Origin of the sequence: Variovorax sp. YR750 (genome assembly GCF_900109805.1) — a bacterium.
In the GTDB taxonomy this organism is placed as follows: domain Bacteria; phylum Pseudomonadota; class Gammaproteobacteria; order Burkholderiales; family Burkholderiaceae_C; genus Variovorax; species Variovorax gossypii.
In genome coordinates this window covers 109,993-164,726 of sequence record NZ_FOBJ01000008.1, presented here as the reverse complement: position 1 = coordinate 164,726, position 54,734 = coordinate 109,993, and the positions used below count along the sequence as shown (strand labels likewise).

Here is a 54,734-nt window from a genome sequence, read left to right as displayed (position 1 = left end):
AGCGCGCTGCCTCGGCCAGGCGCGAATCCGCCTGCGCGAGAGAGGGCACGAAGCGATCGTGCAGGTCGGCGTAGATGCCGAAGAACCGGTCGGAGGGCACGCGCAGCATCACCAGCTTGCCGGATGAGTTCAGCGTGCAGGTCGAGGGGAGCCGTGTCGTGCGGAAAGTGATGTCGCCCTTGCGGAAGGCCATGCGTCGCCCGCCCTGGTCGATGGTGCCTTCGCCTTCGACGGCGATCATGGCAAGCACGTCGCCCGCACCGCCGATGGAGGCCAGGGCAGAGTCGTGTCGCACGGCCAGCGGCGTCGACGAGAAGCTGATCGCCAGCCCGCCGCCCACGAGGCGGCAGGCTTCGAGGCTCATGCTCGGGTTGCTGTCCCGCACGCTGAGCTCGCCGGGATAGACCAGCGAATCGAGCGCGTTCGAGTAGCCCTGCACGTCGCCCGGATAGAACGAGCGGAAGCGGGGCGCGAAGCTCAGGTCGGAGGCTGCTGTCGTGTCGTGGTGCATGGGTGGGGCTCCTGCCGTCGGCCCGCACGCTTCATGCCAGGCGGGGCGGCCGGTGCAGTCTAGGCAGCCATCCGTTGCGCACGGGCTAAGACTTTCCACTAGTTGGCACGCTGGATCAATGCGCGTGCACCCAGGCGCAAGAGCCAACAAGGGGCTGCTTCTTACATTGGCCGCACCCCCCCACGAACGCACAGGAGCCACAGCGTGAGCGACACGAGCCCAGGAAGACACGACACCCCCGCACCGTCCCTCGACGGCCTCAGCTACGGCAACTGGACCGAGGCCGAGAAGCTCGCGCTGAGCTGCCGCATCCTCGCGAAGGAGGGCCACTCCGAAACCCTGGCCGGACAGGTCACCGTGCGGCAGCCGGACGGCACTTTCCTCACCACGCCGCTCGCGCACGCCTTCGGCGAGATTCGCCCGGAATCGGTGATGCGCATCGACGATTCGCTGCGCGTGCTGGAAGGCCGCGGCGTGCCCAACCCGGCGGTGCGCTTCCACCTGTGGGTCTACAGGCGCAGGGCGGACGTGAACTGCGTGATCCACACGCATCCGCCGTACGTGTCGGCACTGTCGATGACCGGCGAGCCGCTGCAGATCGCGCACATGGACGCCACCCCCTTCTTCGACGACTGCGCCTTCCTGCCCGAGTGGCCCGGCCTGCCGATCGCCGACGTCGAGGGCGAGATCATCTCGGCCGCGCTGGGCGGCAAGCGCTGCGTGCTGCTCGCCAACCACGGCTTCCTGGCCGCCACCTCGAGCATCGAGGAGTCGCTCTACATGTCGGTGCTCATCGAGCGCGCGGCGCGCAACCAGTTGATCGCGCAGTCGGCCTACGGCCGGCTCAAGCTGGTGGACCCGGTGCTGGCGAAGGAGTCGCACGATTTCCTGCTGCAGCGGAGCATCGTCAACGCCAGCTTCGCGATGTTCGCGCGGCAGATCACCGGGGATCGCCCATGAACAGCATCGCGCCCCCGCTGCAGGGCACCGCCGGAAAGAAGCACCAGAGCGTGTGGAAGATCGGCGCCGCCACCATGGTCGGCACGGCCATCGAGGCTTTCGACTTCCTCGCCTACGGCACCGCCGCGGCGCTGGTGTTCAACAAGCTCTTCTTTCCCAACTTCGACCCCACCGTCGGTACGCTCGCGGCCTTCGGCACCTTCGCGAGCGGCATGCTCGCGCGTCCGCTGGGCGGCATCATCTTCGGGCACTACGGCGACAGGCTGGGCCGCAAGTCGATGCTCACGCTGAGCCTGCTGATGATGGGCATCTGCACGGTGCTGATCGGGCTGCTGCCGACCTACGAGTCGATAGGCCTGTGGGCCGCGGTGCTGCTCGTGCTGCTGCGCATCGGCCAGGGCCTGTCGTTCGGCGGCGAGCTCGGCGGCGCGATGCTGATGGCGGTGGAGCATGCGCCGCCCAAGTGGCGCTCGCTGGTCGGCAGCATGCCGCAGATGGGTGCGCCCATCGGTGTGCTGCTGTCCTCGGGTGCCTTCGCGCTGGTCACGCAACTGCCCGAGTCCAGCTTCCTGAGCTGGGGCTGGCGGCTGCCATTCCTCGCGAGCGCGGTGCTGATCGTGCTGGGCGTGTTCATCCGCATGAAGGTGGAGGAGTCGCCCGAGTTCATGCAGGTCAAGGTCCACCGCAAGACGGCGGTGCTGCCGGCGCGCGAGGTGGTGGTGGCGCACCTGAAGCCGCTGCTGCTGACCATCGGCGGCAAGCTGGCCGAGGTGACGCTGATCTACACGGTGCTGGTGTTCTCGATCTCGTACGCGACCAGCCGGCTGGGCTTTTCGCGCTCCGACGCGCTGCATGCGCTGATCGCCGGTTCCGCTGCGATGGTCTTCACCATTCCGGCCAGCGGCTGGCTCGCGGACAAGGTGGGCGCGCGGCGGCTCTACGTGTTCGGCGGGCTGCTGCTGGCACTGATGGCGGTGCCGCTCTTCCAGGCCATCGGCAGCGGATCGCTCACGGCCTACACGGTGGCGATGGTGCTGGCGCTGTCGCTCAACTACCCGCTGATGTTCGCGCCGCAGTCCAATCTCTACGCCGCGCAGTTCCCGGCGGAGCTGCGCTACTCGGGCATTTCCATCGGCATCCAGTTCGCGGCGGCCATCGGTGGCGGGCTGGCGCCGATCATCGCGGCCACGCTGGTCGCGAAGTACTCGAGCATCGTGCCGGTGGGCGTCTATGTCGCGGTGCTCGGCGTGGTGGCGGCGGTCTCGGCCTGGCTGATGCGCCCCACGGTGAACGAGTGAACGGCGAAAGGGGCGCTGCTCAGGAGTGCCCGTCCACCCGCATCTGGAACAGGAAGTAGGGCGGTATGCAGGCGCCGCGTCCCTCGGGCTGGCCCTCGGCCTGCGCGCAGATGTAGTCGTCGCGGCACGCCTGCTGCGCCGAGCAACTGCGCAGGTTGCCGGGGCGCGTGTGCTTCGCCAGGCATTCGCCGAAAGGCTTCTTCGCGGCCAGGCAGCTGTTGAAGTCGCTGAGGATGGCGATGCCGCCGCAGGTGCCGTTCCTGTCGTTCGGATCGCAGGGGCCCGAGCACATGCCGCCGGGGAAGCCGACCGAGGTTTTCTCGCACACGGAGAGGAGGCCCTCGCAGGAAATGCGAGGCAGCTTCTCTGCGCGGTCCAGCCATGGGTTGGCGGATTGGGTGATGCGCGTGGGCTCGCAGCGTGCGCCGACCGTGGGCTTCTCGGCCACTGTGCCGGCGTCGTCGGGTTCGGCCAGCGGGCGGAACGGGTCAGGCCGTTGCGTCGACAGCGACGCCTGCACATAGGTGCCGCGGCGTGCAAGTTCGTCCTGCACATGAGGCGAATGCGGCACCGCGAGCGCGTTGCCCGTGGTGAACGTGCGCGATGCGCCGCGCCGGTCCACGCCCAGCAGGTGAAAGCCCGCGACCGCGCGGCTCTGGTGGCAGCCCATGCAGCTCAGGTCGTCGAGGCGGCGCAGCACGGCCTGCGGCGATTGCAGCGTGCGGCTGCCCGCGACGGCCTGCCACTCGCCCGGCGCGAAGACCTGCGCGAAGGGTCGGTTCGCCAGCCGTTCGAGTCCGCGCGGCGCGACCGAGATCGCTTCGGTCGCGAGGAACTTTTCAGGTATCCGCAACGTGGCTTCGTCCAGCGCCCGCAGGTTCGCGGGCTGCTGCAGCCATTGCTCCAGCTCCTTGCGCAGCGGGGCGTTGGCCTTCAGCTTCGCGACGTCGGGCGTGTTCTCCAGCGGCGCCACGTCGAAGCGCTTCGCCGGCGCGTTCCAGCGGAAGGCGCGCAGCATGTATTCGGCATGGCCGCCCAGGTCGGGCCGCACCGCCGAAGGCCAGCGCACGCTCTGGAGGTTGGTCGTTACTTGCGCGATGCGCGCGTGCTCGAGGCGACGCGGCGCCAGCGGACCGTCGGCCGACACCAGCCAGCGGCCCAGCGCCTCGTCGGCCATCGAGGCCTGCGGCGGCTGCCAGCGCTTCGCGGCGCTCGCACAGCTGCCGTCCGCATCGGGCGCATCGCCGCGCAGCTCGACGTTGACCGTCATCGGCAGGCGCGACTGCATCTCGGCCGTGCGGTAGGCCAGCCGGTACACGAGCCGTGTCTCGCCGCACGCGCCATCCTGGAAGGGCCTGCGGTCCATGCGGTTGGCCACGCCAACGAGTTCGAAGAAGGCGTCGGGGCTCGCGAGCCAGCGCGCGTCGAACAACCGGTGCGGATAGCGCGAGACGCCGACGCCGGCCTGCTTGTCTCGCCGCTGGATGCCGGCGAGGCTGGCGCCCAGCGGGTCCGCGATGGAGCGCCAGGCCGGCGCACGCATCAACGCCTGGTTGGTTGTGACGCCATCGGCGGACTGCGCCGTCTCGCCGTTCATCCAGCGCGCGAAGCCGGCGCCGGATTTCTCCGCGGCCTGCAGCGCGGCGGGCGACGTGACGAGCAGCACCGGCTCCGCAGCGTGCACCACGGGCATGGCGAGCGCGACTGTCAGTGCGAGGAGGGCGGCGGGGGGGTGGTGTCGAATGGGTGGCACGCGAACGATTGTGCCGCCGTGCCACCCGCGATCACGCGAAAGCCCGTCCCGCTTCGGGCATTGCCTCGGCGGCATCCAGCGCCGCCAGCGGCCGGGGCGTCGCCGCGAGCAGCGCCTGCGTGTAGGCATGCCGCGGGTCGTCGAACACCGCGTCGCGCGCGCCTTGTTCCACGATGCGCCCGCGCTCCATCACGATCACGCGGTCTGCGATCTGCTCCACGGCCGCGAGGTCGTGGCTGATGAAGAGGCAGGCGAAGCCGTGGTGCTGCTGCAGGCTCTGGAACAGCTTGAGCACCTGCGCCTGGATCGTCATGTCGAGCGCGGACACGGGTTCGTCGGCCACCACGAAGGCAGGCCTGCGCACCAGCGCGCGGGCGATCGCCACGCGCTGGCGCTGGCCGCCCGAGAGCTCGTGCGGGTAGCGCGCGCCGAGGCCGTCCAGGCCCACTTCGTCCAGCGTCTCCTTCACGCGTCGCACGCGCGCGGCCGCATCGAGCTGGGGCAGGTGGCGCAGCGGCTCGGCCACGATGTCCTGCACGCGCATGCGCGGGTCGAGCGAGGAGAACGGGTCCTGGAACACCAGCTGGCAGGCCAGTCTGAAGCGATGCAGCGCGGCGCGGTCGGCGGTGCGCACGTCTTCGCCGCGGAACATGATCTGCCCGGCGTGCGATGGCGCGAGCCGCAAGATGGCACGTCCCAGCGTGGTCTTTCCCGAGCCGCTGCCGCCGACCAGCGCGACCATCTCGCCGGAGTGGATGTCGAGGTCGAGCGAGTCGATCACGCGGATCGGAGGATGCCGTTTGAACAGGCCGGTGCGCGCGCCCGGATAGCTCACGCACAGTCCGCGCACCTGCACCAGCGGCTGTTGCGGTGCGACGGTTTCCGCCCTGGCGGCCTGCCGGCGCGGCAGCGCGTCGACCAGCTTGCGGGTGTAGGTCTGCTTCGGCTCGAGCAGGATGCCGGGCACCTCGCCGGTCTCGACCAGCCGGCCTTTCTCCAGCACGATGGCGCGCTGCGCGTAGCGCCCCACGAGGCCGAGGTTGTGCGTGATGAGCAGCACGGCGGTGCCGTTGTCGCGCGCCAGGCCCACCATCAGGTCGAGCACTTCGCGTTGGCTCAGCGTGTCGAGCGCGGTGGTCGGCTCGTCGGCGATCAGCAGGCGCGGCTTCAGCAGCATCACGCTGGCCAGCATGATGCGCTGGCGCATGCCGCCCGAGAACTCGTGCGGGTAGGCGTGCATGCAGCGTTCGGGGTCGGCGATCTGCACGCGCCGCAGCATGTCGACGATGCGCGTGCGGATTTCCGCCGCCGGCAGCTGCGTGTGCATGCGCAGGCCCTCGGCCATCTGCTCGCCGATGCGATGTACCGGGTTGAGCGAGACCATCGGCTCCTGGAACACCATGCCGATGCCCGGCCCGCGAATGGGCCGCATTGCCTTCGCGTCGCGCGAGGCCAGGTCCTCGCCGTCGAAAACGATGCGCCCGCCGGTCTGCGAGATTCCCGGCGGCAGCAATTGCAGGATGGCGCGCGCCGCCATGGTCTTGCCGCTGCCCGATTCGCCCACCACGGCCAGGAACTCGCCGGCCTTCACTTCGAAGGACAGGTCGTGCACCAGCGGCTGGGTGCCGTGGCGCAGCTCGATCTTCAGGTGCTCGACGGACAGCACGGTCGGGTTCGATGCGGCGCTCATGACTTCTCCGTCCGTGGATCGAGCCGGTCGCGCAGCGATTCGCCCAGCAGGTTGATGCCCAGCAGCGTGAGCGCGATGCACAGGCCTGGCACCACGCACAGCCACACGGCCGAGGCCATGTAGGGCCGGGCGCTAGCGAGCATGTTGCCCCAGGTGGGCGCGGGCGGCGGAACGCCCAGGCCGAGGAAGCTCAGCGCGCTTTCCGACAGCAGTACCCAGCCGAACATGCTGGTGGCCAGCACCGCCACCGGCGCCATGCAGTTGGGCAGCACATGGCGCCACATGGTGTAGAGCTCGCCGTTGCCGATCATCCGCGAGGCCTCGACATACTCGCGCTCGCGCAGCGACAGCACCGTGCCGCGCACCACGCGCACCACCGAGGGCGCATAGGCCAGGCTCAGCGCCAGCACGATGCCCCACTTGTTGGCGCCGACGATCACCATCACGCCCAGCGCCAGCAGCAGGCCCGGAAAGGCCAGCAGCGTGTCGTTGAAGGCCATCAGCACGCGATCGGTCCAGCCGCGCACGAAGCCCGCTACCACGCCGACCACCAGGCCCATGGCGGTGGCCAGCGTCACCGTCAGCAGCGCCACCAGACAGCTGGTGGCCGCGCCCTGCATGGCGCGGCTGGCCACGTCGCGGCCGAACTCGTCGGTGCCGAGCCAGTGCGCCAGCGAGGGCGACTGCAGCTTGGAGCGCAGGTCGATGCCCACCGGGTTGTAGGGCGTCCACAAGGCCGCCACCACGGCCGTGGCCAACAGCGCCGCGATGAGCACGCCGCCGATGAGGGTATGGGTCTTGAACTTCTTGGTCACTGCACCGAGACCCGCGGGTCGAAGAGGGGGTAGCACATGTCGACGATCAGGTTGATGACGACGTAGATGCACGCGGTGAACAGCAGGCAGCCCTGCAGCACCGGATAGTCGCGCGCGAAGATCGAGTCGATCATCAGGCGGCCGAGGCCGGGCAGCGTGAACACCGTCTCCAGTACCGCGATGCCGCTGAGCAGGTGCCCGAGGATCAGCCCGATCATGGTGAGCGTCGGGTTGAAGGCGTTGGGCAGCACGTGGCGGCGCAGCACCTGCGACTCTGGCACGCCCTTGGCGCGTGCATGCGTCACGTATTCGAGCCGCAGGATCTCGATGGTGCTGGCGCGCGACATGCGCGTGAGCACGCCGGTCTCCACCAGCAGCAGCGTCGCGATGGGAAGGATCACGTAGAGCACGCCCTGCGAGAAGTTCTCCGACATGGGCACGTAGCCCACCACCGGCAGCCAGCCCAGGTACTGGCCGAAGAACATCAGCAGCAGCAGGCCCAGCCAGAAGCTGGGCACCGAGAGCATCAGCGTGGCCGCGCCGATGATGGCGAGGTCGGTGGGCTTGTCCTTGCGCCAGGCGGCAACGAGCCCGGCGGGCACCGCGATCAGCGAGGCCAGCGCCACCGCGACCAGCACGATGACCGCGCTGACGTGGAAGCGCTCCCAGATCAGCGGCAGCACCGGCAGGCCGTTGGTGGTCGAGAGGCCCAGGTCGCCGGTCACCGCGTGGCGCAGCCACACGAGGTACTGCACGGGCAGGGGCTGGTCCAGCCCCATCTGGTGGCGCATCAGCTCGAGCTGCGCGGGGTCGGCGCCTTCGCCCAGCATCAGCAGCACCGGGTCGCCCGGAATCAGCCGCATCAGGGTGAAGACCGCGATGGAGACCAGCAGCAGCGTCGGGATCGTCATCGCGATCCGGCGCAGGAGGTAGGCGGGCATTGCTCGCGAGATCCCGCTCAGCCGGCGGCGGCCAGCCGCACGTTCCAGAACCTCGGCTTGGCCGGCGCCCAGCCCTTGAAGCCGGTCACGCTCTTGCGCATGGCGGTGGCGTCGCTGGCGTTGAAGAGCACGATCATCGGCACGTCCTGCAGCATCTGCTTGTGCATCTCGTCGAAGAGCACCTGGCGGCGCGCCTTGTCGCGCGTGACCATCGATTCGGTGAGGCGCGCCTGGGCATAGGGGCTGTCCCACACCTTGCGCGGCTGGGTGGCCTTGTCGCCCGACACCATCTCGTAGTTGAGCGAGGGGTCGATGCGCGCCGAGTAGATGAAGGCCATGCTCTGGTACTGGCCCTTGGTGTAGCGGTCGAGCTGCGTGGCCCAGTCGAGCACTTCGAGTTCGACGTTGATGCCGGCCTCGGAGGCCATGGCCTGCACCAGCACTGCCGCCGAGTACAGCGCCTCGTAGCGCTTGTTGGCGATCATGCGGATCGGCTGGCCACGGTAGCCGGCCTCGGCGAGCAGCTTCTTCGCGGCGGCGAGGTCGCGCTTGAAGCCGCTGCCCTGCACGGCGTCGTAATACGGGCTCGAAGAGGGCACCACCGAGTTGTTGACGGCCGAGAGGCCCTCGGTGACGGAGCGGGCGATTTCCGGCGTGTCGAGCGAGAGCGCCAGCGCGCGCCGGACGCGCACGTCCTTCAGCACCGGGTCGTTGGTCTGCAGCAGCAGCCCGACCATGGTCATCACCGGCGTGGTGTCGACCAGCACGTCGCTTCGCTTGCGCATCTCGACCACGTCGGCCGGACTGGGGCTGACGAAGGCGTCGATGCCGCCGCTGTAGAGCGCGGCCTTGGCCGCGGCCGAGTCGGGAATGACGACGAAGCGCAGGTTCTCGACTTCCGCCTTCTTGCCGCCGGTGAGGCCGTCGCGCGGCTCTGCGCGCGAGCTGTAGCCGTCGAAGCGCGTGAGCTCGACGTACTGGCCGCGCTTCCATTCCTTGAGCTTGTAGGGGCCGGTGCCCACCGGTTCCTTCCAGGCGCCGTCGGGGCCGACCGAGCTGCGGTGCAGGATGGCGGCGCCGCCGCAGTCGGGGCGCGCCATCATCGTGAGGAAGAGGGCGCTGGCGCGCTCCAGTTTGAACACCACCGTCTTCGGATTGGGCGCTTCCACCGAGAGCACCTTGGTCATGCCCTTGCCGTCGAACTCGGGCAGGCAGCGCCAGCCGCTGGTGGGTTTCAGGTAGCGCTGCCAGTTCCAGACCACGTCGTCGGCGGTGAGAGTGGCGCCGTTCTGGAACTTCACGCCGTCGCGCAGGGTGAAGGTGTAGGTCAGGCCGTCGGCCGAAGTGTCGACCTTGCTCGCGAGCATGGGGCCCACCGAGGTGTCCTCGCGCAGCGCGACCAGCCCTTCGCCCACATGCAGCAGCACGTTGTCGGTGTTGTCGTCGCGGTTGCCGCCAGGGTCGGTGGTGCGGATGTCGGAGTTGATCTGGATGCGCAGTGTCTGGCCCGTGCCCACGGCGGGCTGGGCGGAAGACGAGGCCGCGGCGGCGAGGCCCAGTGCCAGGGCGGCGATTCGACGTGCGGAACACGGACGAGAGGGCGGGCGAGAAGGGGGGACGGGGACTTTCTTCATGGCAACACTCCTGGCATGGGCTGGGCGGTCGATAGAGCGGTCGGACTCAGAGGGAATATTCGGTGAAGCGGTGTTCCTTGAAGGGCGCTGGGGCGATGCGCATCTTTCGTGCCGCCGGGTCCATCACGATGGTCGCCACCGTGGCGGAAGATGCCCCGCCGGGGCCCGCGCTCGGGCTGCGGCACACGGCGCGCGGCGCGCCGAAGCGGTCCTGCAGCGCGTCGAGCACGTCCTGTTCGGTGAGGAGGGCGGCAGCGCGCTTGTTCTGAAGCGCCTCGGTCACGCGGCGGTCGCGGTAGAGCGAGTCGGGCGTGGTCTCCAGGCTGCGGTCCACCACGCGCGCGAGTGCAGCGGGCGTCTTGAAGTGGTTCGCGTGCACCAGGATGCCGGCCTCGGGCTGCTGCCAGAACACCTGCTCGGGGCAGGTCTCCAGGCTCACGGCCTCGCCGTCGGCGTGCGTGAGGATCATGTTGTTGGAGATTGAGCGCGCCGTGCGGCACACCACGCCGAGCGCGTTGGCGTACAGCTCCGACTGCAGGATGCCGCGGCGGATGAGCGCCAGCGGCACGCCCTGTTGCCGGCCGTCGCTGTCGGCCTTGATGAAGTTGCCGGTGACGGCGATGCCCGCGCTGTTGAGGCCGGCGCGCGCGAGTGTGCCCGCCTCGGCGAAGGTCAGCATCGACGGGCCCTTGGCCGGCTGGATGCGCAGCACCACGCCGAGCTCCAGGCTCTCGATGCGCCAGTCCCAGTTCTGCGCGTGGATGAGCCTGCCTTCGCGCGCGGCCGAGGGCATGACCACCACGCCGGTGCAGCCGTCGGGCGGCTCGGTCGCTTCGAGCTGCTGGAAGGCGTAGAGCATCTCGCTACGCGCATTGAGCGCCACGATGTCTTCCGGCGGCACGCCCGCGCCCTCGGCCACGCCCTCGATCTCGCGCAGCATGCCGGCGTCGAAGGCTTCGATCATCGGCATGAAACGGCGGGCCAGCGCGCGGGTGCGGTCCCAGTTCAGGCCCACGCGCTCGAAGGCGGCGCGGTAGGTGCGAAGGCTCAGGTCGATGCGCTCGCCGGCGGCGCGGCCGTACTGCTGGCCGCACTGGCGCGCGTCGCCTTCGATGTCGTAGAGGGGAAAGGATTCGATGTCCATCTCGTTCGTGCTTTCCGGGGTGTTCAGGCCGCGGCGCTCGCGGGCTGGACGGTTTGCTTGATGGCCGCGCGCAGGGTGTCGACGATCTGGTCGACGTGCCGGCGCTCCAGCGTGAAAGGCGGCGACAGCGCGATGGTCTCGCCCACCGGGCGCACCAGCAGGCCGTTGTCCAGGCAGTGCTGCGCCACGGCTTGCGCATGCATGCCGGGGCCCGAGGCCCAGGCCTCCAGTTCCACGCCGCCGAGCAGGCCGAGGTTGCGGATGTCGATCACGCCCGGCAGGCCGCGCAGTGCGTGCAGGCATTCCTCGAAATAGGGCGCCAGCGCGGCCGACTGGGCGATCAGGCCGTCCTGTGTGTAGGCGTCGAGCGTGGCCAGGGCCGCGGCGCAGGCCAGCGGATGGCCCGAGTAGGTGTAGCCGTGCGAGAGCTCGACGGCGCTGACGCTGCCGTGCATGAAGGCGTCGTGCACCTCGTCGCGCATCAGCACCGCGCCCATGGGCACCGCGCCGTTGGTCAGGCCCTTGGCGGTGGTGATGAGGTCGGGCGTCACGCCGAACAGGTCGGCCGCGAAGTTGGTGCCCAGGCGGCCGAAGCCGGTGATGACCTCGTCGAAGATCAGCAGGATGCCGTGTTTGTCGCAGATCTCGCGCAGGCGCCTGAGGTAGCCGCGCGGCGGCGGCAGTACGCCGGTGGAGCCGGCCACGGGCTCCACGATGACGGCGGCTACGGTCGACGGGTCGTGCAGCGCGAGCAGGGACTCGAGCGCGTCGGCCTTGTCGATGCCGTGCCCGGGTTCGCCGCGCGAGAAGGCGTTGCGCGCCAGGTCGTGCGTGTGCGGCAGGTGGTCCACGCCGTTGAGCAGCGGGCCGAAGGTGCTGCGCTGGCGCCCGATGCCGCCGACCGAGATGCCGCCGAAGCCCACGCCGTGATAGGCGCGCTCGCGGCCGATGAGGCGGTAGCGGCCGGCGTTGCCGCGTGCGCGGTGGCAGGCCAGCGCGATCTTCAGCGCGGTGTCGACCGACTCCGAACCGGAGTTGGTGAAGAACACGTGGTTCATGCCGGCCGGCGCCATTTCCGAGAGGCGCTGCGCCAGCGTGAAGGCGGCGGGATGGCCGATCTGGAAGCTCGAGGCGTAGTCGAGCACGTCGATCTGCGCCTTCAGCGCGGCGCTGATGCGCGGGTTGCGGTGCCCGGCGTTCACGCACCACAGGCCCGCGATGCCGTCGAGCACGCGGCTGCCGTCGGCCATGTCGTAGTGCACGCCTTCGCTGCCGACGATCAGGCGCGGCGATTGCTTGAACTTGCGGTTGGGGGTGAAGGGCATCCAGTACGCGTCGAGCGACGCGGGGGAGGCGAGGGTGTCGGCTTGGGCCACGAGATGGTTCTCCGTTGGAAAGCGACCCGGCTCGGGTCGTCGTGGGGCCGATCTTGAAACTCAAATTGTATTTTTGGCACGATATGTACATGGTTTTTCCGGGCCAAAAATACAAAACCGGGTTGATGATCGCTCCCGAGGAGTCCACCGCGATTCCGGAGAACCCTGGATGGACGCATCACAGATATGAGCAAGTCGCTTGTGCCGATCCCGCCGCTCACTCAGCGCGTGAGCCGCTACATCCTCGACCAGGCCCTGGCCGGCGGCTACGAGAACGGCCGCCACCTCACCGAGGCCGAGCTCGCGGGCCGGCTCGGCATTTCGCGCACGCCGGTGCGCGCCGCGCTGCGCTTCCTGCACGAACGGGCCCTGCTGGCGCACGTGCCGAACCGCGGCTACACCCTGGTCGCCGATCGCGACGCACTGAACCGCGCGCGGCGCGAGATGCCCGAGGACGAGGAGAAGACGCTCTACTACCGGCTGCTGCGCGATCGCCTCGCCGGCAAGCTGCCGACGCGCGTCAACGAACTGGAGCTCGCGCAGGCCTACGCGGTGCCGCGCCCGCTGCTTCGCACCGTGCTCACCACGCTGCTGCAGGACGGCGTGCTGCGCGGGCGCCACTACCAGCGCTGGGAGTTCACCGAAACGCTGGATTCGGTCGAGAGCGAGCGCGAGAGCTACAGGTTCCGGCTCACGGTCGAATGCGCCGGCCTGCGCGAGCCCGGCTTCAAGGTCGACCAGCAGCGGCTGCTGGCCTGCCGCGAGCGGCAGCAGGGGCTGTTGGCCCAGGCCTCGCGTTATTCATGGATGGATTTCTTCGAGGCCAACGCGCAGTTCCACGAACTGCTGGCCAGCGCCTCGGGCAACCGCTTCTTCCTCGACGCGGTGCAGCAGCAGAACCGGCTGCGCCGCATGTCGGACCTGTCGGACTATCCGCTGGTGAACATCGACCTGCTCCACAAGTCGTGCCACGAGCACCTTGAAATACTCGACGCGGTGGAGCGCAACGACCTCGGCACCGCCGCGGAGCACATGCGGCAACACCTCAGCCGCGCCAGCGACCTGCTCGAGCGGCGGGTGATGGGCGTGCTGGGCGACTGACCGATCAGTGCGCCATCAGCGGCGCGGGCTGATGTTCAGATTGCTGCAGAAGTCGTAGAAGGCTTCGAGCTGCAGCGACTTGTCGAATACCGCGTCGACGCCGGCGGACAGCGCGCCTTCGCGCACCTCGGAGGTCGCGTGGTTCATGAGCACCACCGTGCGCTGCTCCGGCAGCTTGTGCTCGTTGAGGTATTGCGCCACGGTGAGCCCGTTGCCCTCGGCCAGGAACACGTCGATGACCGCGGCGTCCCAGCCCCCGGGGTTGTCCTTGAACCAGTCGATGGCGTCGCGCGAAGTGGCGGCAGTACCGATCACATTGCATTCGGAGAATTCGTGCAGCCCGTCGGACAGCGTGGTGGCGATCAGGGGGTTGTCTTCTATCAGGTAGATGCGGGTCATCTTGCGTGGTCGGGGCTTCTTGCGGTATTCGTTTTCGTCATGTGCGGCTTGTCTCGGGCCGACGCGGTGATTCTCTCCATCGGGGCCGCGCGGCGAGTCGGACAACGCCGTCACCTGCCGTAGCGGATCACCGGCGCGCGCGGTACCGCGTGCCATACTGGCCGCGTGTGTATTCACGTGGCGCGGCAGCCATCGAGGAGGAAGAGGGCACATGGTCCAGCAGGCCAAGCGCAGCGCAACCACTGTCGGGGCGATCCTCGCCTCGGCGCGACAGCTTTTCATCGAACGCGGTTTCGCGGCCGTCAGCATCGATGACATCGCGGCCGGCGCCGGGATCGCGAAGGGCGGTCTCTATCACCACTTCCGTTCCAAGCAGGACATCTTCGAGGCCGTGCTCGACGCAGTGCAGGCGGAGCTCGCGGCGGAACTCGGAACGCGCATCCAGCGCATCGAGGGGCATCGCTCGCCGCACACCATCGCGACCAATCTGCGGATCTACCTGGAAGCGGCCACGCAGGAAGGGCTGCGGCAGCTGATCCTGGTCGATGGCCCCGTGGTGCTCGGCTGGGAGCGCTGGCGCAGCATCGACGACCGTCATTTCATGGCCTCCATCCACAGTGGGCTGGTGGCCATCATGCCGGCGGGCACTGCACCGGTAGAGATCGATGCCGCGACACGGCTGATCGCAGGCGCGGTCGCCGAAGCGGCGCTGGCCTGCGGCGTTGCGCAGGACCCGGTCGCCGCCGTGCAGCTGCATTGCCGGCTGCTCGAAACCATGTTGTGCGGACTGCGGGAGCACGGGGCCGGCGAGCCGCACGATTGACAAACCGACTTCGAGTCGGTAAATTTTCTCCATCAAAAGAACGGATGGAGACAGACATGGTTTTCTCTGGCGCTGCCGCCCCCGGTCTGGCGGGCGAAGAGTTGTTCGCCCGCTATCACGTCGGATGGGAAACGCGCGATCCGGACCGGATCGCATCGCTGCATTCGGAAGACACCTTCTACTGGCTGCATGACGGCTCCGAGCCGGTGCGAGGGCGCGAGGCGCTGCGCCAGTACTGCATCGGCGTGTTCGCGCGCTATCCCTTCACCTTCGAGCTGCGCCGCAGTCTGTTCGCCGAACGGCACTGGGTGCTGGAGTGGGTGATGGTGCTGCCGCTGAAAGACACGGCGGGACAGCCGTTCACCGCGCGCGTGGAGATGCTCGACGTCGTCGATTTCAACGAGGCCGGCGAGGTGACGCGCAAGGACGTCTACATGAACGGTGCCCAGTCGCAGGCCGCCTTCGCGCGGGCGGGCATCGCTACAGGCGCAGACCGCCAGCCGCACTAGCTGGCGCAGCCGCGCGCGGCAACCCGGACGAAGAACTTGCTCCCGCATCGGCATTGCCGGATGCGGGCAGGGCAGCGCCACGCCTGCACCCGGCAGGCTCCCCCGTCTCATTCACCAGGAAGAAGGAGCAACGCATGCAAACACGTCCGCATCACACGTTCTGGCCCCGGCGCCTGCCCCGCGCGATGAACGCGCCGCGCACGCCGCTATGGGACAACCTCGCGGTCAACGCCCGTCGCTTCCCCGACAAGGCGGCGTTGATCTTCATGGGGAGCACCATGAGCTATGCGCAGCTGTGGTCCGCCGTCGAGCGCTTCGCGGGCCACTTGCACGAGATGGGCGTGCGCAGGGGCGACCGCGTGATGCTGGCGATGCAGAACTGCCCGCAGCTGGTCGCTGCCCATTTCGCGATCCTGCGCGCCGATGCGGTGGTGGTGCCGGTCAATCCGATGAACCGGGCCGAGGAGCTGAAGCACTTCATCGTCGACCCCGATGCGCGGGTGGCGGTCGCCACGGCCGACCTCGCAGTCGAACTCGCGAAGGCCAGCGACGCGCTGCCGGAGGGGCAGCGCCTGCGCCACCTGGTCGTCACGCAGTTCACCGATGCATTCGATCCCGCCGCGCTGCCGGCGGAAGACATGCCCGCGGCCTGGGCGCCCTGGATGCTGACGCGGCGCGATCTTCCGTCCCTGGCCGGCGGCACGGTGCACTGCTGGGCGGACTGCCTGGCACGCGAGGCCGAACCTCCTGCCTCCGAGGCTGGCGCGGACGACCTGGCCCTGCTGCCCTACACCAGCGGCACGACCGGCCTGCCCAAGGGCTGCATGCTCAGCCACGCGAACGCGATGCACAACGCGATGGCCATCAATGCCTGGGGCAACGTGACGCCGGAGAGCGTGCAGCTGGTGGCGGTGCCGATGTTCCACATCACCGGCATGGTGGGCGTCATGCATGCGGCGATCCTTGCCGGCGTGACCATGGTGCTGATGCCGCGATGGGACCGCGAGCTGGCCGGTCGGCTCATCTCGGCATGCCGGGTGACGCATTGGGCCAACATCCCGACCATGGTCATTGACCTGCTGGCCAGCCCGAACGTCGCGCGCTTCGACCTGTCGAGCCTGGTCTCCATCGGCGGCGGCGGGGCGGCCATGCCGCAGGCGGTGGCGCAGCGGCTGTTCGAGCAGTACGGTCTGCGCTACATCGAGGCCTACGGCCTCACCGAGACCGCCGCGCCCTCGCACTACAACCCGCCCGAGGCGCCCAAGCTGCAGTGCCTGGGCATCCCTTTCATGAGTGTCGACGCGCGCGTGATTGACCCCGAGACGGGCCGTGAAGTCGAACAGGGCGCGATGGGCGAGATCGTCATCCACGGGCCGCAGGTGTTCGGCGGCTACTGGAAGCGCCCGGACGACACCGCGGCCACCTTCATCCAGATCGACGGCAAGTCCTTCTTCCGCTCCGGCGACATGGGACACGTGGACGAGGAGGGCTATTTCTTCGCCACCGACCGGCTCAAGCGGATGATCAACGCCTCGGGCTTCAAGGTCTGGCCGGCCGAGGTGGAGGCGCTGATGTTCCGGCATCCCGCGATCCAGGAAGCCTGCGTCATCGCCACGAAGGACGCCTATCGCGGCGAATCGGTCAAGGCGCTGGTGGTGCGCAAGCCCGCGCAGCCGCCGGTGAGCGAACAGGACATCGTCGACTGGTGCCGGGAGAACATGGCGGCCTACAAGGTGCCGCGCGTGGTGCAGTTCGTCGATGCGCTCCCGAAGAGCGGCAGCGGCAAGGTGATGTGGCGGGCGCTGCAGGAGGCGGAAGCCGCCGCTTCGGCTTGACTGATCCCGGGCGGCGGCGCATGGAAAGGGCCGCGTGAGAAACTAGCGGGCTTGCCGGCCCGGCGTCGGGGCCGGCGACCACAGTCACAGGAAGCCCGCGTTTTGGAAGAGAAGGTCGTCTCCGTTGCCCCGATGATGGACTGGACCGACAGACATTGTCGGTACCTCCATCGCCTGCTGTCGCGTCACGCGCTGCTCTACACGGAGATGGTGACGACCGGCGCGCTGATGCATGGCGACGTGCCGCGGCACCTGCGCTTCAACGCCGAGGAACACCCCGTCGCGTTGCAGCTCGGCGGCAGCGAGCCGGCCGACCTTGCGCACTGCGCGAAGCTCGGCGAGGAGTGGGGCTACGACGAGATCAACCTGAACTGCGGCTGCCCCAGCGAGCGCGTGCAGCGCGGCGCTTTCGGCGCCTGTCTCATGAACGAGCCGCAACTCGTGGCCGACTGCGTGAAGGCGATGGTCGACGTGGTGGGTATCCCGGTCACGGTCAAGCACCGCATCGGCATCGACAAGATCGAGAGCTACGAGTTCGTGCGCGACTTCGTCGGCAAGGTGAGCGAGGCTGGTTGCCGGACCTTCATCGTGCATGCGCGCAACGCCTGGCTGCAGGGCCTGAGCCCGAAGCAGAACCGCGAGATCCCGCCGCTGCGCTACGAGCTGGTGCACCGGCTGAAGCACGAGTTTCCCGACCTGCACATCGCCATCAACGGCGGCATCACCGTCAACGCCCAGGTGCACGAGCACCTGCGGCTGCTCGACGGGGTGATGGTCGGGCGCGAGGCATATCACAACCCCTGGTGGCTGGCCGAGTGGGACGCCGAGTTCTTCGGCGCGAAGGCGCAGCCGCTGACGCGCGAAGAGGTCGAGTCGCTCATGTGCGACTACATGGCCCGCGAGGCGGCGGAGCACGGCACGCACTGGTGGCCGATCGCGCGCCACATGCTGGGCCTGCGCAACGGCCTGCCGGGCGCGCGCCGCTGGCGCCAGGTCTGGAGCGACCACCGGCTCAAGACTCTGCCGGCGCACGAAGTCATGGCGCTGGCCCGCGAGCCGGTCGCCCAGGCTGCCTGAACCTTCCTTTTTCCGCGCGACTTCTGGTCTTTCTTGCGGGCCGCCGCCGACCGGGCGCGGCTCCGTTATCGCTCGCCTGAAACATTGTTCCGAAATTGCTACTTCACGATTAGTGGCGCGTCAACCGTTTTTTGCTGAAGAATGAGGAGCATCAGGGACATAAAAAGGTTTGGAATACATGAGTGACGCGATTGGCGGCAAGGAAGAAGTGAGTGCACTCGCCAGAGGGCTGGCCCTCCTCAGGGTCATCGGAATGGCATCGGCTCCCATAGGCAATCGCGAACTGGCAGACACCACGGGCATTCCCAAGGCCACGGTATCGAGGCTCACTGCCACGCTGGTGAGTGCGGGGTATTTACGACAGTCCCAGGACAGCGAGCGCTTCAGCCTCGGCCCGGCGCTGCTGGACATGAGCAGCCGCTATCTGCGCCATTTCGACCTGCGCACCGTGGCGCGGCCGCACCTGTCGGCGCTGTCCGAGGCGGCGGGCGTCAGCGTGCACCTGGGCGTGCGCGACGAGCTCGACATGCTCGTCATCGATTCGCTGCGGCCCCGCTCGGTGGTCATCAGCTCGCGCATCGAGGTGGGCACGCGCATGACCATCGCCACCTCGGCCGCCGGACGCGCCTACCTCGCGGCGCTGCCCGAGGCGGAGCAGTCCGAGTTGCTGGCGCAGATCCGGGCCGAGAGCGGGGAAAGCTGGGGTGCCATCGAGCCGGGCCTGGTCTCCAGCCTGGACGAGTACGGCTCGCTGGGCTACTGCGGCTCCTTCGGCGAATGGAATCCGCACATCCACGCCATCGGCTTCGCCCTGGAAGGCCCGCGCGGCGAGCGCTATTCGGTGAGTTGCGGCGGCCCGGCCTACCTGCTGCCCAAGGAAACCATGGTGGCGCGCATCGCGCCGCTGCTGCTCGAAACCGCCCAGCGCCTGGCCGGCGAGGTCGGCACGTCGGCCGGGGTCGATGAAAGAGTGGGTGAACGGGCGAGCCGGCCGTCGGCCTAGCGGCTGTTTTCCAGCTTCAGCACATAGCCTTTGCCGCGCACCGTGTGGAGCAGCTTGAGGCCGAATGGATCGTCCAGCTTCTGCCGAAGCCTCAGGATGCCGACAGTGACCATGTTGTCTCGCTCGTCGGCAGCCGACCCCCACACGGCCTGGATCAGCCTGGCACGCGAGAGCACCTGGCCCTTGTGCGTCATCAGCACGTACAGGAGCTCGAACAGCGTGGCACTGAGGCCCAGTTCGGTGTCCTGGCGAAACGCCTTGCCGCGCGTGCGGTCGATCGCCAGGTCCGCCAGCCGCAGGATGGCCGTTTCCGGGCCGCGACCGCGCGAAGCGAGCGCCCAGGCGCGCGCCAGCAGGTCGGCGGGACCATAGGGCTTGACGATGTATTCGGTCGCGCCTTGCGCCAGTCCTTCCAGGCGATCGGCCAGCTGGTCGCGCTGCGTGAGCACGAGGAGCGGGGCATTCGTGCCGCGCCTGACCAGCCGTATCGCGTCATGGGTCGCCGCCGGTTGCACGGCGTCGAGCAGGATCAGCGCGTACGGCTTGCCTGCCGAGAGCCACGCGCCGGCGTCGCATGCGGCGGCCACGTCGACGGTGAAGCCGCATCTGCCGAGCATGCCGCCGAGCTCGTCGCGCACCCTGCTTTCGGATCCGAGGAACAGGACATTCATGGGCGGAAATCCTTGGCTGCCGAGCGTCCCTGCTCGGTGTAGGTAAGCGGGGCCGGAGCCGTCGTATCCTGGGTGCCGGGGGAGGCGTCGCGCTGTCTGTGCGCGCAGCCGTCCATCAGGAAGACGCACACCACCAGTGAAAGCACGGTGGCGTGGGTGATGGCAAAGCTGGAGGGATATTTCATTTCCTTCGTTTCCTGTCGTCCTGTTTGCCGCGCTTCAGTCGAAGAGCACGACGCGATCGCCCTCTGCGGGCCGGCAGCCGTCGGCAACGGGTTCCCAGCCCCGGTGCACCACCACTTGCCTGCCGTCGTGGCACAGCTCGATGCGTTCGCTTGCGGCGCCTTGTCGTTCGCGCACGAAGGTCTCCACGGTCGACGGCAGGCTGACGCGCAGCTTCAGCGCGTAGATGTCGTCTTCCGGGTGGTCGTCCAGATGCAGCAGCGGCACGAAGTTCGACGCGAAGACGAGCGCATGCGAGCCGACATCGACCGGCGCGGGCCTGTAGGGCGCGGCGCGCAGCCATTGCTGGGCGCGCTCGCGCAGGTCGTCCCCGTCGGGCAACTTGCCCCACGCGACCGCGAGCAGCTCCATGACCCACTGGTTGCAGTTCTGGTAGCGCAGGCTGAACGGATAGGCATTGGCGCTGTAGCGCGCGGCCAGCAGGTGCAGGGCGCGCGGCGTGTCGAGTGCCGCATTGCGCAGCGCCCGCGCCGCTTCTGAGGGCAGCGACACGATGGAGACGTAGCCCAGCGCCGGGTCGTCGATGCCCATGACGAAACCGGCCAGGCCCTGGTCGTAGAGGCGCGGGTGCCCTTCGTCGCAGGCGTAGTACAGCTGCCGCGCGAGCCAGGTGCCGTCCGCGCTTTTCCAGGCGATGGCGGCATGGGAGTAGCGGATGCGGAAGCGCGAGAGATCGAGGCCGGAGCGGCTGATCAGCACGGCGTCGCCGCCAGTGCTCGAGAGCGCTTCCTGCACGACGCCGGCAAAGCGCAGCACGCGATCCTGCTGGCTTGCGCCGAGCGGCTGCGTTCGATCGCAGTACTTCGCGGAGGCGGCATGCGCAACGCTCCCCGCGAAGGCGACGGCCGCCGCAAGGCCCGGCAGCGCAAGCCGGCGGGCGATGAAAGCCCACGCGCTCAAAGGCTCACGGGGCGCGCGGCGAGCCCCCGATACCAGTCGTCTGCGAGCACGAGGTAGAACGCCTCGTGCGTGTCGCCGCGGCCAAAGGCGGTGCCATAGGCGCGCTGCCGTGCGCGCACCAGGTCTCCGAGACCCAGGCGCTCCTTCGCGAACGTGGCCTGCGGCAGTTCGAGCACGATGCGGCGCTGCGGGTCGCTGTCGCTCTGCATGGCCACGCGCGTGAAGCCCTCGCGGTCGCCGGCCTGTGCGATCTCCGTGATGCGGTAGTCGCCCTCGGCCACCTTGTCGCCGTCGAACGAACTCCTGCTCGATCCGCGCAGCGAATCGGACACGCTGCCGCTGGAGGCCGACCCGGCGCTCGAGGCCACGGACGACGCGAAGCTGTCGGCATGGGCATTGAAGGCCGCGACGAGCAAGACTGCGCTGCCCGCGGCGCGGAAGAAATGAAGAAAGGTCATGGAACGCTCCGGCTGTGAATGGGTGAAGTTCATTTCGCGTGGAAGATGCCGAGTCCCTGCCGGCGGGCCCGTGCGAAGGCGCACTGCAGCTTGATGCAAGCCCTGCGCAACTCGCGCCGCAGCGCCAGCTTCCAGCCCGGAGCCTTGCCCGACGGGGTGGTGACGGCGGTCTTCGTCATTGCAGGTACGCGGCGAGCTGCTCGGCGCCCTTTTCGATGCCGACGATGGAGGCGCTGCGGGCCCCGATGCCGGCCTTGAGGTTCCATGCATTCGGGTACTGCTTGGCGACGTAGGCGCCGAGCAGCTCGTTGGTCGACGCGTCGTAGATCTCGACGGCAAAGCTCACAGAACCCGTCATCGCGCCTTCCTTGCCGCGCACGGCCTGCACGGCGTTGTAGGGGCCGCCCAGCAGGTCGAAGCGCGAGAAGGTGCTGAGAACGGCGGTGTTGGCTTTGGCGCCGGTGAGCGTCAGCTTGATCCGTATTGCGTTGGTGCTTCTGCCGGGGGAGTTTCGAAGGAAGCGTGCATTCAGCTTGTCGTTGAACTGGTTCTGCATGTAGCGCGCCAGGAAGACCTTGTCGTCCTCCGACACGTCTTCGAACTGGCTGTCGCTGCCGCGGTAGATGGCGACCGGATCGAGGACGAAACCCGAATACCGTCGCCAATCGATGTTTGTCCTGTATTCGAAGGGAATGCGACCGGAGTCGTCGTGCTGGCTCGGCCGCAGCTGGGTCGCGGAGGCGATGCCGGCATAGGGAACCGGCTGTGTACTGGCGCACGCCGTCAGGATCAGGCAGACCGCCAGGGTGATGGCCTTCGGGGCATCGGAAAGAGCACGCATCGCGTTCCTCGGTTGGAAAAGGTGAATGAACAAGGCAATGACCGTTTCCAGATTTAAAACTGTACGGTACGGTTCATTATTGAATCGGATTTTGACGATGTCAAGAAAACTGTACAGTTGGGTATTCTTTTGAAAGGGCGCGATGAAGGTCAGGACAGAAGCGCGGCGCAACGTCATCCTTGAAGCGGCGGTGGCGCTGTTCAAGGAACTGGGCTACGAGCGCTCGTCGATGAACGAGCTCGCCAAGCGCCTGGGAGGGTCGAAGGCCACCCTGTACGGGTACTTCGCGTCGAAGGAGGAGCTCTTTCGGGCGGTCGTGCAGACCGTGGCCGTCTCGCATCTGGCGGAAGCCGCGGCCGAGTTGCAGGAGGTGAGCGAGACCGCCACGCTCGAAGCGCAGTTGATGCGCTTCGGCGAGCGGATGCTGTTCGTGCTGACCAACGACGCGGATGCGCTGGCGGTCTACCGGATGGTGCTGGCCGAGGCCGGGCGCTCCGACGTGGGGCAGCAGTTCCAGGAGTCGGGCCCCACCGAATACATCCGGACCCTTGCCGGGTTCATGGAGGCGGCGATGGCGCGTGGCGAGCTGCGGCGCATGGACCCGCACGTGACCGCGCTGCAGTTCACCGCGCTGGTCACGGCTGAGACCCAGCGGCGGCTTTTCCAGGCCAATCCCGAGCCGGTATCAGTGGAAGAGATCCGCGCGCTGGTCGAGCGCGCCGTCGAGATGTTCCTCGCCGGCGCAACGCCGCGCTAGACAGACCGCGTCAGTTCGCGGCTTCCAGCCCGTTCTGGAAGTGCTCGCGCATCCGGGCCATGGCGGCTTCCGCGTCGCGGGCCTCGATGGCGGCCATCACCGAGCGGTGCTCGGCCAGCGATTCCCCGATCCGGCCAGTCTTCAGCAGCGAGTTGTGCCGGTTGAGCTTCATCACCTTGCGCAGGTCGGCCACCATCTGGTCGCGCCACTTGTTGTTGGCGATGGCCAGCAGGCGCATGTGGAAGCGCTCGTTCACGGCGAAGAAGTGTTCCCGGTCCTCGGGCGAGGCGGCAGCCTCGAGTTCGGCGTGCAGCGCCTTCAGCTCGGCCCGCTGCGCATCGGTTGCGCGTTCGGCCACCACGCCGGCGGCATCGCTCTCCAGCAGCGAGAGCAGGTGGTAGACGTCGGCCAGGTCCTGCTCCGACACCTCGGTCACGTACGCGCCGCGGCGCACCTTCATCGTCACCAGGCCTTCGGCGGCCAGCACCTTCAGCGCCTCGCGCAGGGGCGTGCGGCTGATGCCGTATTCCTCGGCCAGCTTGAGTTCGTCGATCCAGCTGCCGGGCTCCAGCTCGCGGCGGAAGATCCGCTGGCGCAGCAGTTCGGCCACCTCTTCGTAGAGGGCGCGGGGGGTGAGGGTGACGGCGGACATGGGCCGGACTGTACTTCAAAAATGGCGTTTGAATTAATAATTATGGATCGGTTAGACTCGCGGCCGGCTTGCAAATCCCTGCAGGCGAATTTGCGAACACCCTGCAAGACACTGCGAACGGCCCCTTCATGAGCAGCAAACCCGAACCCTCCTACAAGCAAGCCGATCTCGAAGCCTGGGCCAAGGCCGCAGCCAAGTCCGCGCCCGGCGGCGACGTGAGCGCGCTGAACTGGATCACGCCCGACGGCATCGCCGTGAAGCCGCTGTACACCGCCGCCGACCTGCAGGGCCTGAAGTACACCGACACGCTGCCCGGCTTCGAGCCCTACCTGCGCGGCCCGCAGGCCACCATGTACGCGGTGCGCCCCTGGACCATCCGCCAGTACGCCGGCTTCTCCACCGCAGAGGAATCGAACGCCTTCTACCGCAAGGCGCTGGCCGCCGGTGGTCAGGGCGTGAGCGTGGCCTTCGACCTCGCCACCCACCGCGGCTACGACAGCGACCACCCGCGCGTGACCGGCGACGTCGGCAAGGCTGGCGTGGCGATCGACTCGGTCGAGGACATGAAGATCCTGTTCGACCAGATCCCGCTGGACAAGGTGAGCGTGTCCATGACGATGAACGGCGCCGTGCTGCCGGTGCTCGCGGGCTACGTGGTCGCGGCCGAGGAGCAGGGCGTGGCGCAGGACCAGCTCAGCGGAACCATCCAGAACGACATCCTCAAGGAGTTCATGGTCCGCAACACCTACATCTTCCCGCCCGGGCCGAGCATGCGGATCATCGGCGACATCATCGAGTACACGGCGCAGAAGATGCCCAAGTTCAACTCGATCTCGATCAGCGGCTATCACATGCAGGAAGCCGGCGCCAACCAGGCGCTCGAGCTTGCCTTCACGCTGGCCGACGGCAAGGAATATGTGAAGACCGCGCTGGCCAAGGGCCTCGACGTGGACGGCTTCGCCGGCCGCCTGAGCTTCTTCTGGGCCATCGGCATGAACTTCTATCTCGAAGTCGCCAAGATGCGCGCCGCGCGCCTCTTGTGGTGCCGCATCATGAAGGAGTTCGAGCCCAAGAACCCCAAGAGCCTGATGCTGCGCACGCACTGCCAGACCTCGGGCTGGAGCCTCACCGAGCAGGACCCGTACAACAACGTGGTGCGCACCACCATCGAGGCGATGGCCGCGGTGTTCGGCGGCACGCAGAGCCTGCACACCAACGCGCTCGACGAAGCCATCGCGCTGCCCACCGAGTTCAGCGCCCGCATCGCGCGCAACACGCAGCTCATCATCCAGGAAGAGACGCACATCACCAACGTGATCGACCCCTGGGCCGGCAGCTACATGATGGAGAAGCTCACGCAGGACATGGCCGATGCGGCCTGGACCATCATCGAGGAAGTCGAGGCCATGGGCGGCATGACCAAGGCGGTCGACAGCGGCTGGGCCAAGCTCAAGATCGAGGCCGCCGCCGCCGAGAAGCAGGCGCGCATCGACTCCGGCAAGGACGTGATCGTCGGCGTCAACAAGTACAAGCTCAAGAGCGAGGATGCGATCGACAGCCTCTCCATCGACAACGTGAAGGTGCGCGAGCAGCAGGTCGCGCGCCTGCAGAAGATCCGCGCCTCGCGCGACAACGCCAAGGTGCAGGCGGCGCTCGACGCGCTCACCGAAGCCGCCGAGAACAACACCGGCAACCTGCTGGCACTGAGCATCGACGCGGTGCGCCTGCGCGCCACCGTGGGCGAGATTTCCGACGCGCTCGAGAAATCCTTCGGCCGCCACCGCGCCGATACGCAGAAGGTGACCGGCGTGTATGCCGCCGCCTACGACTCGGCCGAAGGCTGGGAAACGCTGAAGACCGAAATCAACGCCTTCGCCGAGGAGCAGGGCCGCCGCCCGCGCGTGATGATCTCCAAGCTCGGCCAGGACGGTCACGACCGCGGCGCGAAGGTCGTCGCCACCGCCTTTGCCGACCTGGGCTTCGATGTGGACATGGGCCCGCTCTTCCAGACGCCGGAAGAATGCGCACGCCAGGCCATCGAGAACGACGTGCATGCCGTCGGCGTCAGCACGCTCGCGGCCGGCCACAAGACTCTTGTGCCCGCCATCATCGACGAGCTGCGCAAGCAGGGCGCGGACGACATCATCGTGTTCGTCGGCGGCGTCATTCCGCGGCAGGACTACGAATTCCTCTACGACGCCGGCGTCAAGGGCATCTACGGGCCGGGCACGCCGATTCCCGCCAGCGCCAAGGACGTGCTGGAGCAGATTCGCGCGGCGGTCACGGCCTGAGGCGCGTCGTCGTGAGCGATCTCTTGTCGCGGCTGTCGCTGCAGCCTGTGGATTCCAGCGATTTCGAGGCCATGCTGGCCCTGCGCATCGACGCGATGCGCCCGAGCCTGGAGCGCGTCGGCCGCTTCGACGTGGCGCGTTCGCGCGAGCGCCTGAACGCGGGCTTCGTGGTGCCGTACATGCACCACATCGTGCTCGACGGCGACCAGCGCATCGGCTTCGTCACGCTGAAGCCCGAGGACAGCGACGCGCTGCGCCTCGACCATCTCTACCTGCGCACCGGCTTCCAGGGCCTGGGCATCGGCGAATGGGTGCTCGAATGGGCCAAGTCGCAGGCGCGCGAACAGCGGCTGGACATCAAGCTCACCGCGCTCGTGAAGAGCGACGCCAACCGCTTCTACCTGCGGCACGGCTTCGTGCTCGAAGGCGGGGAGGGCGTCGACCTGTACTACCGCTGGCGCGTGGCGTCGGAGGCTGCGTGCTGAGCGACAAGGCACAGGCCCTCGAGAACGCGATCGCCGGCACCGAAGGCATGCCGCAGCGGCGCGCCATCGCCAAGGCCATCACGCTGCTCGAATCGACGCGCGGCGACCACCGCGCGCAGGCCGACGAGCTGCTCACGGCGCTGCTGCCGCGCACGGGCAATTCGTTCCGCCTCGGTATCTCGGGCGTGCCGGGCGTCGGCAAGTCGACCTTCATCGAGACGCTGGGCCTGCTGCTGATCGGCAAGGGGCATCGCGTCGCGGTGCTCACCATCGACCCGTCGTCCACCGTGTCGGGCGGCTCGATCCTCGGCGACAAGACGCGCATGGAGCGCCTCTCGGTGAACGAGCGCGCCTACATCCGGCCCAGCCCGTCGAGCGGCACGCTCGGCGGCGTGGCCGAGAAGACGCGCGAGGCCATGCTGGTGTGCGAGGCCGCCGGCTACGACATCGTGATCGTCGAGACGGTCGGCGTGGGCCAGAGCGAGACCGCCGTGGCCGGCATGACCGACATGTTCGTGCTGCTGCAGCTGCCCAACGCGGGCGACGACCTGCAGGCCATCAAGAAGGGCGTGATGGAGCTGGCCGACCTTGTCGTCATCAACAAGGCCGACATCGACAAGGACGCCGCCACGCGCGCGCAGGCCCAGATCACTTCGGCGCTTCGCCTTTTCGGCCACCAGGGCAACCCCGAGCACGCGCATGCGGCGCACGACGCGCACAGCGGCGCGGAGGTGCGCTTCTGGCTGCCCAGGGTGCTGCAGCTCAGCGCGCTGGCCAACACCGGCGTCGACGCCTTCTGGGACGCCGTCACGCAATTCAGGCAACTGCAGACCGCCAACGGCCGCCTCGCGAAGCGCCGCGAGAAGCAGGCCACCGCGTGGATGTGGGAACGCATCGACGCAGGCCTCAAGCAGGCCTTCAGGCATCACCCCCAGGTGCGCGAGCTGCTGCCGCAGCTCACGCAGCAGGTGACGCAGGGCACGCTGCCGGCCTCCACGGCCGCGCGCAACCTGCTCGCCGCGGCCGCCATCGCCGCCGGACCATGAAGAAAAGACACGGAATCCAGGACCACAGCTTCGAAAGCACACCATGCAAGAACTGATCGAACAACTCGAAAAGCGCCGTGCCCAGGCGCGTCTCGGCGGCGGGCAGAAGCGCATCGACGCGCAGCACGCCAAGGGCAAGCTCACGGCGCGCGAGCGCATCGAGCTGCTGCTCGACGACAACACCTTCGAAGAGTGGGACATGTTCGTCGAGCACCGCTCGGTCGACTTCGGCATGGCCGAGCAGAAGATCCCCGGCGACGGCGTGGTCACCGGCTACGGCATGATCAACGGACGCCTGGTGTTCGTGTTCAGCCAGGACTTCACCGTCTTCGGCGGCGCGCTCAGCGAGGCGCATGCCGAAAAAATCTGCAAGGTGATGGACCAGGCCATGAAGGTCGGCGCACCGGTCATCGGCCTGAACGACTCGGGCGGTGCGCGCATCCAGGAAGGCGTTGCCTCGCTCGGCGGCTATGCCGACGTGTTCCAGCGTAACGTGATGGCCTCGGGCGTCGTGCCGCAGATCAGCATGATCATGGGCCCCTGCGCCGGCGGCGCCGTGTACTCGCCTGCCATGACCGACTTCATCTTCATGGTGAAGGACTCGAGCTACATGTTCGTCACCGGCCCCGAGGTGGTGAAGACCGTCACGCACGAGAGCGTGACCGCCGAGGAACTGGGCGGCGCCATCACCCACACCACGCGCAGCGGCGTGGCCGACATGGCTTTCGAGAACGACGTCGAGGCGCTGATGATGCTGCGTCGCCTCTACAACTACCTGCCGCTCAACAACCGCGAGAAGCCTCCGGTGCGCCTGGGCAACAACGGGCTGGGCGATCCGGCCGACCGGCTCGACTACTCGCTCGACACGCTGGTGCCCGACAACCCGAACAAGCCCTACGACATCAAGGAACTGATCCTGAAGGTGGTGGACGACGGCGACTTCTTCGAGTTGCAGCCCGACTACGCGAAGAACATCGTGATCGGCTTCGCGCGCATGGAAGGCCAGACCATCGGCATCGTCGCCAACCAGCCGCTGGTGCTGGCGGGCTGCCTCGACATCAAGAGCAGCATCAAGGCCGCGCGCTTCGTGCGCTTCTGCGACGCCTTCAACATTCCGGTCGTCACCTTCGTCGACGTGCCCGGCTTCATGCCCGGCACCGGCCAGGAGTACGGCGGCATCATCAAGCACGGCGCCAAGCTGCTCTACGCGTACGCGGAGTGCACGGTGCCGAAGATCACCGTCATCACGCGCAAGGCCTACGGCGGAGCCTACGACGTGATGGCCTCCAAGCACCTGCGCGGCGACGTGAACCTCGCCTGGCCGCGCGCCGAGATCGCGGTGATGGGCGCAAAGGGCGCGGTGGAAATCATCTTCCGCGAGGACAAGAACGACCCCGAGAAGCTCGCCGCCCGCGAGGCCGAGTACAAGGCCCGTTTCGCCAACCCGTACGTGGCGGGCGCGCGCGGCTACATCGACGACGTGATCCTGCCGCACGAGACGCGCAAGCGCATCTGCCGCTCGCTGGTGATGCTGCGCGAGAAGAAGCTCGAGAACCCGTGGCGCAAGCACGGCAACATTCCACTGTGAGCGGCACGGAGAAGAAGAACATGTTCAAGAAGATCCTGATTGCGAACCGCGGCGAAATCGCCTGCCGCGTCATTCAGACGGCCAAGAAGATGGGCATCCTGACTGTCGCCGTCTATTCCGACGCCGACAAGGAGGCCCGCCACGTCGAGCTGGCCGACGAGGCCGTGCACATCGGCGCCGCGCCCAGCCGCGAGAGCTACCTGCAGGCCGAGCGCATCATCGCGGCCTGCAAGAAGACCGGCGCCGAGGCCGTGCATCCGGGCTACGGCTTCCTGTCGGAGAACGAAGCTTTCGCGCGGCAGGTCGAGGAAGAGGGCATTGCCTTCATCGGCCCCAAGCACTATTCGATCGCGGCCATGGGCGACAAGATCGCCTCGAAGAAGCTCGCGAATGAAGCCCAGGTCAACACCATTCCGGGCTGGAACGACGCCATCGAGACGGCGGAGCGCGCGGTCGAGATCGCCAAGGACATCGGCTACCCGGTGATGATCAAGGCCTCGGCCGGCGGCGGCGGCAAGGGCCTGCGCGTGGCCTTCAACGACAAGGAAGCCTTCGAGGGCTTCACCTCCTGCCGCAACGAGGCGCGCAACAGCTTCGGCGATGACCGCGTGTTCATCGAGAAGTTCGTCGAGGAGCCGCGCCACATCGAGATCCAGGTGCTGGGCGACTCGCACGGCAACGTGATCTATCTGAACGAGCGCGAGTGCTCCATCCAGCGCCGCCACCAGAAGGTGATCGAGGAGGCGCCGTCGCCCTTCATCAGCGACGCCACGCGCAAGGCGATGGGCGAGCAGGCCGTGGCGCTGGCCAAGGCCGTGAAGTACCAGAGCGCGGGCACGGTGGAGTTCGTGGTCGGCAAGGACCAGAGCTTCTATTTCCTCGAGATGAACACCCGCCTGCAGGTGGAGCACCCGGTGACGGAGTGCATCACCGGTCTCGACCTGGTCGAGCTGATGATCCGCGTGGCGGCCGGCGAGAAGCTGCCGCTGACGCAGGAGCAGGTGAAGCGCGACGGCTGGGCCATCGAGTGCCGCATCAACGCCGAAGACCCGTTCCGCAACTTCCTGCCTTCCACCGGCCGGCTGGTGAAGTTCCAGCCGCCGGGCGAGACCATGTTCGCGAGCGACACGCAGCACCTGAACGGCGTGCGCGTGGACACCGGCGTGTACGAGGGCGGCGAGATCCCGATGTACTACGACTCGATGATCGCCAAGCTCATCGTGCACGGAAAGGACCGCCAGCACGCGATCGCCCGCATGCGCGAGGCGCTCAACGGCTTCGTGATTCGCGGCATCAGCAGCAACATCCCGTTCCAGGCGGCGCTGCTGGCGCATCCGAAGTTCGTGGTGGGCGACTTCAACACCGGCTTCATCGCCGAGCACTACGGCAAGGGCTTCCACGCGGAAGACGTGCCGCACACCGATCCGTCCTTCCTGGTCGCGCTGGCGGCGTACGTGCATCGGCGCTACCGCGCCCGCGCTTCCGGCATCAGCGGGCAGCTCGAGGGCCACGGCGTGAAGGTGGGCGAGCAGTTCGTCGTGGTCGAGCTGGGGCACGAGGGCAAGCATGTGCACCACCCGGTTTCGGTGACCGACTTCCACGGCAAGACCGGCGCGAGCTCGGTGACCGTGAGCGGCAAGACATACAAGATCGACAGCAGCCTCGCGCTGGGCTCGATCCGCGTGCAGGGCGTCGTCAACGACAAGCCCTTCACCGCGCAGGTGGAGCGCGGCGCGGGCAAGAACCCGCTGGCGCTGCGCGTTTCGCACGACGGCACGCAGATCGAGACGATGGTGCTGTCGCCGCTGGGCGCGCGCCTGCTCGAGCTCATGCCCTACAAGGCGCCGCCGGACCTCAGCAAGTTCCTGATGTCGCCTATGCCGGGGCTGCTGGTCGAGGTGTCGGTGCAGCCGGGGCAGCAGGTGCGTGCCGGCGAGAAGCTGGCCGTGATCGAGGCGATGAAGATGGAAAACGTGCTGTTCGCCACGCAGGACGGCGTGGTGGGCAAGATTTCGGCGAACAAGGGCGAATCGCTCGCCGTCGATCAGATCATTCTGGAGTTCAACTGATGGGTGCCAACGACTTTCAACAGGCGCAACAGGCGATCACGCTGCACCGGCCCGCGAAGATCGCGACGCCGCAGGGGCCGTGGTCCGTCGAGGCGATCCAGGCGCTGCTCGACAAGCCGCTGATGGACCTGCTGTTCGAGGCGCAGACCGTGCACCGCCAGCATTTCCCCGAGGGCGACATCGAGCTGGCCACGCTGCTGTCGGTGAAGACCGGCGGCTGTCCCGAGAACTGCGGCTACTGCCCGCAGTCGGCCGAGTTCGACACCGGCGTGAAGGCACAGAAGCTCATGGAGGTCGAGGAGGTGGTGCGCGCCGCGCAGGCCGCCAAGGACGCCGGCGCCACGCGCTTCTGCATGGGCGCCGCATGGCGCGCGCCGAAGGACCGCGACGTCGAGAAGGTGGCCGTGCTGGTCGAGGCGGTGAAGGGCCTGGGCATGCAGACCTGCGCCACGCTCGGCATGCTGGAGCCGCACCACGCGCATCAGCTCAAGGCCGCCGGCCTGGACTACTACAACCACAACCTCGACACCGCGCCCGAGTACTACACCGACGTGGTCGACACGCGCACCTACCAGGACCGCCTCGACACCCTGGCCAACGTGCGCAGCGCCGGCATCAGCGTGTGCTGCGGCGGCATCGTCGGCATGGGCGAGCAGCCGGTGCACCGTGCGGGGCTGATCGCGCAGCTGGCCAACCTGAATCCGTACCCGGAATCGGTGCCCATCAACAGCCTGGTGCGCGTGCCCGGCACGCCGCTGGCCGACTCGGAACCGGTCGATCCCTTCGACTTCGTGCGCATGATCGCCGTCGCGCGCATCACGATGCCGACCGCGCGCGTGCGTCTGTCGGCCGGCCGCCAGCAGATGGGCGATGCGGTGCAGGGGCTGTGCTTCATGGCGGGCGCGAACTCGATCTTCTACGGCGACAAGCTGCTGGTCACCGGCAACCCCGACGTGGAGGCCGACACGGTGCTGCTGCGCAAGCTGGGGCTGAATTCGCGCCAGGTGCAGGAGCAGGCGGAAGGCTGCGCAGCATGACCGCCGCCACCACGCGTCCCTTCAAGGTGCTGGGCATCCAGCAGATCGCCATCGGCGGCCCCGACAAGCTGCGCCTGCAGAAGCTGTGGGTCGACATGCTGGGGCTCGAAGTCACCGGCACGTTCAGGAGCGAGCGCGAGAACGTCGACGAGGACATCTGCGCGATGGGCTCGGGGCCCTTCAAGGTCGAGGTCGACCTGATGCAGCCGCTGGACCCCGAGAAGAAGCCCGCCGTTCACACGACACCGCTGAACCACGTCGGCCTGTGGATCGACGACCTGCCCAGGGCCGTCGAATGGCTCACCGCGCAGGGCGTGCGCTTCGCGCCGGGCGGCATCCGCAAGGGCGCGGCGGGTTTCGACATCTGCTTCCTGCATCCGAAGGCGAACGACGAATTCCCGATCGCGGGCGAGGGCGTGCTGATCGAGATGGTGCAGGCGCCGCCCGAGGTGGTGGCGGCTTTCGGCGCGCTGGCCGCTACGCGTTGACGATCTTCCTGATCGGCGGCTTCACGTCGGAGCGCCTGGGCGGCAGCATCGGCTGGTGCTCGCGCGCCGGGTTCAGGATGATCGAAGTCGCCGTCTCGGTCAGGATGCAGAACTTGGTGAGCACCGCGTCGAGGTGGCTCACGTCGATCACCGCGATCTCGAGGATCCAGCTGTCCTCGCCGGTCACGTTGTAGGCATTGACGCATTCGGGCGTCTCCTGCACCAGCTTGACGACGAGGTCGTAGTCGGCGCGGCCGACGCGGATGATGGCGCGGATGCCGTAGCCCAGCTTGCCGAGGTTGACGGTGGCGCGGTAGCCGCTGATGACGCCGGCTGCCTCCAGCTTCTTCACGCGCTCGGTCACGGCCGGCTGGCTCAGGTGCACGCGTCGGCCGAGCTCGGCCATGGTCAGGCGCGCGTCGGCCTGCAGTTCGGCGAGGATGCGGGTGTCGTGGGCATCCAGGGAGGGGTTCAAGGAAAAGTCCATGCAAGTCCTTCAAATCGACGGTGCGGCAGGGGCAGAACCATGAAATCTGCATGGCTGCGGAAAGATGGCTTTCATACCATGGCCGGCATCCGATACCAAGAAGAGACACCCTCGACATGCCGACCCTCGCTTCCCCCGCCAACGCCGCGCCCGCGGCTGTACGCTCCGGATTGCCGCCGCTTCTGTGGCTTTGCCTTGCCGCCACCTGGGTGGTGTGGGGCTCGACCTATCTCGCGATCAAGTACGCGCTGATCAGCTTCCCGCCATTCCTGCAGATGGGTTCGCGCTTCCTGTTCGCGGGCGTGCTGCTGGCGGCGTGGATGCGCTGGCGCGGGGCGCCGTGGCCGTCGATGGTGCAGTGGCGCAATGCCCTGGTCGTGGGTGCGCTGATGCTGGGCGGCGGCATGGGGGCCACGGCGTACGCCGAGGTGTCGATCGGCTCGGGGCTGGTGGTGGCGTTCATTGCCGTGATTCCGCTGCTGATCGCGCTGCTCAACCTGATCTGGGGCGTGAAGCCTTCGCGGCTGGAGGCGGCGGGCATCGCGGTGGGCCTTGCCGGCGTGCTGATGCTCACGCAGGGCGGCGGTTTCAAATCCTCGCCCGAGGGGCTGCTGGCGCTGTGCATCGGCTGCGCCTGCTGGTCGCTGGGCAGCGTCCTGAGCCAGCGCAGCCTGCCGCTGGCGCCCGGAGCGATGGGCTTCGCGAGCGAAATGCTCTGCGGTGGCGTGGTGCTGATGGTGCTGGCCGCCCTGTCGGGCGAGACCATGAGTTGGCCGCCGCAGCCCCAGGCGCTCGCCGCATGGGTCTACCTGGTGGTGTTCGGCTCGCTGATCGCCTTCAACGCCTACATGGTGCTGCTGGCCAGGGCGCCGGCCGGCCTGGCGGCAAGCTACACCTTCGTGAACCCGGTGATCGCGATGCTGCTGGGCGTATGGATCGCCAACGAGACGGTCACTCGCTTCGAGTGGTACGCCGTGGCCGTGGTGCTGGCCGGCGTGCTGTTGCTGCTCTTCAAGCGAAGAGGGTGACCGGGATTGCCAGGAACACCGCGGAACCGGCTTTGCCGGACCGCTGGTGTTGCCCCCGGCCCCCTCGGGAAGGGGTGGGCGCAGCGACACGAAGTGCGCGAAGCCTGGGGGAGAGAGCCCCGTCAAGCGCCGGGGCGGCGCCACACGGCAAGCGTAGCGGCGAGGAGCCACATGCCGGCTGCGCAGCCGCGGTTCATCATCCTGATGCCGCGCTGGGAGAGAAAACGCACGGCCTGCGTGCCGGCGCCTGCGTAGACCAGCATCACGCAGGTGTCGAGCGCCACGAACACCGCGCCAAGCAGCAGGTACTGCGGGCCCTGCGGCTTCGCGATGTCGACGAATTGGGGGAGGAAGGCCGCGAAGAACAGCACCGTCTTCGGGTTCGACAGGGCCACCGCCAGACTGCGCATCAACGCGACGCGGCCCTGCGGCCGCACTTCGAGCGGCGACCTTGCCAGCGCGGTGCTCAGGTCGGTCGCTTCGCTGCGCCACAGCTTGATGCCCAGCCACACGAGATACGCCACGCCGGCCACGCGGATGGCGTTGAAGAGCCATTCCGAGGCCGCCAGCAGCGAACCCAGCCCGAGCGCAACGACGGTGATCAGCGTGATGCTGCCGAGCGATGCCCCGGCGATGCCCCAGCTCGCGCGGCGCATGCCGCCCTCGATGCCGTTGGACAGCGCCAGCAGCATCGTCGGCCCCGGGATGAGGGCCAGGGCGAGCGAGGCGACGATGTAGACGAGCAGGGTGTCGAGCGTCATGGCTTGGCCGCCGGAGGGCGTTTCTGTTGCGAGGCGGCGCGGGCGCGCGCCAGTGCCGCTTCGACGATGGAGCGCTTGCGCGCGTCGGCGTCCTGCGGGGCTTCGGGTGCGGGAGTTGCAGCTTCTGCCAGCCGGGCGTCGGTGTTGCGGTGCCTGCCGTGCACCTCGTAGCGCCGCCGTGCGCTGAGGGCCTGCTCGGCCGACCAGGCCTGCCAGCCGCTGAGGCCGGGAGTTTCGACCTCTAGCGAGATGCAGTCGACCGGGCAGACCGGAATGCAGAGCTCGCAGCCCGTGCAATGGGCTTCGATCACAGTGTGCATGCGCTTGTTGATGCCGACGATCGCATCGGTCGGGCAGGCGTCGAGGCACAGGGTGCAGCCGATGCACCAGGCCTCGTCGATGACCGCCATGGCGCGCGGACCTTCGGTGCCGAACTTGGGGTCGAGAGGAAGCGGCGCGCGGCCGGTGATCTGCGCGAGCCGTTCGATGCCTTCGGCGCCGCCGGGCGGGCACTGGTTGATGCCGGCCTCGCCGTCGGCAATGGCTTGCGCGTAGCCTGCGCAATCCGGGTAGCCGCACCGTGTGCACTGCGTTTGAGGCAGTGCGTCGTCGATGCGTGCGGCCAGCCCGTTCACTTGCTGCGGATGGCGATGCGTGCGCGCCTCAGAGCGCGGCACGGGCGCCGGGCTGCTTGCGCGCGGCGGGCTTCTTCGCCGCCACGGTCGCGGTCTTCTTCGCGGGCGCCTTCTTGGCGGCCACGGAGGCGGGGATCTTGCGCCCGGGCCTGACGGTGTCTTCGGCGCCGAGGCCGCCACGGCTGCTGGCGCGGCTTTGCGGCTGGTCGTTCGCCTCGATGAACTTCTTCATCTTCGGATAGACCAGCTCGCGCCAGCGGCGGCCGCTGAAGATGCCGTAGTGGCCGGCACCCTTGACCTCGTAGTGCTCGCGCTTGTCGTCGGCGATGCCGGTGCACAGGCTGTGCGCCGCCTCGGTCTGGCCGGAGCCCGAGATGTCGTCGAGCTCGCCTTCGACGGTGAGCAGGGCGGTGCTGTGGATGTCCTGCGGACGCACGCGCTCCACCTGGCCCTTGGGGTTCTTGACGTCCCAGGTTCCGTTGACGAGGTCGAACTCCTGGAAGACGGTGCGGATGGTCTCGAGGTAGTAATCGGCGTCCATGTCGAGCACTGCGTTGTACTCGTCGTAGAACTTGCGATGGGCCTCGGCGCTGGCGTCGTCGCCCTTGATCAGGTCCTTGAAGTAGTCGTAGTGGCTGCTGGCGTGGCGATCGGGGTTCATCGCCACGAAGCCGGTGTGCTGCAGGAAGCCGGGGTAGACCTTGCGGCCCGCGCCCGGGAAGCCCTGCGGCACGCGGTAGATCACGTTGTTCTCGAACCACTCGAAGCTCTTGTTCATCGCGAGGTTGTTCACCGCGGTGGGCGACTTGCGAGCGTCGATGGGGCCGCCCATCATGGTCATGGAGAGCGGCAGCGCCTCGCCGCGGCTGGCCATGAGCGACACGGCCGCGAGCACCGGCACCGTCGGCTGGCACACGCTCACCACGTGGCAGTTGCCGTACTCGGCCTGCAGGCGGCGGATGAACTCCTGCACGTAGTTGATGTAGTCGTCGAGGTGGAATTCGCCTTCCGACAGCGGCACCAGGCGCGCGTTCTTCCAGTCGGTGATGTAGACCTTGTGGTCCTGCAGCATGGTGCGCACGGTGTCGCGCAGCAGCGTGGCGTAGTGGCCCGACAGCGGCGCCACGACCAGCACCACGGGCTGGCTCTTGAGCGTCTTGAGGATGTGCGGCTCGTCGGTGAAGCGCTTGAAGCGGCGCAGTTCGCAGAAGGGCTTGTCGAGCTCGACGGCCTCCTGGATCACGACTTCCTTGCCGTCGACCTTGACGGACTTGATGTTGAACTCGGGCTTCTCGTAGTCCTTGCCGAGGCGGTAGAGCAGGTCGTAGCTCGCAGCCATGCGCTGGGCCATCGGCAACTGGCCCCATACGGCACCGGGGCTGTAGAGCTTGGAGGCCGCCTGGGCGAAGTCCGAGAACGGCTCCATCAAGGAACGCTGGGCTTCGTAGAGTTGATAGAGCATCGCTGGTGTTGGAGTGGAATGTTGCGGCGCAATATATCAGCGCATCCGCTGCGTTGCAGGAGGCCTAACCCCTACATCAGTCCGCCGCCAGGGCCCTTCTGAGAGGGAGTGTGAAGGAATCGTCGCTCGGGGCGGATTCCCTCACACTTTGCTGTCACCTAGATGACTTTGGCGATCGAGGCGCAGACGTGCCCGATGTTCTTGCTGTTGAGCGCGGCCACGCACATGCGGCCGGTGTCGGTGCCGTACACGCCGAATTCATTGCGCAGGCGAACCATCTGGTCCTTGGTGAGGCCCGAGTAGCTGAACATGCCGATCTGGGTGGTGATGAAGCTCATGTCTTCCTTCACGCCTGCGGCCTTGAGGCCGTCGACCAGCGCCTGGCGCATGGCCTTGATGCGCACGCGCATCTCGCCGAGTTCCTTTTCCCACAGAGCGCGCAGCTCGGGGTTGCCGAGCACTGCGGCCACCACGGCGCCGCCGTGCGTGGGCGGGTTGCTGTAGTTGGTGCGGATGGCGATCTTGAGCTGCGACAGCACGCGGCCGGCTTCTTCCTTGTTCTCGCACAGCACCGACAGGGCGCCGACGCGTTCGCCGTACAGGCTGAAGCTCTTGGAGAACGAAGTCGAGACGAAGAAGGTCAGGCCGGCTTCGACGAACTTGGCGACGGCAGCGCCGTCTTCCTTCAGGCCGTAGCCGAAGCCCTGGTAGGCCATGTCGAGGAAGGGCACCAGGCCCTTGGCCTTGACGGTGGCGACGACCTGGTCCCACTGGGCCGGGGTGATGTCGTAGCCGGTCGGGTTGTGGCAGCAGGCGTGCAGCACGACGATGGTGCCGGCCGGGGCCGCGTTGAGCGCGGCCAGCATGCCGTCGAAGTTGATGCCGCGCTTGGCGGCGTCGTAGTAGGGGTAGCTTTCGACTTCGAAGCCGGCATTCGTGAAGAGTGCGCGGTGGTTTTCCCAGCTCGGGTCGCTGATCAGCACCTTGGCGTTGGGGTTGAGCTTCTTCAGGAAGTCGGCGCCGACCTTCAGGCCGCCCGTGCCGCCGATGGCCTGGATGGTGGCCACGCGGCCCGAGGTGACGGGTTCGCCGTCGGCGCCGAAGACCAGCGCCTTGACGGCGTTGTCGTAGGCGGCGATGCCGTCGATGGGCAGATAGCCGCGCGCGGTGGGCGCTTTCATCATGTTCTGCTCGGCCGCCTGCACGCACTGCAGCAGGGGCAGCTTGCCGTTGTCGTCGTAATAGACGCCGACGCCGAGATTGACCTTGTTGGGGTTGGTGTCGGCTGCAAATTGTTCGTTGAGGCCGAGGATCGGGTCGCGCGGTGCCATTTCGACCGCGGTGAACATAGACATGGAAAGGTCCTTTGGGATGAAAGCTTCGCTGCAACCGGAGGAGGCTTTATGCTTTCCGGTTGCCTTGAATTTTACCGGCGCGAGCGCCACCTGTCGGGAACAGCCATGCCAGAGAACAACGAAGCCATAGCAGACCTGAAGAAACTCGACCCCATCGGGCCGGTGAAGCAGGGCGAATTCGTCAGGTTTCCCGACTCCCCGTTCGAGCTCTACCAGCCCTATCCGCCGGCCGGAGACCAGCCTACGGCCATCGAGGGGCTGGTCGAGGGCGTGATGGACGGCGAGTCGTTCCAGACCCTGCTGGGCGTGACGGGTTCGGGCAAGACCTTCACCATGGCCAACGTGATCGCCCGGCTGGGCCGTCCGGCCATCGTGTTCGCGCCCAACAAGACGCTTGCGGCCCAGCTGTACAGCGAATTCCGCGAGTTCTTTCCCAAGAACGCCGTCGAGTACTTCGTCAGCTACTACGACTACTACCAGCCCGAGGCCTACGTGCCGCAGCGCGACCTGTTCATCGAGAAGGACTCGTCGATCAACGAGCACATCGAGCAGATGCGCCTTTCGGCCACCAAGAGCGTGCTGGAGCGCCGCGACACGGTCATCGTGGCCACCGTGAGCGCCATCTACGGCATCGGCACGCCCGAGGACTACATGGAGATGCGGCTGATTGCCCGCGTCGGCGACAAGGTCGGCCAGCGGGACCTGATCTCGCAGCTGATCCGCATGCAGTACACGCGCAACGAGCAGGACTTCGCGCGCGGCACGTTCCGGGTGCGCGGCGACACCATCGACGTGTTTCCGGCCGAGCACAGCGAACTGGCGATCCGCTTCGAGCTGTTTGACGACGAGATCGAGTCGCTGCAGCTCTTCGACCCGCTGACGGGGCGCATCCGGCAGAAGGTGCCGCGCTTCACGGTGTATCCGTCGAGCCACTACGTGACGCCGCGCGACAAGGTGCTGGCGGCCGTGGAAACCATCAAGGTCGAGCTGGCCGATCGGCTCAAGGAGCTGGTCGGCGCCGGCAAGCTGGTGGAGGCGCAGCGGCTGGAGCAGCGAACGCGCTTCGACCTCGAGATGTTGTCGGAAATCGGCCACTGCAAGGGCATCGAGAACTACACGCGGCATCTTTCGGGCGCCGCCCCGGGCGACCCGCCGCCCACGCTGACCGACTACCTGCCGAAGGACGCGCTGATGTTCCTCGACGAGAGCCACCAGATGGTCGGCCAGCTCGGCGGCATGTACAACGGCGACCGGGCGCGCAAGGTCACGCTGGTCGAGTACGGCTTTCGCCTGCCGAGTGCGCTGGACAACCGGCCGCTCAAGCTGGAGGAGTTCGAGGCGCGGGTGCGCCAGTGCATCTTCGTGTCGGCCACGCCTGCGCAGTACGAGAAGGACCATGCCGGCAACGTGGTCGAGCAGCTGGTGCGCCCCACCGGGCTGATCGACCCCGAAGTCGAGGTGCGTCCCGCCACGCACCAGGTGGACGACGTGCTGGGCGAGATCCGCGCGCGTGTCGAGAAGAACGAGCGCGTGCTGATCACCACGCTGACCAAGCGCATGGCCGAGCAGCTGACCGACTACCTGGGCGACAACGGCGTGAAGGTGCGTTATCTGCACAGCGACGTCGATACGGTGGAGCGGGTGGAGATCCTGCGCGACCTGCGCCTGGGCACTTTCGACGTGCTGGTGGGTATCAACCTGCTGCGCGAAGGGCTGGACATTCCCGAGGTGTCGCTGGTGGCGATCCTCGACGCCGACAAGGAAGGCTTCCTGCGAGCGGAGCGCTCGCTGATCCAGACGATCGGCCGCGCCGCGCGGAACCTGAACGGCAAGGCCATCCTGTACGCCGACAGGATGACGGAGTCCATGAAGAAGGCCATCGGCGAGACCGAGCGCCGCCGCGCCCGGCAGATCGCCTACAACGAGGCCAACGGCATCACGCCGCGCAGCATCGTCAAGCAGGTGCGCGACCTGATCGACGGCGTCTACAGCGAGAAGAGCGGCAAGGAGGCGGCCAAGCTCGACCTGGAACGCGCCAAGGTCGAGGACATGAGCGAGAAGGACATCGCCCGGGAAATCAAGAGGCTCGAAAAGCAGATGCTGGAGCACGCCCGCAACCTCGAATTCGAGAAGGCGGCCCGGGTTCGTGACCAGCTGGCGCTGCTGCGGGAGCAGGCTTTCGGGGCGTCCGGCGGCGACAACATCGCCGGCCTGGCGCAGTAAGTCGGACGTTCGCATCTCCCTGCTGCGCCGCGCTGGGGTTTACCCGAGCAGACCTCAGGGCCTTCTGTTATACTTGAGCGAAATACTCAACAACAACGAGAAGAACTTCGCGATGAAGGACCGACTCCTACCGACTGGTTCACCAGCGTCAAGGGTCGGGCAGGGCGGAGACGAAGTCACCGCGGCCCCAGGCCACGGTGTCATTTCAACGGTAAGCACTTGAAGGAGCTTGCGATGCGTCTCACTACCAAAGGCCGTTTTGCGGTCACAGCAATGATCGATCTGGCGTTGCGTCAGAACACCGGTCCGGTCACGCTGGCTGCGATCAGCCAGCGGCAGCAGATCTCGCTGTCGTATCTCGAACAGCTGTTCGGCAAGCTGCGCCGTCACGAGCTGGTCGAGTCGACCCGCGGCCCCGGCGGCGGCTACAGCCTCGGCCGCAAGGCAGCGGACATCACCGTGGCCGACATCATCGTTTCCGTCGATGAGCCCATCGACGCCACCCAGTGCGGCGGCAAGGAAAACTGCCTCGGCGAAGCCGGCCGTTGCATGACCCACGAACTCTGGGCCTCGCTGAACCAGCGCATGGTCGAGTTCCTCGACTCCGTCACGCTGCAGAAGCTGGTCGACGACCAGATCGCCAAGGGCGTGCAGATCGAGAACAAGCCGGTCGTCAAGCGCGCGATCTCCGCGCAGCCGGTGGTCAAGCCGATTCGCGTGAATGCGCCGAACTCGGTGTTCGCACTCGGGAACGCTTTCGCCAAGTCCTGAGTACAGAGTCCCGGCGGCGCCTTCGGGCGCCTCCCTGAGCAGCCCAGATCAAAGAACAACCCCCACGCCAGCACGAGCCAGCCATGGACGTAACTCCTCATTTCCCGATCTATCTCGATTACGGCGCAACGACGCCGGTCGACCCGCGTGTGGTCGACGCCATGATTCCCTGGTTGCGCGAACACTTCGGCAACCCGGCGTCGCGCAGCCACGCATGGGGCTGGGAGGCTGAAGAGGCGGTCGAGAAAGCGCGCGGCCAGGTGGCCGAGCTGATTAATGCCGACCCGCGCGAAATCGTCTGGACCTCGGGCGCAACGGAGTCGATCAACCTCGCGCTCAAGGGCGCGGCCAATTTCTACAAGGGCAAGGGCAAGCACCTCATCACCCTGAAGACCGAGCACAAGGCTGTGCTCGACACCATGCGCGAACTGGAGCGCCAGGGCTTCGAGGTCACCTACCTCGACGTCGAGGAAAACGGCCTCGTCGACCTGGAAAAGTTCAAGGCCGCGATCCGCCCCGACACCATCCTGGTCAGCGTGCTCTTCGTGAACAACGAGATCGGCGTGATCCAGGACGTGGTCTCGATCGGCAACATCTGCCGCGAGAAGGGCATCGTCTTCCACGTCGACTCGGCCCAGGCCACCGGCAAGATCGACATCGACATCACGAAGCTGCCCATCGACCTGATGAGCCTGGCTTCGCACAAGACCTACGGCCCCAAGGGCATCGGCGCGCTGTTCGTGCGCCGCAAGCCACGCGTGCGCCTCGAGGCGCAGATGCACGGCGGCGGCCATGAGCGCGGCATGCGTTCGGGCACGCTGCCCACGCACCAGATCGTCGGCATGGGCGAGGCCTACCGCATCGCCAAGCTCGAGATGCACAACGACATCGCCCACGCGCGCCGCCTGCAGCAGCGCCTGCTCGACGGCCTGAAGGACATCGATCAGGTGTTCATCAACGGCGACCTCGAGCACCGCGTGCCGCACAACTTGAACATGAGCTTCAACTACGTCGAAGGCGAGTCGCTGATCATGGGCATCAAGGGCCTGGCGGTGTCGTCGGGTTCGGCCTGCACCTCGGCCAGCCTCGAGCCCAGCTACGTGCTGCGCGCCCTGGGCCGCAGCGACGAGCTGGCCCACAGCAGCCTGCGCATGACCATCGGCCGCTTCACGACCGAAGAAGAAATCGACTACGCCATTTCGACCATCAAGCACAACGTTGCCAAGCTGCGCGAGTTGAGTCCCCTGTGGGAGATGTTCCAGGACGGCGTCGACATCAGCACGATCCAGTGGTCGGCCCACTGAGCAAGACAGGTCAGCTCAGGCCCGCACCAGGCACCACGATTGAACAAAGTTTGAGAGGTACACCATGGCATATTCTTCCAAGGTCATCGACCACTACGAAAACCCGCGCAACGTCGGCTCCTTCGAAAAGGGCGACGACTCCGTCGGCACCGGCATGGTTGGCGCACCGGCCTGCGGCGACGTGATGAAGCTGCAGATCAAGGTCAATCCCGAAACCGGCGTGATCGAAGACGCACGCTTCAAGACCTACGGCTGCGGCTCGGCCATCGCCTCGTCGTCGCTCGTGACCGAGTGGGTCAAGGGCAAGACGCTCGACGAAGCCGCTGCGCTCAAGAATGCGCAGATCGCCGAAGAACTGGCGCTGCCGCCGGTGAAGATCCACTGCTCCATCCTGGCCGAAGACGCCATCAAGGCAGCCGTGAACGACTACAAGGCCAAGCACGGCGTCAAGACCGAATCCGCTGCCGCCGAAGCTGTCCACTGACATGGCCGTCACGCTGACCGAAGCTGCTGCCCGACATGTCACCCGCTACCTCGGCAAGAGGGGCAAGGGGGTGGGCGTGCGGCTGGGCGTGAAGACCACGGGCTGTTCGGGCCTGGCCTACAAGCTCGAATACGTGGACGAACTGACGCCGGAAGACGTGGTGTTCGAAGACCACGGGGTGAAGGTGCTGGTCGATCCGAAGAGCCTTGCCTACATCGACGGCACGCAGCTCGACTTCGTGCGCGAAGGCCTGAACGAGGGCTTCAAGTTCAACAACCCCAACGAGCGCGACCGTTGCGGCTGCGGAGAAAGCTTCCGCATCTGAGCTGATGCGCCGTCGCTGACTGCGACCACGGCCGCCAACACGTCATGTGCTGGCGGTTTTTTCTTGCCATGAACCTGAACGACACCGACTTTCAACTGTTCGCCGTCCCGGCGACTTTCGCGCAGGACCGCGCCGCGCTCGACGCGCGCTGGAAGGAGCTGCAGCGCGAGGCCCACCCGGACCGTTTTGCCGCCCAGGGTGCTGCGGCGCAGCGCGTGGCCATGCAGTGGTCGGTGCGCATCAACGAGGCCTACCAGCGGCTCAAGGACCCGATCCGCCGCGCCAGCTACATCTGCGAGCTGAACGGTGCACCGCTGGACGCCGAGAACAACACGGCGATGCCTCCGGACTTCCTGATGCAGCAGATGGAGTGGCGCGAGTCGCTCGACGACGTGGTGGACATCGCTTCGCTGGAAAAGCTCCACGCAGAGGTCGAGGCCGGCCGTGCCCGCGCGCTGTCGTCGCTCGACTGGCTGATCGACGAGAAGGGCGATTACCCCGCCGCGGCCACGCAGGTGAGAGCCCTCATGTTCATTGAGCGCTTCGCGCAGGACGTCGAAGCCAAATTCGATCAGTTGGGACAATAACGGCATGGCTCTTCTCCAGATTTCCGAACCCGGCCAGGCGCCCGATCCCCATCAGCGCCGTGTTGCCGTTGGCATCGACCTCGGCACCACGCATTCGCTGGTGGCCTCGGTGCGCAATGGCGTGGCCGAATGCCTGCCCGACGAAAAGGGCCGCCTGCTGCTGCCTTCGGCCGTGCGCTACCTCGAAGGTGATCGCCGCCAGATCGGATTCGACGCCCTGGCCGCGCGCGCGCAGGACCCGACCAATACCATCACTTCGGTGAAGCGGCTCATGGGCCGCGGCCTGGCCGACATCGCGAATCGCGAATCCATGTCGTACCGCATCGGCAGCAGCGACGGCGGCATGGTCAAGGTGCAGACGCTGGCGGGCGAGAAGTCGCCGGTCGAGATCAGCGCCGAGATCCTGGCCACGCTGCGCTTCCGCGCCGAGGACACCTTCGACGACGAGCTCTACGGCGCCGTCATCACCGTGCCCGCGTATTTCGACGAGGGCCAGCGCCAGGCGACCAAGGACGCCGCGCAGCTCGCCGGCCTCAACGTGCTGCGCCTGATCAGCGAGCCCACGGCCGCCGCCATCGCGTACGGCCTGGACAACGCGAGCGAAGGCGTCTACGCGGTCTACGACCTGGGCGGCGGCACCTTCGACATCTCTATCCTGCGGCTGACGCAGGGCGTGTTCGAGGTGATCGCCACCGGCGGCGACTCGGCCCTCGGCGGCGACGACTACGACCACGCGCTGGCCGATTTCGTGCTCGCGCAAACGGGCGCGCAAGCCGGCAGCGATGCCGACAAGGCCGCGCTGCTCGTGGCCGCGCGCGCAGCCAAGGAAGCCTTGACCGATTCCGGTTCGGTCGTCTTCAAAGCCGAGGTCGCGGGCAAGACTGTCTCGCTCGATCTGACCCGCGAGCAGTTCGACGCCGCGACCAAACCGCTCACCGACCGCACCATCGCTGCCGTGCGCAAGGCGCTGCGTGACGCGAAGCTCAAGGCGGAAGAGCTGCAGGGCATCGTGCTGGTGGGCGGCTCCACCCGCATGCCGCAGGTTCGCCGCGCGGTGGCCGAGTTCTTCGGTCGCGAGCCGCTGGTCAACCTGAATCCCGACGAAGTCGTGGCGCTGGGCGCTGCCATCCAGGCGAACCAGCTCGCCGGCAACAACGGTGCGGGCGAGCTGCTGCTGCTCGACGTGATTCCGCTGTCGCTCGGCATCGAGACGATGGGGGGGCTGGTCGAGCGCATCGTGCCGCGCAACCAGACCATCCCGACCGCGATGGCGCAGGACTTCACGACCTACCAGGACGGCCAGACCGCGCTCGCGCTGCACGTGGTGCAGGGCGAGCGCGACCTGGTGTCCGATTGCCGCAGCCTCGCGCGCTTCACGCTGCGCGGCATTCCGCCGATGGCAGCCGGCGCGGCGCGCATTCGCGTGACCTTCACGGTCGACGCCGACGGCCTGCTGAGCGTGAGCGCGAAGGAGCAGGGCAGCGGCGTCGAGGCCAGCGTGGCGGTCAAGCCTTCGTACGGCCTGTCGGACGACCAGATCGCGACCATGCTGCAGGAGAGCTTCTCCACGGCGCAGCAAGACATGCAAGCCCGCGCGCTGGTCGAGGCACGCGTCGATGCCGACCGCATGCTGCTCGCCACGCAGAGCGCGCTCGATGCAGACGGCGACCTGCTGAACGACGAAGAGCGCGCCGTCATCGATGCATCGATGGCGCAGCTGCGCGAAGCCGCAAAGGGCGGCACCGAGGCCGCGGCCATCGAGGCCGCCACCAAGAAGCTTGCCGACGACACCGAAGCCTTCGCCGCACAGCGCATGAACGCGGGCATCGCGCGCGCGCTTGCCGGGCGCAAGGTCGAATCTCTCTAGAACAACGACATGCCCACGATCAAGATCTACCCGCATCCCGAGTACTGCCCGAACGGCGCAGAAATCACCGCGCCCGCCGGAACCTCGATCTGCGAGGCGCTTCTCGACAACCACATCGACATCGAGCATGCCTGCGAGATGAGCTGCGCCTGCACCACCTGCCACGTGATCGTGCGCGAGGGCTTCAATTCGCTGAACGAGGCGGAAGAGGGCGAGGAAGACCTGCTCGACCGCGCCTGGGGGCTGGAGCCGCAGTCGCGCCTGAGTTGCCAGGCGATCCTGGCGCAGGAGAATGTGACCGTCGAGATTCCGAAGTACTCGATCAACCACGCCAAGGAAAACCACTGATGAGCGCAGCGCCGGGCCGTCCCAAGCAAGCTCGCACCCCCTCGGGGGGCGGCGAGGACACGAAGTGCCGAGACTGGGGGCGTACATGAGCCGTCAGATCGTCCTCGACACCGAAACGACCGGTCTCTCTGCCGAGAACGGCGACCGCGTCATCGAGCTCGGCTGCGTGGAGTTGTTCAACCGCAAGCTCACCGGCAACGACCTGCACATCTACTTCAACCCCGAGCGCGAGAGCCACGAGGACGCGCTCAAGGTTCACGGCCTGACGACCGACTTCCTGCGCGACAAGCCGAAGTTCGGCACGCTGGCCAACGACATCGTCGAGTACCTGCGCGATGCAGAGCTGATCATTCACAACGCGGCCTTCGACGTCGGCTTCCTCAACAAGGAGTTCGAGCGTGCCGGCCTGCCGCCGCTGCGCACCTTCGTCAGCGAAGTGACCGACACGCTGGCCATGGCCAAGCAGGTGTACCCGGGCAAGCGCAATTCGCTCGACGCGCTGTGTGACCGTTTCGGCGTCGATCGCTCGAACCGCACCTTCCACGGCGCCAAGCTCGACGCGCAACTGCTGGCCGACGTCTACATCAACCTCACCCGCGGGCAGGACGCGCTGCTCATCGACGTGGCCGCTGCCGAGCCCGTGCAGGGCACTGCCGTGGTGTCTGTCGACCTGAGCCAGTTCGAGCTGCCGGTGATCATGGCGGCCGAGCATGAACTGACCGCGCACGAGGCCGTGTTGGCCCAACTCGACAAATCTAGTGGTGGTCGCACACTCTTTCGTGAAAACGGCTGAAAAGCTATGGCATAATCTGAGGCTTCGCAGAACGCGATACGCAATTCAAAGCAACGCGGTCAAACGCGCTGCTTAGGGCGGTTAGCTCAGGGGTAGAGCACAGCATTCACACTGCTGGGGTCGGAGGTTCGAAGCCTCCACCGCCCACCAAATCAAAAAGCGACCTGGATTTCTAGGTCGCTCTTTTGTTTTCCGCGCCGGGATTGTCTTCGTCGCTTACCTCATCGCTTACTTCGTCGTTCCGAGCAGGTCGCCGCAGTTGTCGCATGCGAAGTACAGCTTCTGCCCGCCGCATTGCACCGACCCCGTCGCACCCGCGCGGATCTGCCAGTCGCACGACTTGCCCTGGCGGATCAGCGTGCCCTCGGCGTAGCAGGGCGCCAGCTCGTAGTTGTCGTGCAGCGTCTTGTAGTCGACCTCGCGCGCCTTCGAGAAGAACTCGCGCGCCTGTCCATGATTGCGCGGCACGTCGGAACTGCGGCAGGTGGCCGGCGAGTCCGAATGGAAGTCGGCGACGTAGACGTCGGTGAATGCGGTATCGCGTGTCGTCGCGCAGGCTGCGATCAGCATGACCCCGACCGCGAGGCATATCGCGCGAAGTCTCACTTCCATATCGCCGAACTCGCTTCGCCGGGGTTCTTGTACGAAACCGTCGGGTGCTTGTAGACGTCTTCCGCCTTGAGGTTGAACTGTGCGTACAGCTCCTCGATCAGCCACTGGAGCGAGCTATTCTGCGCGGCGGTCACCGCTTCGTAGGTCTTGTCGTCGATGTGCATGCCGACCAGCTCGATGCCGATCGAGTCGCTGTTCACCGGATACCGGTCGGGGTAGGGCTTCGCGCGTTCGTGGGCGTCGATGGCATTGATCTGGTTGACCCACGACATCGCCAGCATCTTGGCCATTGCCCCCGTGTCGCAGCTGCTCTTGTTGATGGTCAGGCACTTCGACTTGATCAGCTTGCCGACGTGATAGCAGCGCGCGAAGACGCTCGCGGTCTGGTAGATCTGGCCGTTCTTGTCGATCAGGAAGTGGGCGCCGTTGCCTCCTACCTGATAGCCGTTGAGGCTGGATTCGGCGGTGGACGAGTCGGTCTGGTGGACGACGATGGCGAGCACGCTGGGAAGGGCGCCATGTTCGATTCCCGATGAACGCCTGAGGATCACCTTGGGATCGATCAGCATCCCGTTTGCATCGATGGTGGACATTTCTCTCCCTGAAGAATGTGGCACCTGCCGGGCGTCGGCAGCGCAGGGCAGTACAACACATCCGTTCTCGCTCCCCAAGTCGCAGTAAGTAGTAAGGCGGCTCGTCCGCATCGAATGAGTAAGCTGTCCGTGTCGGCATGCGCCGACGGCAGATGCAGCCGCGGGCTGTCGACTTTCCTGCCGCGGTGATCTAGAACCAAAGGGAAAGGAGTGCTGCCATGGCCACTCATCCCGATGTTCCCCCGCCCGTCGCACCGGACCTGCCTGTCGAGCCCGACGAAGGGGCCGAGACGGCGCCCGACGAGCCCACCGATCCCGAGCCGCCGCCGTCCGTGCAGTGACGGGGTGAAACCCACGATCCGCGCGCGAGCCGCGCTAAGCTCGCGCGATGGATGAAATCGATTGCGCCGTCATCGGCGGTGGTGTGGTGGGGCTGGCAGTGGCGCGCGCCTTGGCGCTCGCGGGCCGGGAGGTGCTGGTGCTCGAGTCCGAAGGTGCCATCGGCACGGGAACGAGTTCGCGCAACAGCGAGGTCATTCATGCCGGCATCTACTATCCGCAGGGCTCGCTCAAGGCGAAGCTCTGCGTCGAAGGCAAGGAACTGCTGTACGCCTATGCGGCCGAGCGCGGCGTGCCGCACCAGCGCTGCGGCAAGCTGATCGTGGCGACATCGCCCGAGCAGGCTGGGCAGCTCGAGGTCATCCGGACGAAGGCTGCCGCGAACGGCGTCGACGACCTGGTGCTGCTCACAGGGCAGCAGGCAGTCGCGATGGAGCCGCAGCTGCATTGCGTCGCGGCCCTGCATTCGCCGAGCACCGGCATCGTCGACAGTCATGCGCTCATGCTGAGCCTGCTCGGCGACCTCGAGAACACGGGCGGCATGCTGGCGCTGAAATCGCCCATCTCGCACGCCGAATGCGGTGGCGAAGCCATCGTGTTGATGGCTGAAGACGGCACTGCGCTGCGCTGCCGCACCGTGGTCAACGCGGCCGGCCTCGGGGCTCCGGCGCTGGCCCGTCGTTTCGAGGGGCTGCCGCCTGCCGCGGTACCGAAGGAATATTTCGCCAAGGGGAACTACTTCACCCTGTCGGGACGTGCGCCCTTCGGGCGCCTCGTCTATCCCGTGCCCGAGCCGGGTGGACTGGGCGTGCATCTCACGATCGACCTTGGCGGGCAGGCCAAGTTCGGGCCCGATGTGCAGTGGGTGTCCTCGCCTGACGACCTGGTGGTCGACCCCGCGCGCGGCGACAGCTTCTATGCCGAGGTGCGCAAGTACTGGCCCGCGCTGCCCGACGATGCGCTCATTCCGGGCTATGCGGGCATGCGGCCCAAGATCTCCGGCCCGGGCGAGCCCGCTGCCGACTTCATGATCGACGGACCCGCGTCGCACGGCGTGCCGGGGCTGGTCAATCTCTTCGGCATCGAATCGCCGGGGCTCACTAGCAGCCTGGCCATAGGGCGCCATGTGGCAGCCCTGCTGGCCGGCGGCTGATGAGCTTCATGCGGGCGATGGAGCGTATTGCGTGCCAAAAGCTGCACATCTGTCGCGCCCGAGGGTCTTTTGTGCCTGTAACATGACAGGACGCCATTTGCGGCGCGAAGCCGCCGGCGCGGTGCCGGTGTCATCACGGAGGAAAGTTTCCAATGAGTGCATCCAAAAATCTTGAAGCAGCAGCCGAAGACATTGCAAGCGACGTGCGCGGCGTGCTGGCAAGCAAGGACCTGGATTCGGTTCCCCACATCAAGGCGCTGCGCCAGCGCATCGACACCAAGCTGGCCATCGCACGCGAACTCGCGGCCGAGAAGAGCAAGCTCGCCGCCAAGAAGGCCCGCGAGGCGGCCACCTCCGCCAACGCCTACGCCCACGACGAACCATGGCAGATCGCCGGCGCCGCACTGGCCGTCGGCGTGCTGGTGGGCCTGCTGCTTGGCCGCCGCTGACCTGAACACGCATCGCAGCAGCAGCATCTTTCGCCCGGACATGACGGGAGCCGGCCCATGAGGCTGTTGTCCCTGTTCGGACTGAATGCCCGGATCCGCCGGCTGCGCATCGCCGCGGCCGAAGGCGCACTGGCCGCCGAAGACCGGGTGCAACTGCTGCGCATGGCCTGGGAGGACGAGAAGCAGCGCCTCAAGCTGATGCTTTTCCTCGCGCTGGCCGTGCTGGGGCTGACCACGGTCACGGTGGCCCTGCTGTCGGTGGCGGTGGTGGTGAACTACTGGGACACGCCGTACCGCATCACTGCCGCATGGTCGGTGGCGGGCGTCTGGATCGCGCTCTGGCTGGCTGCGGCCATCGGTTTGCTGCTGACCCTGCGCAACGCGTCCAACGGCTTCCTGCCTGCGCGCCAGGAATTCGAGCGCGACTGGGCCTGGGCCCAGGAGCGCTTCGGACTGGGCAAGGACCCGGCGGACGACGAGGAAGAGGCGCCGCGCCGCGTTCGCAGGCCGGTCACTCGCGAAGAACTGCTGGCGCGCATGGAGCTCCAGCGCCTGCGCATCGCGACGATGCAGGGCGGGCGCGAGACCCGGCCTGCTGACGACGATGCGCCCCCGCCCAACGAATCGGCGGCCGCCGCTGCATTGCGCATCGCGCGTGCGCATCCCGTCGCAACGGGCGTCGTCGCGGCTGCCGCCGTGGTCGTGATCCGGCCGAAGCGGCTGCTGCGCTGGGCCGCAGTCATTGCGCCAGTGCTCTGGCGCATGCGCTGAAAGAAAGAAGAAGGACGCTCAGGCCTTGCTGCCGCGATCGCGCAGCAGCGCCTGGGCAGCTTCGCGGACCAGCGCGGGGCCGCGATAGATCAGCCCGGTGTAGATCTGCACCACGTCCGCGCCCGCGGCGATCTTCGCCTTGGCATCGGCGCCGCTGAGAATGCCGCCGACTCCAATGATCGGGAAGCCCGCACCCAGCGCCGCGCGCAGCTGGGCGATCACGCGGTTGCTCGCCTCGCGCACCGGCGCTCCCGACAATCCTCCCGTTTCCTCCGCATGCGGCAGGCCCTTGACCGCGTCGCGCGCGAGCGTGGTGTTGGTGGCGATCACGCCATCCATGCCGTGGCGCTTCAGCGTGGCGGCGATGACTGCGACCTGGGCTTCGTCGAGATCGGGTGCGATCTTCACGAACAGCGGCGAGCGCTTGTTGTGGCGCGCCGCCAGCGCCTCGCGCCGCTCGGCCACGGCGCCGAGCAGCGCGTCGAGGGCCTCGTCGCTCTGCAGTGAGCGCAGGTTGGCGGTGTTCGGGCTGGAGATGTTGATCGTCACGTAGTCGGCGTGCGGATAGACGCCGTCGAGGCAGGCCAGGTAGTCGTCCACTGCGCGCTCGATGGGCGTGGCGGCGTTCTTGCCGATGTTCAGGCCCAGCAGCATCGGCGATTTCGCGCTCCCGCTCTTGCGGAAGCGCGCCTTCTGCACGTTGGCCAGGAAGGCGTCGAGCCCTTCGTTGTTGAAGCCGAGCCGGTTGATCAGCGCATCGCGCTGCGGCAGGCGGAACATGCGCGGCTTGGGGTTGCCCGGCTGGGCCTTGGGCGTGACCGTGCCGACCTCGACGAAGCCGAATCCCATGGCGGCGAAGGCGTCGATGCAGCGGGCGTTCTTGTCCAGCCCGGCGGCCAGGCCCACGCGGTTCGGAAAGCTCAAGCCGGCGAGTTCGATCGGATCGTCGACGCGCGGCGCCGAATAGGCGCAGGCCAGCGGCGTGTTCTGGGTGCGCGCCAGCCCGTCCAGCGTGATTTCGTGGGCATGCTCGGGGTCGAAGCCGAACAGGAAGGGGCGGGCCAGGCCATAGAGCGAGGAGGGCATCAGCAGGGGCATCGGATAATTCGGGGCTTCAATGAGCCAAGGATTGTCCGTGATGACCGCACCCGCCTCCCCAACCCCCTCCAAACCGCTTTCCCAGGACGAACTCAAGGCCCAGGTCGGCCGCGCCGCGCTGGCCTACGTGGCCAGGGGCGAAATCGTCGGTGTCGGCACCGGCTCGACGGTGAACAAGTTCATCGACGCACTGGCCACGATCAAGGACGAGATCAAGGGCGCGGTCTCCAGCTCGGTCGCCTCGACCGAACGCCTGCGGGCCCTCGGCATCCCGGTGTTCGACAGCAACGAGGTGGAGGAACTGTCGGTCTACATCGACGGCGCCGACGAGATCGATCACCGCGGTTTCATGGTGAAGGGCGGCGGCGCCGCGCTCACGCGCGAGAAGATCGTCGCGGCCCAGTCGCGAAAGTTCGTCTGCATCGCCGACGCATCCAAGCTGGTGGAGGTGCTGGGCGCCTTTCCGCTGCCGGTGGAAGTCATTCCGATGGCGGCCCGCCGCGTGATGCGCCAGTTCGCGGCCATGGGCGGCATCGCCCAGGTGCGAGAGAAGGACGGCCTGCCGCTGGTCACGGACAACGGCCAGCACATCGTCGATGTCACCGGCCTGAAGATCACCGATCCGCTGGCTTTCGAATCCACCGTGAGCCAGTGGCCGGGCGTGGTGACGGTCGGCGTCTTCGCCCACCAGAAGGCCGGCGTGTGCCTGCTGGGCACCTCGGAAGGCGTGAAGACGATGGAATTCGCCGCCTGAGGCCGGCGGCCCAGGTCAGAACTTGATACCCGCCGGGTTGCTCGGGCTCGGATCGCTCGATGCGGGCGGCAGTGGCGCGGGCTGTGCGGTCGGTGCCGGCGCGGCGGCTCGGGACGCAGGTGCCGCCTGCTGCGCGACCAGGGGGCGGACCTGCCCGTTGCGGTAGCCCGCTGGCAGGCTGTTGCTCTTGGGGTAGCCGGCCGCGTCGAGGTACTGCGACCACTCGGCATCGGAGTAGCCCTTGAGCTGCTGCGATCCGATGGTGAGCAGCGGCAGCGAACTCTGGCTGCTCAGGCGCTGCAGCGCCTCGATTTCCTCGTTGCTCTTGACCGTGCGTTCCTCGAAGGGAATGCCGCGCGTCACCAGCAGGGTGCGGGCCGCGCCGCAGGGGGAGCACTCGTCGCCGCTGTAGAGAGTGACGGGGTAGCGCTGGGCCACCTGGCGCAGTTCGTACGGCAGGCCCGCGCCGGCGCTGGATGAGGTGGCGGAGCCTTGCGAGCCCGATGCCGCTTCGCTGCTGGCGGTGGGCGCCCGGTCGGAGAAGGTGACCTTGCCGTTCTTGTCCACCTGGCGGTAGATGGGTTGCGCCATGGCGCCCGCGGCAACGAGCACAAGGGCAAGGCCGGTCAGGCGATGCAATGGTGAGATTTTGTAAATCGGATGCATCGCCCGAGTATCGCAAGCTTCAGCGTCGCATCAAGCGGGCTGGGGCTCGGCCATGCCCTGATGTCGCAGCAGCGCATCAAGCTGGGGTTCGCGGCCGCGGAAGGCCTTGAACGAATCCATGGCACTGCGGCTGCCGCCGGCCTCCAGGATGGCCTGGCGGTACTTGCGGCCGGTCTCGATGTTCGGCTCGCCGTCGGCGCCCACGGTTTCCTCGAAGGCCGCGTAGGCGTCGGCGCTCAGCACCTCGGCCCACTTGTAGCTGTAGTAGCCGGCAGCGTAGCCACCCGAGAAGATGTGGCTGAAAGTATTCGGCGTGCGGCTGAACGCAGGCGAGGGCATCACCGCCACCTCGTCGCGCACGTGGCCCAGCAGCGCCATCACGTCGCCGGGCTTGGCAGTGGCGGCGTGGTACTCGGTGTGCAGCAGCATGTCGAACAGCGAGAACTCGATCTGGCGCAGCGTCTGCAGGCCGCTCTGGAAGTTCTTGGCCGCCGTCATCTTGTCGAAGAGGGCGCGCGGCAGCGGCTCGCCTGTGTCGACGTGGGCCGTCATGTGCTTGAGCACGTCCCACTCCCAGCAGAAGTTCTCCATGAACTGGCTCGGCAACTCGACCGCGTCCCACTCGACGCCGCTGATGCCCGAGACGTCGCGCTCGTTCACCTGCGTGAGCATGTGGTGCAGGCCGTGGCCGAACTCGTGGAAGAGGGTGGTCACGTCGTCGTGCGTGAGCAGCGGCGGCTTGCCGTCGACGCCGCTGGCGAAGTTGCACACCAGTTGCGCGACAGGCGTCTGCAGCGCACCGTTGTCGGGGCGCAGCCAGCGGGCGCGCACGTCGTCCATCCAGGCGCCACCGCGTTTGGCGGCACGGGCGGAGGGGTCGAGGTAGAACTGGCCGACCTTCTGGCCTGCGCGCTCGATGCGATAGAACTCGACGCTCGGATGCCAGGTGGGCGCCGAATCGCGGCGGATCGACACCTCGAACAGCGTCTCGACGATCTTGAACAGCCCGGCCATGACCTTCGGCGCCGGGAAGTACTGCTTCACCTCCTGCTCGCTGAAGGCGTAGCGCGCTTCCTTGAGCTTCTCGCCGATATAGCTCCAGTCCCAGGGCTGCGGATCGGTGATGCCCAGCTGCTGGGCCGCGAAGACCCGCAGATCGGCAAGGTCGCGCTCGCCGTAGGGCCTGGCCTTGGTCGCGAGATCGCGCAGGAACTTCACGACCTGCTCGGGCGACTCGGCCATCTTCGGCACGACCGACAGCTCGCCGTAGTTCCTGTAGCCAAGCAGCTTGGCTTCTTCCTCGCGCAGCGCGAGGATCTCGGTGATGAGCGCGGTGTTGTCGAAGGCCGCGTCCCCGAACTCGCTGGCGCGCGTGACGTATGCGCGGTAGAGCTTCTCGCGCAGTGCGCTGCTCTTGGCGAACTGCATCACCGGCAGGTAGCACGGCATCTTCAGCGTGAGCTTGTAGCCTTCC

At 67.3% G+C, this 54,734-nt stretch carries 57 protein-coding genes and 1 tRNA gene (2 of these 58 only partly in view); 32 read left to right on the top strand and 26 right to left on the bottom strand.

What is annotated here, in order from left to right; all coding sequences use genetic code 11:
* Positions 1-511, bottom strand: partial view of a helix-turn-helix domain-containing protein gene (locus BMY35_RS17990; protein WP_093201771.1) — the 5' portion only. 470 nt of this gene lie to the left of the window's left edge; only the first 511 of its 981 coding nucleotides appear in the window; its start codon is at positions 509-511; the stop codon falls past the left edge of the window.
* Positions 512-715: 204 nt separating this feature from the next.
* Here BMY35_RS17990 and BMY35_RS17985 point away from each other — a divergent pair, with 204 nt between their 5' ends.
* Both BMY35_RS17985 and BMY35_RS17980 read left to right on the top strand, forming a co-directional pair.
* A complete protein-coding gene (locus BMY35_RS17985) occupies positions 716-1,471 on the top strand; it encodes an aldolase (RefSeq protein WP_093201769.1) in 756 nt (251 codons plus the stop codon).
* Positions 1,468-2,769: an MFS transporter gene (locus BMY35_RS17980; RefSeq protein ID WP_093201766.1), complete on the top strand. Its 1,302-nt coding sequence runs from the start codon at positions 1,468-1,470 to the stop codon at positions 2,767-2,769. The genes BMY35_RS17985 and BMY35_RS17980 overlap by 4 nt, the downstream gene beginning before the upstream one ends.
* A 19-nt stretch (positions 2,770-2,788) precedes the next feature.
* Here the strand turns inward: BMY35_RS17980 and BMY35_RS17975 are convergent, their stop codons facing one another.
* The 7 genes from BMY35_RS17975 to BMY35_RS17945 form a co-directional block, all read right to left on the bottom strand.
* The gene (locus BMY35_RS17975; RefSeq protein WP_256228744.1) at positions 2,789-4,462 is read right to left on the bottom strand and encodes a hypothetical protein; all 1,674 of its coding nucleotides are present in this window, start codon (positions 4,460-4,462) and stop codon (positions 2,789-2,791) included.
* A 91-nt stretch (positions 4,463-4,553) separates the two neighbouring features.
* The gene (locus BMY35_RS17970; protein WP_093201763.1) at positions 4,554-6,212 is read right to left on the bottom strand and encodes an ABC transporter ATP-binding protein; all 1,659 of its coding nucleotides are present in this window, start codon (positions 6,210-6,212) and stop codon (positions 4,554-4,556) included.
* Entirely contained in the window at positions 6,209-7,027 is an 819-nt protein-coding gene (locus BMY35_RS17965) for an ABC transporter permease (RefSeq protein WP_093201761.1), read from the bottom strand. Before BMY35_RS17965 ends, BMY35_RS17970 begins: the two co-directional genes overlap by 4 nt.
* Entirely contained in the window at positions 7,024-7,968 is a 945-nt protein-coding gene (locus BMY35_RS17960) for an ABC transporter permease (RefSeq protein WP_093201758.1), read from the bottom strand. The genes BMY35_RS17965 and BMY35_RS17960 overlap by 4 nt, the downstream gene beginning before the upstream one ends.
* Before the next feature lie 17 nt (positions 7,969-7,985).
* Complete coding sequence (locus BMY35_RS17955) at positions 7,986-9,602, bottom strand: ABC transporter substrate-binding protein (protein ID WP_093201755.1); 1,617 nt, start codon at positions 9,600-9,602, stop codon at positions 7,986-7,988.
* Positions 9,603-9,648: 46 nt separating this feature from the next.
* Positions 9,649-10,746: a C45 family autoproteolytic acyltransferase/hydrolase gene (locus BMY35_RS17950; protein ID WP_093201753.1), complete on the bottom strand. Its 1,098-nt coding sequence runs from the start codon at positions 10,744-10,746 to the stop codon at positions 9,649-9,651.
* 23 nt (positions 10,747-10,769) lie between these two features.
* A complete protein-coding gene (locus BMY35_RS17945; RefSeq protein ID WP_256228740.1) occupies positions 10,770-12,122 on the bottom strand; it encodes an omega-aminotransferase AptA in 1,353 nt (450 codons plus the stop codon).
* 186 nt (positions 12,123-12,308) lie between these two features.
* Between BMY35_RS17945 and BMY35_RS17940 the strand changes: the two genes are divergently transcribed.
* Positions 12,309-13,223 carry a GntR family transcriptional regulator gene (locus tag BMY35_RS17940; RefSeq protein WP_093201750.1) on the top strand — a complete coding sequence of 305 codons (915 nt, stop codon included), beginning with the start codon at positions 12,309-12,311 and terminating at the stop codon, positions 13,221-13,223.
* Between the two features lie 15 nt (positions 13,224-13,238).
* Here the strand turns inward: BMY35_RS17940 and BMY35_RS17935 are convergent, their stop codons facing one another.
* The gene (locus BMY35_RS17935; RefSeq protein WP_093201748.1) at positions 13,239-13,622 is read right to left on the bottom strand and encodes a response regulator; all 384 of its coding nucleotides are present in this window, start codon (positions 13,620-13,622) and stop codon (positions 13,239-13,241) included.
* A gap of 211 nt (positions 13,623-13,833) precedes the next feature.
* Between BMY35_RS17935 and BMY35_RS17930 the strand changes: the two genes are divergently transcribed.
* From BMY35_RS17930 to BMY35_RS17910, 5 genes are all read left to right on the top strand, one after another.
* Positions 13,834-14,445 (top strand): TetR/AcrR family transcriptional regulator, encoded by a 612-nt coding sequence (locus BMY35_RS17930; RefSeq protein WP_093201745.1) that lies wholly within the window; start codon positions 13,834-13,836, stop codon positions 14,443-14,445.
* A gap of 56 nt (positions 14,446-14,501) precedes the next feature.
* On the top strand, positions 14,502-14,954 hold the full coding sequence (locus BMY35_RS17925; RefSeq protein WP_177213658.1) for a nuclear transport factor 2 family protein: 453 nt from the start codon (positions 14,502-14,504) through the stop codon (positions 14,952-14,954).
* Positions 14,955-15,088: 134 nt separating this feature from the next.
* The gene (locus tag BMY35_RS17920; protein ID WP_093201739.1) at positions 15,089-16,789 is read left to right on the top strand and encodes a long-chain fatty acid--CoA ligase; all 1,701 of its coding nucleotides are present in this window, start codon (positions 15,089-15,091) and stop codon (positions 16,787-16,789) included.
* Between the two features lie 51 nt (positions 16,790-16,840).
* Positions 16,841-17,866 (top strand): tRNA dihydrouridine(20/20a) synthase DusA, encoded by a 1,026-nt coding sequence (dusA, locus tag BMY35_RS17915; RefSeq protein WP_256228736.1) that lies wholly within the window; start codon positions 16,841-16,843, stop codon positions 17,864-17,866.
* Positions 17,867-18,044: 178 nt separating this feature from the next.
* Positions 18,045-18,869: an IclR family transcriptional regulator gene (locus tag BMY35_RS17910; protein WP_093201734.1), complete on the top strand. Its 825-nt coding sequence runs from the start codon at positions 18,045-18,047 to the stop codon at positions 18,867-18,869.
* Here the strand turns inward: BMY35_RS17910 and BMY35_RS17905 are convergent.
* The 6 genes from BMY35_RS17905 to BMY35_RS17885 are packed head-to-tail and all read right to left on the bottom strand — an operon-like array spanning position 18,866 to position 21,982.
* Complete coding sequence (locus tag BMY35_RS17905) at positions 18,866-19,540, bottom strand: winged helix-turn-helix domain-containing protein (protein WP_093201731.1); 675 nt, start codon at positions 19,538-19,540, stop codon at positions 18,866-18,868. The genes BMY35_RS17910 and BMY35_RS17905 overlap by 4 nt on opposite strands.
* Positions 19,537-19,725 carry a hypothetical protein gene (locus BMY35_RS17900; RefSeq protein WP_093201728.1) on the bottom strand — a complete coding sequence of 63 codons (189 nt, stop codon included), beginning with the start codon at positions 19,723-19,725 and terminating at the stop codon, positions 19,537-19,539. Before BMY35_RS17900 ends, BMY35_RS17905 begins: the two co-directional genes overlap by 4 nt.
* Before the next feature lie 34 nt (positions 19,726-19,759).
* The gene (locus BMY35_RS17895; RefSeq protein ID WP_093201726.1) at positions 19,760-20,683 is read right to left on the bottom strand and encodes a DUF2145 domain-containing protein; all 924 of its coding nucleotides are present in this window, start codon (positions 20,681-20,683) and stop codon (positions 19,760-19,762) included.
* Positions 20,680-21,141, bottom strand: coding sequence for a hypothetical protein (locus BMY35_RS17890; RefSeq protein ID WP_093201723.1), 462 nt, complete (start codon positions 21,139-21,141; stop codon positions 20,680-20,682). The genes BMY35_RS17895 and BMY35_RS17890 overlap by 4 nt, the downstream gene beginning before the upstream one ends.
* 29 nt (positions 21,142-21,170) lie before the next feature.
* Entirely contained in the window at positions 21,171-21,320 is a 150-nt protein-coding gene (locus tag BMY35_RS38325; protein WP_177213657.1) for a hypothetical protein, read from the bottom strand.
* On the bottom strand, positions 21,317-21,982 hold the full coding sequence (locus BMY35_RS17885) for a DUF3313 domain-containing protein (RefSeq protein ID WP_093201721.1): 666 nt from the start codon (positions 21,980-21,982) through the stop codon (positions 21,317-21,319). The genes BMY35_RS38325 and BMY35_RS17885 overlap by 4 nt, the downstream gene beginning before the upstream one ends.
* Before the next feature lie 142 nt (positions 21,983-22,124).
* Here BMY35_RS17885 and BMY35_RS17880 point away from each other — a divergent pair, with 142 nt between their 5' ends.
* Positions 22,125-22,739, top strand: coding sequence for a TetR/AcrR family transcriptional regulator (locus BMY35_RS17880; RefSeq protein ID WP_093201718.1), 615 nt, complete (start codon positions 22,125-22,127; stop codon positions 22,737-22,739).
* Positions 22,740-22,749: 10 nt separating this feature from the next.
* Here BMY35_RS17880 and BMY35_RS17875 read toward each other — a convergent pair whose 3' ends face one another.
* Positions 22,750-23,391: a GntR family transcriptional regulator gene (locus BMY35_RS17875; RefSeq protein ID WP_093201715.1), complete on the bottom strand. Its 642-nt coding sequence runs from the start codon at positions 23,389-23,391 to the stop codon at positions 22,750-22,752.
* A gap of 128 nt (positions 23,392-23,519) precedes the next feature.
* Here BMY35_RS17875 and scpA point away from each other — a divergent pair, with 128 nt between their 5' ends.
* Genes scpA through BMY35_RS17840 form a run of 7 tightly spaced genes read left to right on the top strand, consistent with a single transcriptional unit; the run spans position 23,520 to position 32,395 of the window.
* Positions 23,520-25,682, top strand: coding sequence for a methylmalonyl-CoA mutase (gene scpA, locus BMY35_RS17870; RefSeq protein WP_093201713.1), 2,163 nt, complete (start codon positions 23,520-23,522; stop codon positions 25,680-25,682).
* Between the two features lie 11 nt (positions 25,683-25,693).
* Positions 25,694-26,167 (top strand): GNAT family N-acetyltransferase, encoded by a 474-nt coding sequence (locus BMY35_RS17865; protein ID WP_093201710.1) that lies wholly within the window; start codon positions 25,694-25,696, stop codon positions 26,165-26,167.
* Positions 26,168-26,214: 47 nt separating this feature from the next.
* Positions 26,215-27,213 carry a methylmalonyl Co-A mutase-associated GTPase MeaB gene (gene meaB / locus BMY35_RS17860; protein WP_371287178.1) on the top strand — a complete coding sequence of 333 codons (999 nt, stop codon included), beginning with the start codon at positions 26,215-26,217 and terminating at the stop codon, positions 27,211-27,213.
* A 43-nt stretch (positions 27,214-27,256) separates the two neighbouring features.
* Positions 27,257-28,801 (top strand): acyl-CoA carboxylase subunit beta, encoded by a 1,545-nt coding sequence (locus BMY35_RS17855; RefSeq protein WP_093201705.1) that lies wholly within the window; start codon positions 27,257-27,259, stop codon positions 28,799-28,801.
* A gap of 20 nt (positions 28,802-28,821) precedes the next feature.
* Positions 28,822-30,870: an acetyl-CoA carboxylase biotin carboxylase subunit gene (gene accC, locus BMY35_RS17850; protein WP_093202209.1), complete on the top strand. Its 2,049-nt coding sequence runs from the start codon at positions 28,822-28,824 to the stop codon at positions 30,868-30,870.
* The gene (gene bioB / locus BMY35_RS17845) at positions 30,870-31,907 is read left to right on the top strand and encodes a biotin synthase BioB (RefSeq protein ID WP_093201703.1); all 1,038 of its coding nucleotides are present in this window, start codon (positions 30,870-30,872) and stop codon (positions 31,905-31,907) included. The genes accC and bioB overlap by 1 nt, the downstream gene beginning before the upstream one ends.
* Positions 31,904-32,395: a VOC family protein gene (locus BMY35_RS17840; protein ID WP_093201700.1), complete on the top strand. Its 492-nt coding sequence runs from the start codon at positions 31,904-31,906 to the stop codon at positions 32,393-32,395. The genes bioB and BMY35_RS17840 overlap by 4 nt, the downstream gene beginning before the upstream one ends.
* Here the strand turns inward: BMY35_RS17840 and BMY35_RS17835 are convergent.
* A complete protein-coding gene (locus BMY35_RS17835; RefSeq protein WP_093201697.1) occupies positions 32,385-32,882 on the bottom strand; it encodes an Lrp/AsnC family transcriptional regulator in 498 nt (165 codons plus the stop codon). The two genes, BMY35_RS17840 and BMY35_RS17835, sit on opposite strands and share 11 nt — an antisense overlap.
* 116 nt (positions 32,883-32,998) lie before the next feature.
* Here BMY35_RS17835 and yedA point away from each other — a divergent pair, with 116 nt between their 5' ends.
* Positions 32,999-33,910 carry a drug/metabolite exporter YedA gene (yedA, locus tag BMY35_RS17830; protein WP_093201695.1) on the top strand — a complete coding sequence of 304 codons (912 nt, stop codon included), beginning with the start codon at positions 32,999-33,001 and terminating at the stop codon, positions 33,908-33,910.
* A 122-nt stretch (positions 33,911-34,032) separates the two neighbouring features.
* Here the strand turns inward: yedA and BMY35_RS17825 are convergent, their stop codons facing one another.
* The 4 genes from BMY35_RS17825 to BMY35_RS17810 all read right to left on the bottom strand — a co-directional run bounded on the left by BMY35_RS17825 (position 34,033) and on the right by BMY35_RS17810 (position 38,123).
* Complete coding sequence (locus tag BMY35_RS17825; RefSeq protein WP_093201692.1) at positions 34,033-34,671, bottom strand: LysE family translocator; 639 nt, start codon at positions 34,669-34,671, stop codon at positions 34,033-34,035.
* Positions 34,668-35,306 carry an RnfABCDGE type electron transport complex subunit B gene (locus BMY35_RS17820; protein ID WP_093202206.1) on the bottom strand — a complete coding sequence of 213 codons (639 nt, stop codon included), beginning with the start codon at positions 35,304-35,306 and terminating at the stop codon, positions 34,668-34,670. The genes BMY35_RS17825 and BMY35_RS17820 overlap by 4 nt, the downstream gene beginning before the upstream one ends.
* A 28-nt stretch (positions 35,307-35,334) precedes the next feature.
* Positions 35,335-36,768, bottom strand: coding sequence for a polyhydroxyalkanoate depolymerase (locus BMY35_RS17815; RefSeq protein ID WP_093201689.1), 1,434 nt, complete (start codon positions 36,766-36,768; stop codon positions 35,335-35,337).
* Positions 36,769-36,926: 158 nt separating this feature from the next.
* Entirely contained in the window at positions 36,927-38,123 is a 1,197-nt protein-coding gene (locus tag BMY35_RS17810; RefSeq protein WP_093201686.1) for an amino acid aminotransferase, read from the bottom strand.
* Between the two features lie 105 nt (positions 38,124-38,228).
* Here BMY35_RS17810 and uvrB point away from each other — a divergent pair, with 105 nt between their 5' ends.
* The 10 genes from uvrB to BMY35_RS17760 all read left to right on the top strand — a co-directional run bounded on the left by uvrB (position 38,229) and on the right by BMY35_RS17760 (position 46,975).
* On the top strand, positions 38,229-40,346 hold the full coding sequence (gene uvrB, locus BMY35_RS17805; RefSeq protein ID WP_093201684.1) for an excinuclease ABC subunit UvrB: 2,118 nt from the start codon (positions 38,229-38,231) through the stop codon (positions 40,344-40,346).
* Between the two features lie 234 nt (positions 40,347-40,580).
* Positions 40,581-41,117 (top strand): Fe-S cluster assembly transcriptional regulator IscR, encoded by a 537-nt coding sequence (gene iscR / locus BMY35_RS17800; RefSeq protein ID WP_007828186.1) that lies wholly within the window; start codon positions 40,581-40,583, stop codon positions 41,115-41,117.
* A gap of 83 nt (positions 41,118-41,200) precedes the next feature.
* Positions 41,201-42,421, top strand: coding sequence for an IscS subfamily cysteine desulfurase (locus BMY35_RS17795; protein ID WP_093201681.1), 1,221 nt, complete (start codon positions 41,201-41,203; stop codon positions 42,419-42,421).
* A 64-nt stretch (positions 42,422-42,485) separates the two neighbouring features.
* Positions 42,486-42,905 carry a Fe-S cluster assembly scaffold IscU gene (gene iscU, locus BMY35_RS17790; RefSeq protein WP_093201679.1) on the top strand — a complete coding sequence of 140 codons (420 nt, stop codon included), beginning with the start codon at positions 42,486-42,488 and terminating at the stop codon, positions 42,903-42,905.
* 1 nt (position 42,906) lies between these two features.
* Positions 42,907-43,230, top strand: a complete 324-nt coding sequence (iscA, locus tag BMY35_RS17785; protein WP_093201676.1) for an iron-sulfur cluster assembly protein IscA — start codon at positions 42,907-42,909, stop codon at positions 43,228-43,230.
* 68 nt (positions 43,231-43,298) lie between these two features.
* The gene (gene hscB, locus BMY35_RS17780) at positions 43,299-43,817 is read left to right on the top strand and encodes a Fe-S protein assembly co-chaperone HscB (protein ID WP_093201674.1); all 519 of its coding nucleotides are present in this window, start codon (positions 43,299-43,301) and stop codon (positions 43,815-43,817) included.
* A gap of 4 nt (positions 43,818-43,821) precedes the next feature.
* On the top strand, positions 43,822-45,684 hold the full coding sequence (gene hscA / locus BMY35_RS17775) for a Fe-S protein assembly chaperone HscA (protein ID WP_093201671.1): 1,863 nt from the start codon (positions 43,822-43,824) through the stop codon (positions 45,682-45,684).
* Between the two features lie 9 nt (positions 45,685-45,693).
* Positions 45,694-46,032 carry an ISC system 2Fe-2S type ferredoxin gene (fdx, locus tag BMY35_RS17770; RefSeq protein WP_093201668.1) on the top strand — a complete coding sequence of 113 codons (339 nt, stop codon included), beginning with the start codon at positions 45,694-45,696 and terminating at the stop codon, positions 46,030-46,032.
* 85 nt (positions 46,033-46,117) lie between these two features.
* Entirely contained in the window at positions 46,118-46,825 is a 708-nt protein-coding gene (dnaQ, locus tag BMY35_RS17765) for a DNA polymerase III subunit epsilon (protein WP_093201666.1), read from the top strand.
* Between the two features lie 75 nt (positions 46,826-46,900).
* Positions 46,901-46,975 (top strand) — tRNA-Val (locus BMY35_RS17760).
* A 78-nt stretch (positions 46,976-47,053) separates the two neighbouring features.
* Here BMY35_RS17760 and BMY35_RS17755 read toward each other — a convergent pair.
* Positions 47,054-47,395, bottom strand: a complete 342-nt coding sequence (locus BMY35_RS17755) for a hypothetical protein (protein ID WP_256228727.1) — start codon at positions 47,393-47,395, stop codon at positions 47,054-47,056.
* Positions 47,396-47,427: 32 nt separating this feature from the next.
* Positions 47,428-48,030 carry a peptidoglycan recognition protein family protein gene (locus BMY35_RS17750; RefSeq protein ID WP_093201661.1) on the bottom strand — a complete coding sequence of 201 codons (603 nt, stop codon included), beginning with the start codon at positions 48,028-48,030 and terminating at the stop codon, positions 47,428-47,430.
* A 218-nt stretch (positions 48,031-48,248) separates the two neighbouring features.
* On the opposite strand from BMY35_RS17750, the gene BMY35_RS17745 reads away from it, so the two are divergent.
* The 4 genes from BMY35_RS17745 (at position 48,249) to BMY35_RS17730 (ending at position 50,742) form a co-directional block, all read left to right on the top strand.
* Positions 48,249-48,371 (top strand): stereocilin, encoded by a 123-nt coding sequence (locus BMY35_RS17745; protein WP_093201658.1) that lies wholly within the window; start codon positions 48,249-48,251, stop codon positions 48,369-48,371.
* Positions 48,372-48,418: 47 nt separating this feature from the next.
* Complete coding sequence (locus BMY35_RS17740) at positions 48,419-49,522, top strand: NAD(P)/FAD-dependent oxidoreductase (RefSeq protein ID WP_093201656.1); 1,104 nt, start codon at positions 48,419-48,421, stop codon at positions 49,520-49,522.
* 152 nt (positions 49,523-49,674) lie between these two features.
* Entirely contained in the window at positions 49,675-49,971 is a 297-nt protein-coding gene (locus tag BMY35_RS17735; protein WP_093201653.1) for a glycine zipper domain-containing protein, read from the top strand.
* A gap of 57 nt (positions 49,972-50,028) precedes the next feature.
* Positions 50,029-50,742: a phage holin family protein gene (locus BMY35_RS17730; protein WP_093201650.1), complete on the top strand. Its 714-nt coding sequence runs from the start codon at positions 50,029-50,031 to the stop codon at positions 50,740-50,742.
* An 18-nt stretch (positions 50,743-50,760) separates the two neighbouring features.
* On the opposite strand, the gene BMY35_RS17725 is transcribed toward BMY35_RS17730, so the two are convergent.
* On the bottom strand, positions 50,761-51,840 hold the full coding sequence (locus BMY35_RS17725) for a quinone-dependent dihydroorotate dehydrogenase (protein ID WP_093201648.1): 1,080 nt from the start codon (positions 51,838-51,840) through the stop codon (positions 50,761-50,763).
* Positions 51,841-51,880: 40 nt separating this feature from the next.
* Between BMY35_RS17725 and rpiA the strand changes: the two genes are divergently transcribed.
* Entirely contained in the window at positions 51,881-52,594 is a 714-nt protein-coding gene (gene rpiA / locus BMY35_RS17720) for a ribose-5-phosphate isomerase RpiA (RefSeq protein WP_093201645.1), read from the top strand.
* Positions 52,595-52,609: 15 nt separating this feature from the next.
* On the opposite strand, the gene BMY35_RS17715 is transcribed toward rpiA, so the two are convergent.
* On the bottom strand, positions 52,610-53,260 hold the full coding sequence (locus BMY35_RS17715; RefSeq protein ID WP_093201642.1) for a glutaredoxin family protein: 651 nt from the start codon (positions 53,258-53,260) through the stop codon (positions 52,610-52,612).
* Between the two features lie 30 nt (positions 53,261-53,290).
* On the bottom strand, positions 53,291-54,734 hold the 3' portion of the coding sequence (locus BMY35_RS17710; protein WP_093201639.1) for a M3 family metallopeptidase. 605 nt of this gene lie beyond the right edge of the window; 1,444 of the gene's 2,049 nt are visible here — the last part of the coding sequence; the start codon falls outside the window, past its right edge; the stop codon is at positions 53,291-53,293.

Excerpts from the sequence above, each read along its gene's own strand:
- BMY35_RS17980 (WP_093201766.1), top strand. The coding sequence starts at position 1,468 with ATGAACAGCATCGCGCCCCCGCTGCAGGGCACCGCCGGAAAGAAGCAC.
- BMY35_RS17975 (WP_256228744.1), bottom strand. The coding sequence starts at position 4,462 with ATGCCCGTGGTGCACGCTGCGGAGCCGGTGCTGCTCGTCACGTCGCCC.
- BMY35_RS17970 (WP_093201763.1), bottom strand. The coding sequence starts at position 6,212 with ATGAGCGCCGCATCGAACCCGACCGTGCTGTCCGTCGAGCACCTGAAG.
- BMY35_RS17960 (WP_093201758.1), bottom strand. The coding sequence starts at position 7,968 with ATGCCCGCCTACCTCCTGCGCCGGATCGCGATGACGATCCCGACGCTG.
- BMY35_RS17955 (WP_093201755.1), bottom strand. The coding sequence starts at position 9,602 with ATGAAGAAAGTCCCCGTCCCCCCTTCTCGCCCGCCCTCTCGTCCGTGT.
- BMY35_RS17950 (WP_093201753.1), bottom strand. The coding sequence starts at position 10,746 with ATGGACATCGAATCCTTTCCCCTCTACGACATCGAAGGCGACGCGCGC.
- BMY35_RS17940 (WP_093201750.1), top strand. The coding sequence starts at position 12,309 with ATGAGCAAGTCGCTTGTGCCGATCCCGCCGCTCACTCAGCGCGTGAGC.
- BMY35_RS17935 (WP_093201748.1), bottom strand. The coding sequence starts at position 13,622 with ATGACCCGCATCTACCTGATAGAAGACAACCCCCTGATCGCCACCACG.
- BMY35_RS17930 (WP_093201745.1), top strand. The coding sequence starts at position 13,834 with ATGGTCCAGCAGGCCAAGCGCAGCGCAACCACTGTCGGGGCGATCCTC.
- BMY35_RS17925 (WP_177213658.1), top strand. The coding sequence starts at position 14,502 with ATGGTTTTCTCTGGCGCTGCCGCCCCCGGTCTGGCGGGCGAAGAGTTG.
- BMY35_RS17920 (WP_093201739.1), top strand. The coding sequence starts at position 15,089 with ATGCAAACACGTCCGCATCACACGTTCTGGCCCCGGCGCCTGCCCCGC.
- BMY35_RS17910 (WP_093201734.1), top strand. The coding sequence starts at position 18,045 with ATGAGTGACGCGATTGGCGGCAAGGAAGAAGTGAGTGCACTCGCCAGA.
- BMY35_RS17905 (WP_093201731.1), bottom strand. The coding sequence starts at position 19,540 with ATGAATGTCCTGTTCCTCGGATCCGAAAGCAGGGTGCGCGACGAGCTC.
- BMY35_RS17900 (WP_093201728.1), bottom strand. The coding sequence starts at position 19,725 with ATGAAATATCCCTCCAGCTTTGCCATCACCCACGCCACCGTGCTTTCA.
- BMY35_RS17890 (WP_093201723.1), bottom strand. The coding sequence starts at position 21,141 with ATGACCTTTCTTCATTTCTTCCGCGCCGCGGGCAGCGCAGTCTTGCTC.
- BMY35_RS38325 (WP_177213657.1), bottom strand. The coding sequence starts at position 21,320 with ATGACGAAGACCGCCGTCACCACCCCGTCGGGCAAGGCTCCGGGCTGG.
- BMY35_RS17885 (WP_093201721.1), bottom strand. The coding sequence starts at position 21,982 with ATGCGTGCTCTTTCCGATGCCCCGAAGGCCATCACCCTGGCGGTCTGC.
- BMY35_RS17880 (WP_093201718.1), top strand. The coding sequence starts at position 22,125 with ATGAAGGTCAGGACAGAAGCGCGGCGCAACGTCATCCTTGAAGCGGCG.
- BMY35_RS17875 (WP_093201715.1), bottom strand. The coding sequence starts at position 23,391 with ATGTCCGCCGTCACCCTCACCCCCCGCGCCCTCTACGAAGAGGTGGCC.
- scpA (WP_093201713.1), top strand. The coding sequence starts at position 23,520 with ATGAGCAGCAAACCCGAACCCTCCTACAAGCAAGCCGATCTCGAAGCC.
- meaB (WP_371287178.1), top strand. The coding sequence starts at position 26,215 with ATGCCGCAGCGGCGCGCCATCGCCAAGGCCATCACGCTGCTCGAATCG.
- BMY35_RS17855 (WP_093201705.1), top strand. The coding sequence starts at position 27,257 with ATGCAAGAACTGATCGAACAACTCGAAAAGCGCCGTGCCCAGGCGCGT.
- accC (WP_093202209.1), top strand. The coding sequence starts at position 28,822 with ATGTTCAAGAAGATCCTGATTGCGAACCGCGGCGAAATCGCCTGCCGC.
- bioB (WP_093201703.1), top strand. The coding sequence starts at position 30,870 with ATGGGTGCCAACGACTTTCAACAGGCGCAACAGGCGATCACGCTGCAC.
- BMY35_RS17840 (WP_093201700.1), top strand. The coding sequence starts at position 31,904 with ATGACCGCCGCCACCACGCGTCCCTTCAAGGTGCTGGGCATCCAGCAG.
- BMY35_RS17835 (WP_093201697.1), bottom strand. The coding sequence starts at position 32,882 with ATGGACTTTTCCTTGAACCCCTCCCTGGATGCCCACGACACCCGCATC.
- yedA (WP_093201695.1), top strand. The coding sequence starts at position 32,999 with ATGCCGACCCTCGCTTCCCCCGCCAACGCCGCGCCCGCGGCTGTACGC.
- BMY35_RS17825 (WP_093201692.1), bottom strand. The coding sequence starts at position 34,671 with ATGACGCTCGACACCCTGCTCGTCTACATCGTCGCCTCGCTCGCCCTG.
- BMY35_RS17815 (WP_093201689.1), bottom strand. The coding sequence starts at position 36,768 with ATGCTCTATCAACTCTACGAAGCCCAGCGTTCCTTGATGGAGCCGTTC.
- BMY35_RS17810 (WP_093201686.1), bottom strand. The coding sequence starts at position 38,123 with ATGTCTATGTTCACCGCGGTCGAAATGGCACCGCGCGACCCGATCCTC.
- uvrB (WP_093201684.1), top strand. The coding sequence starts at position 38,229 with ATGCCAGAGAACAACGAAGCCATAGCAGACCTGAAGAAACTCGACCCC.
- iscR (WP_007828186.1), top strand. The coding sequence starts at position 40,581 with ATGCGTCTCACTACCAAAGGCCGTTTTGCGGTCACAGCAATGATCGAT.
- BMY35_RS17795 (WP_093201681.1), top strand. The coding sequence starts at position 41,201 with ATGGACGTAACTCCTCATTTCCCGATCTATCTCGATTACGGCGCAACG.
- iscU (WP_093201679.1), top strand. The coding sequence starts at position 42,486 with ATGGCATATTCTTCCAAGGTCATCGACCACTACGAAAACCCGCGCAAC.
- iscA (WP_093201676.1), top strand. The coding sequence starts at position 42,907 with ATGGCCGTCACGCTGACCGAAGCTGCTGCCCGACATGTCACCCGCTAC.
- hscB (WP_093201674.1), top strand. The coding sequence starts at position 43,299 with ATGAACCTGAACGACACCGACTTTCAACTGTTCGCCGTCCCGGCGACT.
- hscA (WP_093201671.1), top strand. The coding sequence starts at position 43,822 with ATGGCTCTTCTCCAGATTTCCGAACCCGGCCAGGCGCCCGATCCCCAT.
- fdx (WP_093201668.1), top strand. The coding sequence starts at position 45,694 with ATGCCCACGATCAAGATCTACCCGCATCCCGAGTACTGCCCGAACGGC.
- dnaQ (WP_093201666.1), top strand. The coding sequence starts at position 46,118 with ATGAGCCGTCAGATCGTCCTCGACACCGAAACGACCGGTCTCTCTGCC.
- BMY35_RS17755 (WP_256228727.1), bottom strand. The coding sequence starts at position 47,395 with ATGCTGATCGCAGCCTGCGCGACGACACGCGATACCGCATTCACCGAC.
- BMY35_RS17750 (WP_093201661.1), bottom strand. The coding sequence starts at position 48,030 with ATGTCCACCATCGATGCAAACGGGATGCTGATCGATCCCAAGGTGATC.
- BMY35_RS17745 (WP_093201658.1), top strand. The coding sequence starts at position 48,249 with ATGGCCACTCATCCCGATGTTCCCCCGCCCGTCGCACCGGACCTGCCT.
- BMY35_RS17740 (WP_093201656.1), top strand. The coding sequence starts at position 48,419 with ATGGATGAAATCGATTGCGCCGTCATCGGCGGTGGTGTGGTGGGGCTG.
- BMY35_RS17735 (WP_093201653.1), top strand. The coding sequence starts at position 49,675 with ATGAGTGCATCCAAAAATCTTGAAGCAGCAGCCGAAGACATTGCAAGC.
- BMY35_RS17730 (WP_093201650.1), top strand. The coding sequence starts at position 50,029 with ATGAGGCTGTTGTCCCTGTTCGGACTGAATGCCCGGATCCGCCGGCTG.
- BMY35_RS17725 (WP_093201648.1), bottom strand. The coding sequence starts at position 51,840 with ATGCCCCTGCTGATGCCCTCCTCGCTCTATGGCCTGGCCCGCCCCTTC.
- rpiA (WP_093201645.1), top strand. The coding sequence starts at position 51,881 with ATGACCGCACCCGCCTCCCCAACCCCCTCCAAACCGCTTTCCCAGGAC.
- BMY35_RS17715 (WP_093201642.1), bottom strand. The coding sequence starts at position 53,260 with ATGCATCCGATTTACAAAATCTCACCATTGCATCGCCTGACCGGCCTT.